At 61.4% G+C, this 55,691-nt stretch carries 55 protein-coding genes and 2 pseudogenes (2 of these 57 running past the window's edge); 23 read left to right on the top strand and 34 right to left on the bottom strand.

The window, feature by feature from the left end; genetic code table 11:
• Positions 1–509 carry the 5' portion of a diguanylate cyclase domain-containing protein gene (locus AC1MDC_RS03075; RefSeq protein ID WP_266200026.1) on the bottom strand. Its footprint begins 568 nt before the window's first position, so the window shows 509 of its 1,077 coding nt (coding positions 1–509); its start codon is at positions 507–509; its stop codon lies beyond the left edge, outside the window.
• A 142-nt stretch (positions 510–651) separates the two neighbouring features.
• Here AC1MDC_RS03075 and AC1MDC_RS03070 point away from each other — a divergent pair, with 142 nt between their 5' ends.
• Positions 652–990, top strand: a complete 339-nt coding sequence (locus AC1MDC_RS03070) for an FKBP-type peptidyl-prolyl cis-trans isomerase (RefSeq protein WP_007952931.1) — start codon at positions 652–654, stop codon at positions 988–990.
• A gap of 86 nt (positions 991–1,076) precedes the next feature.
• On the opposite strand, the gene AC1MDC_RS03065 is transcribed toward AC1MDC_RS03070, so the two are convergent.
• Complete coding sequence (locus tag AC1MDC_RS03065; RefSeq protein ID WP_266200027.1) at positions 1,077–1,358, bottom strand: hypothetical protein; 282 nt, start codon at positions 1,356–1,358, stop codon at positions 1,077–1,079.
• A 9-nt stretch (positions 1,359–1,367) separates the two neighbouring features.
• Positions 1,368–1,739, bottom strand: a complete 372-nt coding sequence (locus tag AC1MDC_RS03060; RefSeq protein WP_266200028.1) for a DUF6124 family protein — start codon at positions 1,737–1,739, stop codon at positions 1,368–1,370.
• A 584-nt stretch (positions 1,740–2,323) separates the two neighbouring features.
• On the opposite strand from AC1MDC_RS03060, the gene AC1MDC_RS03055 reads away from it, so the two are divergent.
• From AC1MDC_RS03055 to dmeF, 4 genes are all read left to right on the top strand, one after another.
• Positions 2,324–2,647, top strand: coding sequence for a type II toxin-antitoxin system RelE/ParE family toxin (locus AC1MDC_RS03055; protein ID WP_065258430.1), 324 nt, complete (start codon positions 2,324–2,326; stop codon positions 2,645–2,647).
• Between the two features lie 3 nt (positions 2,648–2,650).
• Positions 2,651–2,962 carry a helix-turn-helix domain-containing protein gene (locus tag AC1MDC_RS03050; protein WP_085698134.1) on the top strand — a complete coding sequence of 104 codons (312 nt, stop codon included), beginning with the start codon at positions 2,651–2,653 and terminating at the stop codon, positions 2,960–2,962.
• A 176-nt stretch (positions 2,963–3,138) separates the two neighbouring features.
• Positions 3,139–3,414 carry a metal/formaldehyde-sensitive transcriptional repressor gene (locus tag AC1MDC_RS03045; RefSeq protein ID WP_085698135.1) on the top strand — a complete coding sequence of 92 codons (276 nt, stop codon included), beginning with the start codon at positions 3,139–3,141 and terminating at the stop codon, positions 3,412–3,414.
• An 11-nt stretch (positions 3,415–3,425) separates the two neighbouring features.
• Positions 3,426–4,358: a CDF family Co(II)/Ni(II) efflux transporter DmeF gene (dmeF, locus tag AC1MDC_RS03040; protein ID WP_480392488.1), complete on the top strand. Its 933-nt coding sequence runs from the start codon at positions 3,426–3,428 to the stop codon at positions 4,356–4,358.
• On the opposite strand, the pseudogene AC1MDC_RS03035 reads toward dmeF, so the two are convergent.
• Positions 4,355–4,510: pseudogene (locus AC1MDC_RS03035) on the bottom strand (cytochrome P450); the annotation flags it as partial. The gene dmeF and the pseudogene AC1MDC_RS03035 overlap by 4 nt on opposite strands.
• A 3-nt stretch (positions 4,511–4,513) precedes the next feature.
• Between AC1MDC_RS03035 and AC1MDC_RS03030 the strand changes: the two are divergent.
• Positions 4,514–4,753: pseudogene (locus AC1MDC_RS03030) on the top strand (transcriptional regulator); the annotation flags it as partial.
• Here the strand turns inward: AC1MDC_RS03030 and AC1MDC_RS03025 are convergent.
• Positions 4,750–5,493: an SDR family NAD(P)-dependent oxidoreductase gene (locus AC1MDC_RS03025; RefSeq protein WP_085705075.1), complete on the bottom strand. Its 744-nt coding sequence runs from the start codon at positions 5,491–5,493 to the stop codon at positions 4,750–4,752. The pseudogene AC1MDC_RS03030 and the gene AC1MDC_RS03025 overlap by 4 nt on opposite strands.
• 262 nt (positions 5,494–5,755) lie before the next feature.
• On the opposite strand from AC1MDC_RS03025, the gene AC1MDC_RS03020 reads away from it, so the two are divergent.
• Positions 5,756–6,976 (top strand): putative DNA modification/repair radical SAM protein, encoded by a 1,221-nt coding sequence (locus AC1MDC_RS03020; protein WP_266200031.1) that lies wholly within the window; start codon positions 5,756–5,758, stop codon positions 6,974–6,976.
• Positions 6,973–7,812, top strand: a complete 840-nt coding sequence (locus AC1MDC_RS03015; protein ID WP_266200032.1) for a TIGR03915 family putative DNA repair protein — start codon at positions 6,973–6,975, stop codon at positions 7,810–7,812. The genes AC1MDC_RS03020 and AC1MDC_RS03015 overlap by 4 nt, the downstream gene beginning before the upstream one ends.
• 52 nt (positions 7,813–7,864) lie before the next feature.
• Here AC1MDC_RS03015 and AC1MDC_RS03010 read toward each other — a convergent pair whose 3' ends face one another.
• The 5 genes from AC1MDC_RS03010 to AC1MDC_RS02990 form a co-directional block, all read right to left on the bottom strand.
• Positions 7,865–8,884, bottom strand: coding sequence for a branched-chain amino acid aminotransferase (locus AC1MDC_RS03010; RefSeq protein WP_085698139.1), 1,020 nt, complete (start codon positions 8,882–8,884; stop codon positions 7,865–7,867).
• Positions 8,885–9,120: 236 nt separating this feature from the next.
• Entirely contained in the window at positions 9,121–10,494 is a 1,374-nt protein-coding gene (gene lpdA / locus AC1MDC_RS03005) for a dihydrolipoyl dehydrogenase (RefSeq protein WP_085705069.1), read from the bottom strand.
• Between the two features lie 4 nt (positions 10,495–10,498).
• Positions 10,499–11,779 (bottom strand): dihydrolipoamide acetyltransferase family protein, encoded by a 1,281-nt coding sequence (locus tag AC1MDC_RS03000; RefSeq protein ID WP_085698141.1) that lies wholly within the window; start codon positions 11,777–11,779, stop codon positions 10,499–10,501.
• Positions 11,780–12,838 carry an alpha-ketoacid dehydrogenase subunit beta gene (locus AC1MDC_RS02995; RefSeq protein ID WP_085698142.1) on the bottom strand — a complete coding sequence of 353 codons (1,059 nt, stop codon included), beginning with the start codon at positions 12,836–12,838 and terminating at the stop codon, positions 11,780–11,782.
• A 1-nt stretch (position 12,839) separates the two neighbouring features.
• Positions 12,840–14,075, bottom strand: a complete 1,236-nt coding sequence (locus AC1MDC_RS02990; protein WP_007952906.1) for a 3-methyl-2-oxobutanoate dehydrogenase (2-methylpropanoyl-transferring) subunit alpha — start codon at positions 14,073–14,075, stop codon at positions 12,840–12,842.
• 185 nt (positions 14,076–14,260) lie between these two features.
• Between AC1MDC_RS02990 and bkdR the strand changes: the two genes are divergently transcribed.
• Positions 14,261–14,749 carry a Bkd operon transcriptional regulator BkdR gene (gene bkdR, locus AC1MDC_RS02985; protein ID WP_085698143.1) on the top strand — a complete coding sequence of 163 codons (489 nt, stop codon included), beginning with the start codon at positions 14,261–14,263 and terminating at the stop codon, positions 14,747–14,749.
• A gap of 56 nt (positions 14,750–14,805) precedes the next feature.
• Here the strand turns inward: bkdR and AC1MDC_RS02980 are convergent, their stop codons facing one another.
• On the bottom strand, positions 14,806–15,669 hold the full coding sequence (locus AC1MDC_RS02980) for an MBL fold metallo-hydrolase (protein WP_480392479.1): 864 nt from the start codon (positions 15,667–15,669) through the stop codon (positions 14,806–14,808).
• Between the two features lie 99 nt (positions 15,670–15,768).
• Between AC1MDC_RS02980 and AC1MDC_RS02975 the strand changes: the two genes are divergently transcribed.
• Genes AC1MDC_RS02975 through AC1MDC_RS02965 form a run of 3 tightly spaced genes read left to right on the top strand, consistent with a single transcriptional unit; the run spans position 15,769 to position 18,200 of the window.
• Positions 15,769–16,107 (top strand): ArsR/SmtB family transcription factor, encoded by a 339-nt coding sequence (locus AC1MDC_RS02975; RefSeq protein WP_007952897.1) that lies wholly within the window; start codon positions 15,769–15,771, stop codon positions 16,105–16,107.
• Positions 16,108–16,145: 38 nt separating this feature from the next.
• A complete protein-coding gene (locus AC1MDC_RS02970; protein WP_480392478.1) occupies positions 16,146–17,390 on the top strand; it encodes an NAD(P)/FAD-dependent oxidoreductase in 1,245 nt (414 codons plus the stop codon).
• 9 nt (positions 17,391–17,399) lie between these two features.
• Positions 17,400–18,200 (top strand): sulfite exporter TauE/SafE family protein, encoded by an 801-nt coding sequence (locus tag AC1MDC_RS02965; RefSeq protein ID WP_085705063.1) that lies wholly within the window; start codon positions 17,400–17,402, stop codon positions 18,198–18,200.
• A gap of 48 nt (positions 18,201–18,248) precedes the next feature.
• On the opposite strand, the gene AC1MDC_RS02960 is transcribed toward AC1MDC_RS02965, so the two are convergent.
• The 7 genes from AC1MDC_RS02960 to AC1MDC_RS02930 all read right to left on the bottom strand — a co-directional run bounded on the left by AC1MDC_RS02960 (position 18,249) and on the right by AC1MDC_RS02930 (position 25,494).
• Entirely contained in the window at positions 18,249–19,529 is a 1,281-nt protein-coding gene (locus tag AC1MDC_RS02960; RefSeq protein WP_085687555.1) for a TRAP transporter large permease, read from the bottom strand.
• Complete coding sequence (locus AC1MDC_RS02955) at positions 19,529–20,056, bottom strand: TRAP transporter small permease (RefSeq protein WP_085698147.1); 528 nt, start codon at positions 20,054–20,056, stop codon at positions 19,529–19,531. Before AC1MDC_RS02955 ends, AC1MDC_RS02960 begins: the two co-directional genes overlap by 1 nt.
• A gap of 79 nt (positions 20,057–20,135) precedes the next feature.
• Entirely contained in the window at positions 20,136–21,107 is a 972-nt protein-coding gene (locus AC1MDC_RS02950; protein ID WP_085705061.1) for a TRAP transporter substrate-binding protein, read from the bottom strand.
• 59 nt (positions 21,108–21,166) lie between these two features.
• Positions 21,167–22,060 carry an SMP-30/gluconolactonase/LRE family protein gene (locus tag AC1MDC_RS02945; protein ID WP_480392477.1) on the bottom strand — a complete coding sequence of 298 codons (894 nt, stop codon included), beginning with the start codon at positions 22,058–22,060 and terminating at the stop codon, positions 21,167–21,169.
• A gap of 41 nt (positions 22,061–22,101) precedes the next feature.
• Complete coding sequence (locus AC1MDC_RS02940) at positions 22,102–22,926, bottom strand: NAD-dependent epimerase/dehydratase family protein (RefSeq protein ID WP_480392476.1); 825 nt, start codon at positions 22,924–22,926, stop codon at positions 22,102–22,104.
• 149 nt (positions 22,927–23,075) lie between these two features.
• A complete protein-coding gene (locus AC1MDC_RS02935; RefSeq protein WP_480392475.1) occupies positions 23,076–24,371 on the bottom strand; it encodes an OprD family porin in 1,296 nt (431 codons plus the stop codon).
• 172 nt (positions 24,372–24,543) lie between these two features.
• Positions 24,544–25,494 (bottom strand): polysaccharide deacetylase family protein, encoded by a 951-nt coding sequence (locus AC1MDC_RS02930; protein WP_085705053.1) that lies wholly within the window; start codon positions 25,492–25,494, stop codon positions 24,544–24,546.
• A 200-nt stretch (positions 25,495–25,694) separates the two neighbouring features.
• On the opposite strand from AC1MDC_RS02930, the gene AC1MDC_RS02925 reads away from it, so the two are divergent.
• Both AC1MDC_RS02925 and AC1MDC_RS02920 read left to right on the top strand, forming a co-directional pair.
• Positions 25,695–27,350, top strand: a complete 1,656-nt coding sequence (locus AC1MDC_RS02925; protein WP_480392474.1) for an MFS transporter — start codon at positions 25,695–25,697, stop codon at positions 27,348–27,350.
• On the top strand, positions 27,347–28,489 hold the full coding sequence (locus AC1MDC_RS02920) for an HlyD family secretion protein (RefSeq protein ID WP_085698153.1): 1,143 nt from the start codon (positions 27,347–27,349) through the stop codon (positions 28,487–28,489). Before AC1MDC_RS02925 ends, AC1MDC_RS02920 begins: the two co-directional genes overlap by 4 nt.
• A 2-nt stretch (positions 28,490–28,491) precedes the next feature.
• Here the strand turns inward: AC1MDC_RS02920 and copD are convergent, their stop codons facing one another.
• Genes copD through AC1MDC_RS02905 form a run of 3 tightly spaced genes read right to left on the bottom strand, consistent with a single transcriptional unit; the run spans position 28,492 to position 30,197 of the window.
• Entirely contained in the window at positions 28,492–29,349 is an 858-nt protein-coding gene (gene copD, locus AC1MDC_RS02915; RefSeq protein WP_480392473.1) for a copper homeostasis membrane protein CopD, read from the bottom strand.
• A 3-nt stretch (positions 29,350–29,352) separates the two neighbouring features.
• Complete coding sequence (gene copC, locus AC1MDC_RS02910) at positions 29,353–29,715, bottom strand: copper homeostasis periplasmic binding protein CopC (RefSeq protein WP_085698155.1); 363 nt, start codon at positions 29,713–29,715, stop codon at positions 29,353–29,355.
• Positions 29,716–29,762: 47 nt separating this feature from the next.
• Complete coding sequence (locus AC1MDC_RS02905) at positions 29,763–30,197, bottom strand: acetyltransferase (RefSeq protein ID WP_480392472.1); 435 nt, start codon at positions 30,195–30,197, stop codon at positions 29,763–29,765.
• Between the two features lie 147 nt (positions 30,198–30,344).
• Between AC1MDC_RS02905 and AC1MDC_RS02900 the strand changes: the two genes are divergently transcribed.
• Positions 30,345–30,965: a TetR/AcrR family transcriptional regulator gene (locus AC1MDC_RS02900; RefSeq protein ID WP_007952885.1), complete on the top strand. Its 621-nt coding sequence runs from the start codon at positions 30,345–30,347 to the stop codon at positions 30,963–30,965.
• Positions 30,966–31,093: 128 nt separating this feature from the next.
• Here AC1MDC_RS02900 and preA read toward each other — a convergent pair whose 3' ends face one another.
• The 3 genes from preA to hydA form a co-directional block, all read right to left on the bottom strand.
• Positions 31,094–32,368 carry an NAD-dependent dihydropyrimidine dehydrogenase subunit PreA gene (preA, locus tag AC1MDC_RS02895; protein WP_085698157.1) on the bottom strand — a complete coding sequence of 425 codons (1,275 nt, stop codon included), beginning with the start codon at positions 32,366–32,368 and terminating at the stop codon, positions 31,094–31,096.
• Entirely contained in the window at positions 32,369–33,736 is a 1,368-nt protein-coding gene (locus AC1MDC_RS02890; protein WP_480392471.1) for an NAD(P)-dependent oxidoreductase, read from the bottom strand. It lies immediately after the preceding gene.
• 184 nt (positions 33,737–33,920) lie between these two features.
• Positions 33,921–35,360 carry a dihydropyrimidinase gene (gene hydA, locus AC1MDC_RS02885; RefSeq protein ID WP_480392470.1) on the bottom strand — a complete coding sequence of 480 codons (1,440 nt, stop codon included), beginning with the start codon at positions 35,358–35,360 and terminating at the stop codon, positions 33,921–33,923.
• A gap of 621 nt (positions 35,361–35,981) precedes the next feature.
• Here hydA and AC1MDC_RS02880 point away from each other — a divergent pair.
• Together AC1MDC_RS02880 and AC1MDC_RS02875 are read left to right on the top strand one after the other, a co-directional pair.
• A complete protein-coding gene (locus AC1MDC_RS02880; protein WP_227232894.1) occupies positions 35,982–37,466 on the top strand; it encodes an NCS1 family nucleobase:cation symporter-1 in 1,485 nt (494 codons plus the stop codon).
• Between the two features lie 155 nt (positions 37,467–37,621).
• On the top strand, positions 37,622–38,905 hold the full coding sequence (locus AC1MDC_RS02875; RefSeq protein ID WP_085705042.1) for a Zn-dependent hydrolase: 1,284 nt from the start codon (positions 37,622–37,624) through the stop codon (positions 38,903–38,905).
• A gap of 93 nt (positions 38,906–38,998) precedes the next feature.
• Here the strand turns inward: AC1MDC_RS02875 and AC1MDC_RS02870 are convergent, their stop codons facing one another.
• From AC1MDC_RS02870 to AC1MDC_RS02830, 9 genes are all read right to left on the bottom strand, one after another.
• Entirely contained in the window at positions 38,999–39,208 is a 210-nt protein-coding gene (locus tag AC1MDC_RS02870; RefSeq protein WP_085698163.1) for a hypothetical protein, read from the bottom strand.
• Positions 39,209–39,358: 150 nt separating this feature from the next.
• Positions 39,359–40,747, bottom strand: coding sequence for an amidohydrolase family protein (locus AC1MDC_RS02865; RefSeq protein ID WP_480392469.1), 1,389 nt, complete (start codon positions 40,745–40,747; stop codon positions 39,359–39,361).
• A 12-nt stretch (positions 40,748–40,759) separates the two neighbouring features.
• Positions 40,760–42,115 (bottom strand): nucleobase:cation symporter-2 family protein, encoded by a 1,356-nt coding sequence (locus tag AC1MDC_RS02860; protein WP_480392468.1) that lies wholly within the window; start codon positions 42,113–42,115, stop codon positions 40,760–40,762.
• A gap of 256 nt (positions 42,116–42,371) precedes the next feature.
• Entirely contained in the window at positions 42,372–43,415 is a 1,044-nt protein-coding gene (locus AC1MDC_RS02855) for a CobW family GTP-binding protein (RefSeq protein WP_480392467.1), read from the bottom strand.
• Between the two features lie 87 nt (positions 43,416–43,502).
• Positions 43,503–44,117, bottom strand: coding sequence for a UbiX family flavin prenyltransferase (locus AC1MDC_RS02850; protein ID WP_266200270.1), 615 nt, complete (start codon positions 44,115–44,117; stop codon positions 43,503–43,505).
• A gap of 11 nt (positions 44,118–44,128) precedes the next feature.
• Positions 44,129–45,514: a UbiD family decarboxylase gene (locus tag AC1MDC_RS02845; RefSeq protein ID WP_480392466.1), complete on the bottom strand. Its 1,386-nt coding sequence runs from the start codon at positions 45,512–45,514 to the stop codon at positions 44,129–44,131.
• 123 nt (positions 45,515–45,637) lie between these two features.
• Positions 45,638–46,543 (bottom strand): amidohydrolase family protein, encoded by a 906-nt coding sequence (locus tag AC1MDC_RS02840; RefSeq protein WP_007952854.1) that lies wholly within the window; start codon positions 46,541–46,543, stop codon positions 45,638–45,640.
• Positions 46,544–46,547: 4 nt separating this feature from the next.
• Positions 46,548–47,477: an amidohydrolase family protein gene (locus AC1MDC_RS02835; RefSeq protein WP_480392465.1), complete on the bottom strand. Its 930-nt coding sequence runs from the start codon at positions 47,475–47,477 to the stop codon at positions 46,548–46,550.
• Between the two features lie 332 nt (positions 47,478–47,809).
• Positions 47,810–48,700, bottom strand: coding sequence for a LysR substrate-binding domain-containing protein (locus AC1MDC_RS02830; RefSeq protein ID WP_480392464.1), 891 nt, complete (start codon positions 48,698–48,700; stop codon positions 47,810–47,812).
• A 118-nt stretch (positions 48,701–48,818) separates the two neighbouring features.
• Between AC1MDC_RS02830 and AC1MDC_RS02825 the strand changes: the two genes are divergently transcribed.
• The 6 genes from AC1MDC_RS02825 (at position 48,819) to AC1MDC_RS02800 (ending at position 55,606) form a co-directional block, all read left to right on the top strand.
• Positions 48,819–49,283, top strand: coding sequence for a (2Fe-2S)-binding protein (locus tag AC1MDC_RS02825; protein WP_085698172.1), 465 nt, complete (start codon positions 48,819–48,821; stop codon positions 49,281–49,283).
• Complete coding sequence (locus AC1MDC_RS02820) at positions 49,283–51,490, top strand: xanthine dehydrogenase family protein molybdopterin-binding subunit (protein ID WP_480392463.1); 2,208 nt, start codon at positions 49,283–49,285, stop codon at positions 51,488–51,490. Before AC1MDC_RS02825 ends, AC1MDC_RS02820 begins: the two co-directional genes overlap by 1 nt.
• A 6-nt stretch (positions 51,491–51,496) precedes the next feature.
• On the top strand, positions 51,497–52,387 hold the full coding sequence (locus AC1MDC_RS02815) for a LysR family transcriptional regulator (protein ID WP_085698174.1): 891 nt from the start codon (positions 51,497–51,499) through the stop codon (positions 52,385–52,387).
• A gap of 77 nt (positions 52,388–52,464) precedes the next feature.
• Positions 52,465–53,955 (top strand): helix-turn-helix transcriptional regulator, encoded by a 1,491-nt coding sequence (locus AC1MDC_RS02810; protein ID WP_085698175.1) that lies wholly within the window; start codon positions 52,465–52,467, stop codon positions 53,953–53,955.
• Positions 53,956–54,141: 186 nt separating this feature from the next.
• Entirely contained in the window at positions 54,142–54,384 is a 243-nt protein-coding gene (locus AC1MDC_RS02805) for a DUF1652 domain-containing protein (RefSeq protein ID WP_085698176.1), read from the top strand.
• A gap of 568 nt (positions 54,385–54,952) precedes the next feature.
• Positions 54,953–55,606 (top strand): trimeric intracellular cation channel family protein, encoded by a 654-nt coding sequence (locus AC1MDC_RS02800; RefSeq protein ID WP_480392462.1) that lies wholly within the window; start codon positions 54,953–54,955, stop codon positions 55,604–55,606.
• A gap of 45 nt (positions 55,607–55,651) precedes the next feature.
• Here AC1MDC_RS02800 and AC1MDC_RS02795 read toward each other — a convergent pair whose 3' ends face one another.
• On the bottom strand, positions 55,652–55,691 hold the 3' end of the coding sequence (locus tag AC1MDC_RS02795) for an SDR family oxidoreductase (RefSeq protein ID WP_085687598.1). The gene runs 728 nt beyond the window's last position; 40 of the gene's 768 nt are visible here — the last part of the coding sequence; its start codon lies beyond the right edge, outside the window — the gene reads right to left on this strand; its stop codon occupies positions 55,652–55,654.

Genomic DNA, 55,691 nt, shown 5'->3' with positions numbered 1-55,691 from the left:
TCGGTAATGTCGCGCACCACGCCCATCATCTTGATCACCGCATCGTGATCGTTGCGTACCACGTTGCCGGTTTCCCGCAGCCAGCGAATCGTGCCGTCGGGCCAGACCACGCGGTATTCCTCATCGTGGTTTTCACCGGTTTCCAGACAGCGCAATTCTCCGGCGCGCACCTTGGCGCGATCGTCGGGGTGCACGCAGGAGCAAAACAGGGCGTAGGAGGGTGTCACCTCGCCGATCTTGAACCCGAACATGCCGAAGATCGCATCCGACCAGTAGAGCCGGTCGGTGTCGACCTCCCAGTCCCAGGTGCCGATCCGGGCGAAATACTGGCTGCGTTTGAAGCGGTCGGCGTCGCCATCCTGGTGAATGTTCTGTCCTTCGGCCGCTCGGGTGAGCAGTTCGCGATACTCGGCGAGTTGCTGACGAAGCTCGCGCACTCGGCGGATCAGAACGGCGATCACGACCATCAGCACAACGACAATGGCAAAGCCGATCCAGAGTTGAGTCATTCAAACATCGCTGACATGGCGTATCGATTCGGGATGGGTGGCGGGTGGCCATCATCCATCACGGCCAACACGGGGTCAAACGGTTGCCAAGGGCCGGTATTTCTGGGAAAACGGCCGCCAGCGGAACAATAGAGTGAAAGTCATGAATGATGAACTGCAGATAATCGATCTTCAGCCCGGCGACGGAAAAGCCGCCGTCAAAGGCGCGTTGATCACCACCCAGTACACCGGTTGGCTGGAAGACGGCACCGAATTCGATTCGTCCTGGAGCCGGGGCAAGCCGTTTCAGTGTGTGATCGGTACGGGCCGGGTCATCAAGGGTTGGGATCAAGGGATCATGGGCATGCAGGTGGGCGGCAAGCGCAAGCTGCTGGTGCCGGCGCATCTGGGTTATGGCGAGCGGACGATGGGCAAGATTCCGCCTAATTCGAATCTGGTGTTTGAGATTGAGTTGCTGGAGGTTTTGACGCGGGAGGATTGATTGCCCGTTTCACTGCTGAGGTCATAAAACCCGCTGTCTCCTTTCACGGAGCCAGCGGGTTTTTTCTTGCCTTTTTACCTGGGGCGTTACGCGGCAATCGCCATCTCATCCAGCGTCGCGGCAACCGTGCCGGTCAGGCTTGGAAATCGGCGCTTTACGCTGGTGAGTGCGGGCAGCAGTCGATTGCGGTCCAGTTCGCCATGGTCACGGGCGAGTTGGGTGAGGGCGTTGAGTGCGGCAGTGACGATGGATTTTCGTTCGCTCTCGAGCAGTAGCAGACAGACTTTCTGGGCCCACTGGCTGTCTTTTTCGTTGAGGCCGATGGAGATCAGAGCGGCGACGATGTGTGCATCGGATTTGCTTTCCATGGGTGTTCCTCAGGTCGTGGCATCGAGAGTGTCCAGCGCCCGATTGACCGCCAGTTCGCCACACATCACCACTTGGGCGATGCCCAGCACGGTGCTGCGGTAGGGCGGGTCCAGCAGCGCGGCGAAGTCGCTGAGCATCACGCTGGCCGAAGTCATCGATTCGCAGGCGTGGGCCAGCAGGGCATGTTGATCCTGGTTGGGGGCTATGAGGAACATGCGGCTAGGGCAGTGTTGTTTCGGGGCGGTGGGTTTCAGGTAATGATCGAGGGCGCGCTCGGCGGCTTCGTGGAGTTTTTTTGAGTCGGTGGAAGAGTAGGGCGAAGTCGGGTCGGACTCGTTGGGTACGTCTGTTTCGGGTGGATCGGGAACGTATTTGAACATTCGGGAAAGCCTCAAAGTGATGCCGACACCACCTCGCGACTAAACGAATAGGTGGCAGCTGTACGCAGGTTAGTCGACCGGCGACTTCCCAAAACCGGCGCACCCGAGGGTGCCCTGCACACAGCCGCCATAGAGTGCAGATGAAGGTCACCTGACTTGTCTGGAGCACATGTAAAGTTTTGAGAAATCATCGAGCGACTAAACCCGTTCACTGACCATTCAGTGATGCGAATCAAGTTACCGACGCCCTCAAAACAGCACAAGCCGGCGGATTCTGGCGTAGTTGTAGGCAAAGGCGCAAGGCAATGTAGCCTCCCGGATGGGGGCAAAATGATGCGTCATTTTTCAGTCCGCCATCGCGAGCAAGCTCGCTCCCACAGGGGATCTGTGTGGGCTTAACAAGTGTGCCGACTCGCCAATTTCTGCTTTGTGATACCAAATGTCAGATAAGCCAATTCAAACTTGATTTATATCGGTTTCGATATAGTCTGCTGTATGTGATCGCTGCCATTCCTTGCAACACACCGCCGCGACACGATTCCGTCCGGGCTATTACGCTTTTCCTTCCAACACAGGAGAAGCCAATGCCAAGACACAAGGACGTGGTGTTTGTCGGGAGTGCGCTCAAGGATTTGAGAGCTTTTCCCCTCGATGCTCGCAGAGCTGCAGGATTCCAACTGGATCTGTTGCAACAGGGCGACGAACCCTTTGACTGGCGCCCCATGAAAACAGTCGGGCGGGGCGTCAATGAAATCAGAATCACCGAGGATTCAGGGGCGTTTCGAGTGTTTTATGTGGTCAACCGGCCTGACGCGATTTATGTGCTGCACGCCCTGCAAAAGACCACGCGCAAAACCGAGACGCGAGACATAGAACTGGCACGGGCCAGATACCAGGAAATAGGTTGAACCATGACGGATCATCAAAACTCTTCCCAGCGTTTCTCAAGCGTCTGGGATGCACTGGAAGACACGCCGCAGGAAGCGGCCAACATGCGCCTGCGGGCCAAGCTGATGCGCACGCTGTGCGAAACGATTCGTGCCTGGGAGCTTCCGCAGAAGGAGGCGGCCAAGCGTCTTGGCATCACCCAGCCGCGCCTCAACGACGTACTCAACGGCAAAATCGACAAATTCTCTCTCGATGCGCTGGTCAACCTGTCGGCCGCCGCGCAACTGGACGTAGACCTCTGCTTCTCGTCGTCCCCGCCACTGCAATGGGCCTGACAGACGAGGGTTCCCAACGGCCCTGCCTCTGAACAGCCTTCCAGAGGCGGCGCCGTCTGACGTGCCGCCTCATTCACATCAAAATTTCAAGCCGCGACGGATGGTCGAAAGCAGGCCTTGCCCCTTCTGATCTAAACAGCGACTATGCTCGCCATATAGGGGTAGGGGGTATAGGTATGTCGCACACACACGAACACAAAGGCGAGTTGCTTAACCGCGTCCGGCGCATTGCCGGGCAGGTTCAGGCTGTCGAAAAAGCGCTGGAGTCCGAGGCCGATTGTGCCAAGACGTTGCACTTGATGGCGGCGGTTCGCGGGGCGATCAACGGCCTGATGGAGCAGTTCATCGAGGCCCACGCCCGCGAGCATGTCGCCCGTCCCGACCTCAGCGACGAGGCCCGCGCCCAAGGCGTGGAAGAGTTGTTGCTGGCCATCCGCCGATATTCCAAGTGAGCGCCGATATCATGACCCTCAAGGTTGATGACTTTTCCCACGACCACCAGTTTCTCGGTGCTTCCCACGATGAAAACGCCCGCCGCACGCTGTGGGTGGTGGTTCTGACCTTCGTGATGATGATCGGCGAAGTTGCCGCCGGTTATCTCACCGGTTCGATGGCATTGCTGGCCGACGGTTTCCACATGGCGACTCACGCCGGCGCCTTGGGCATCGCGGCGGCGGCCTACGGTTTTGCCCGGCGCAACGCCAACAACCGGCGCTACAGTTTCGGCACCGGCAAGGTCGGCGATCTGGCGGGTTTTGCCTCGGCGATGGTGCTGGGGCTGGTGTCGCTGGGGATTGCCGGGGAATCGGTTTTCCGTCTGTTCCAGCCGACCAGCGTGGCGTTCGGCGAAGCCACCTTGATCGCCGTGGTCGGACTGGGCGTCAACCTGCTCAGTGCGTTTTTGCTGGCCGGCCATCACAGCCATCATGACCACGGCCATAGTCACGACCACAGCCACGATCACGGTCATCATCACCATCACGACAACAACCTGCGATCAGCCTACATGCACGTACTGGCAGACGCGTTGACCTCGGTGCTGGCGATTGCCGCGCTGCTGGCCGGTCGCTATCTGGGCTGGGTGTGGATGGATCCGGTGATGGGCATTGTCGGTTCCGTCGTCATCGCCAAATGGGCCTGGAACCTGATGCGCGACAGCGCCGCCGTGCTGCTCGATACCACCGATGAGCCGGTGGCCGAGGAGATCCGCGAACTGCTGGAAACCTCCGATGACGTACGCATCAGCGATTTGCACGTCTGGCAGGTCGGCCCGCAGGCGCGGGCGGCGATTGTCAGCGTAGTCGCGGCGGCTGGCGTGACTGCTGAAGCGATTCGCGAACGACTGGCACCGGTGCATGAGTTGTCGCACCTGACGATCGAATTACGCAACGCCTAAGCCCGTACTTCGCTGAACAGCGGAATTCGCCCGTTCAGCGAAGGGCGGTAATGCCAGGCGAACCGCTTCAGGTCGATGTCATGAGCAAGGATTTTACCTACGGTGGCGCTGGCAATCGTCATCGCCGGCCTTTGCCCCTGACATTGGTGCCGACGTGTCTGGACTGGAGCATGCGCCGGCCGCACTTAGGCGGTTCGCTCGGGGCGGCGTTATTGCAGGCTGCGTTGAAGCGCAAATGGGTGACGCAGGATCTGGACTGCCGGGCGCTGACGTTGACGGTGCAAGGGCGTCGAGAATTTGCGTCGCGTTGGGGTCTGGCTTTGCCCGAAGCCGGGCGGGACTCGTCAGGTCGCAAGCTGACGGATTCCACGCCCGGATCGGTGCATGCGCGTTAGCTCAGGGTATAACCGCTATCGACCACCCAATCCTGACCGATGACGCCGCGAGCACCATTGCCCAGTTGGAACAGAATGACGTCGGCCACTGCCGCAGGTTCGAGAAACTGCCCGCTCAAAAGCCGGTTGTTGACGCCTTGGGCCACGTCCCGGAGCGCTTCGTCACTCAGGCCCAATGTCGACCAGATCGGCGTTGCAGTCGGGCCGGGGGAGACGCAGTTGATGCGCACGCCGTGGGGCGCCAGCTCGACCGCGAGGGTCCTGGCATGGGCGATCAACGCTGCTTTTGATGCGATGTAGGCGGCCAGCCCCGCGAAACTGATTTGGGCCAGAAAAGTACCGATGAACACCACTGACGCCTTGTCTGCAAGGTGCGGGCGCAGGGCAGCCAACGTGTTCAGGGCTCCGGCGCCGTTCACCGCCCATTGGCGATCGAACGCCGAGCTGTCGAGCCCGTCGGCGAGTTCTGCGATACCGGCATTGGGCACCACGAAGCTTGCCGGGCCCAGACTCGCAGCCTGCTCGGCCAAGGAGGCAAGGTCAGAGGCTTGAGTGACATCGCCGGGATGCCAGACCAGTTGCTGTGGATACCGCTCAAGCAGTTCGGCCAGTGCTCCGGGCTTTCGCGACATGGCCAACACGCGTGCGCCTTGGTCGAGCAGGCGCTCGGTAGCGGCCAGGCCTATGCCCGAACTGGCGCCGGTGATGACCGCAAGCTTGCCCTGAAAAACATGATCCATGTTCAACTCCCGTTTTTGGTCTTCAGCCAAATGGCTACCGTGAGTCAGTCAATTTTCGGGCCATGCCGGACAGCCTTGAATATCAGGGGCTGCGCAGATTTGATAGTCATTATGACCTTCGTGATATCGAGTCAATCTGACTGCCATTGAGTCAAATTGACCTGACTGCTGCGGCGCGACAATCCGACGAAGAGCGGCATTGCACCTTGAATGAGCCAATTGCTCTCTATACTGTATATGCGAACAGTATCGAGTGCGTGCCATGCAAATTATCGACAAGCTCAGCATCCTCGCCGATGCCGCCAAGTACGACGCCTCCTGCGCCAGCAGTGGCGCGCCCAAGCGCAGCTCCGAGGGCAAGCGCGGGCTGGGATCGAGCGATGGCATGGGCATCTGCCACAGCTACACGCCGGACGGGCGTTGCGTGTCGCTGCTCAAGGTTCTGCTGACCAACTTCTGTCTCTACGACTGCCAATACTGTGTCAACCGCCGCTCCAGCGACGTGCCCCGCGCGCGGTTCACTCCAGAGGAGGTGGTGACGCTGACCCTGGATTTCTACCGGCGCAATTGCGTCAGCGGGTTGTTCCTCAGTTCAGGGATCATCCGCTCGGCGGACTACACCATGGAGCAACTGGTGCGTGTCGCGAAGCTGTTGCGCGAAGAGCATGAGTTTCGTGGCTACATTCATCTCAAGACCATTCCCGACGCGGATCCTGCCCTGATCGAAGAGGCCGGGCGTTATGCCGACCGCTTGAGCGTCAACATTGAATTGCCCACCGATGCCAGTTTGCAGACGCTGGCGCCGGAGAAGCACATCGGTTCGATCAAGCAGGCGATGAACACCATCTACACCGGCGTGCAGACCGTGCTTAACGAACCTCGCGCACCAAAGTTCGCCCCGGCCGGGCAGAGCACGCAGATGATCGTCGGCGCCGATGACACCGACGACAGCACAATTCTGCACAGCGCCCAGGCGCTCTACGGCAACTTCCGTCTGCGCCGGGTCTATTACTCGGCGTTCAGCCCGATTCCCGACAGCCCGAAAAGCGTACCGCTGGCCGCGCCGCCACTGATGCGCGAGCACCGCTTGTATCAGGCTGATTTTCTGTTGCGCGGTTATGGCTATACCGCCGGTGAGTTGCTTCAGGGGCCGGGCAATCTGGCGCTGGACATCGACCCGAAACTGGCCTGGGCGCTGCAGAACCGCGAGGTGTTTCCGCTGGACCTCAACCGCGCCGAACCGGCGTTGATCTCACGCATTCCCGGCATCGGCCTGCGCACCACCGAACGTCTGGTGGAGCTGCGTCGGCAGCGGCGCATTCGCTACGAAGACGTGGCGCGTATGCGTTGCGTGCTGGCCAAGGCCAAGCCGTTCATCATCACCAGCGATTACCACCCGCAGCAGGCAGAAGTCACCAGCCAGATGCTCTATCAGCAACTGCGCGACCGGCCGATGCCGCAACAGATGGGACTTTGGGGATGATCAATCTCGATTGCGACGACCTGTTCGACATCTGGCGCCAGCAGGCGCGCTGGCTGCTCAGCCATGAAATCGACCCGAGTCTGGTGAGCTGGGCGTCGGAAGGCGTGAGCGATCTGTTCGCCAGTGACGTGTCGGTGCCCGAAGGGCAGGGGCCGTTTCAGGCTCGGATTCCGCGTGCATTGCTTGACACCCTGGAACAAGCATCTCGATACCGGGGCGATCAACGCTGGAGTCTGCTGTATGAAGTGCTGTGGCGCGTCAGCCATGGCGATCGCACCGCAATGATGGCCGGTGACAAACTGGGCAGCGAGTTGCAGCGCCGGATCAAGCAGGTGCAGCGCGAAGCCCATCATCTGCATGCGTTCGTGCGTTTCATCGAGCGCTCGGCGGATCTGCCGGGGCCGCAATATGTAGCGTGGCACGAACCGGCCCACGACATCCTGCACAGCGCCAGCGAACATTTCGTCGGGCGCATGGGGCGGCATCGCTGGCTGATAGCTACGCCCCGCGACGGCGTTTATTACGATGGCGATCGACTGATCCATCAACGGCAATGCCCGGTGGAGTGGCAGCAACTGGCGCAGAACGTCGATGATCCCCACGGTGATTTATGGCTGACGTACTACAGCCACATCTTCAACCCGGCGCGGTTGAACGAGAAAGTCATGCAAGGGCATTTGCCGACGCGGTTCTGGAAGAACCTGCCGGAGGGGGAGCTGATTCCCGGATTGATTACCCAGGCGCGCATGGGCAAGCAGCAGAACGGACAGGCGAGCGGGATTGCCGGTCGCGCGGGCAAGCGGATTGCCATGAAGGTTCGCGAACGGGACGAATGAAAAAGCCCCCATCGATCACTCGATGGGGGCTTTTGTGCATCTGGCCGTCAGATCAAACCTTGACGATCCAGCCTGCTGGCGCTTCGATGTCGCCGGTCTGCACGCCGGTCAGCTCTTTGTAGAGCTTCTGGGTCACAGGGCCGACTTCGGTTTCGCTGTGGAACACGTGCAGGTGGTCGTTGTAGCTGATGCCGCCGATCGGGGTGATCACCGCAGCGGTACCGCAGGCACCGGCTTCCTTGAAGTCCGACAGCTTGTCGATGAACACGTCGCCTTCGACCACTTCCAGACCCAGGCGGGACTTGGCCAGTTCGATCAGCGACAGACGGGTAATACCCGGCAGTACCGACGGCGAGTTCGGGGTCACGAACTTGTTGTCGTGGGTAATCCCGAAGAAGTTGGCCGAACCGACTTCCTCGATCTTCTTGTGGGTCAGCGGATCCAGGTAGATGGCATCAGCGAAGTGCGCTTTCTTGGCCTGGGAGCCTGGCATCAGGCTGGCGGCATAGTTGCCACCGACCTTGGCGGCACCGGTGCCTTGTGGCGCGGCGCGGTCGAAGGTGGAGATCTGGAAGTTGTGCGGAGTCAGGCCGCCCTTGAAGTAGGCGCCAACCGGAATCGCGAACACCGAGAAGATGAACTCAGGTGCGGTACGCACGCCGATGTTGTCACCCACGCCGATCACGAAAGGACGCAGGTACAGCGCGCCGCCGGTGCCGTAAGGCGGGATGAAGCGCTCGTTGGCACGAACCACTTGCTTGCACGCTTCAATGAACTGCTCGGTGGACACATGTGGCATCAGCAGGCGGGCGCAGCTGCGTTGCATGCGTGCAGCGTTCTGGTCCGGACGGAACAGGTTGATCGAGCCGTCCTTGCAACGATAGGCCTTCAGGCCTTCGAAGCATTGCTGACCATAGTGAAGCGCAGTGGAGCCTTCGCTGATGTGCAGCACGTTGTCTTCGGTCAGGGTGCCTTTGTCCCACTCGCCGTTGCGAAAGTACGACAGATAGCGTTTGTCGGTCTTGATGTAGTCAAAACCCAGCTTGTCCCAGTTGATGCTTTCGTTACCCATGACACCCTCTATCACTGAACAACCGCCGAAGCGGTTCAAGGCTTCTGACGTTTTTTTGGATGGGCACAACAATACTTCATTCTTGAGCGGTTTCGCAGCCCGAAATCTCTGCCTTTGATCGTTCCCACGCTCTGCGGGGGAATGCAGTCCGGGACGCTCTGCGTCCCGACAGTCGAACGCGGAGCGTCCGTGGAGGCATTCCCACGCGGAGCGTGGGAACGATCTGCGACCGAGAGTTACAGGTGCAACGCGTGCCCGAGCGCACGCAAAGCCGCTTCCTGCACCGCTTCGCCCAGGGTCGGGTGCGCATGAATGGTGCCGCCGATGTCTTCCAGTCGTGCGCCCATTTCAAGGCTTTGCGCGAACGCGGTCGACAGCTCCGACACCCCGACACCCACTGCCTGCCAACCGACAATCACATGATTGTCCCGACGAGCGACCACCCGCACGAAGCCGGTTTTCGATTCCAGGGTCATCGCCCGGCCATTGGCCGCGAACGGGAAGTTCGACACGATGCAGTCCAGTCCAGCAGCTTTCGCTTCGTCCGGCGTCTTGCCGACGACCACCAGTTCCGGGTCGGTGAAGCAAACCGCAGCGATGGCGGTCGGGTTGAATTCGCGGGTCTTGCCGCTGATCAGCTCGGCCACCATCTCGCCCTGAGCCATGGCGCGGTGGGCCAGCATCGGCTCGCCGCTCAGGTCGCCGATGGCGTAGACGTTGCGCATGCTGGTCTGGCAACGGTTGTTGATCTTGATCGCGGAGCCGTTCATGTCCAGGTTCAGCGCTTCAAGGTTCCAGCCTTGGGTATTGGGTTTGCGACCGACGGCCACCAGCACCTGATCGGTTTCCAGATTCAGGGTGTCGCCGTTCGGATCGCGCACCTGCAACGTACCGTCGAAGCCCAGAACACTGTGTTTCAGATACAGCTTCACGCCCAGTTGCTTCAGCGCGTCGTGCACCGGTTGGGTCAGTTCTGCGTCGTAGGCCGGCAGGATGCGATCCTGCGCCTCGACCACGCTGACCTCGGCGCCGAGCTTGCGATAAGCAATGCCCAATTCCAGACCGATGTAACCGCCACCCACCACGATCAGACGCTTCGGAACCGACTTCGGCGCGAGCGCCTCGGTCGACGAAATGATCGGCCCGCCAATCGGCAGGATCGGCAGATTGACGCTTTTCGAACCGGTGGCCAGCACCAGATGTTCGCAGTGGATGCGGGTGTCGCCGACTTCCACGGTCTTGCCATCGATGACCTTGGCCCAGCCGTTGATGACCTGAACCTTGTTCTTCTTCAGCAACGCGGCGACGCCAGTGGTCAGGCGATCGACGATGCCGTCCTTCCACTCGACGCTTTTGCTGATGTCGAGGGTCGGCGCCGAAACGCTGATGCCCAGTGCCGAATGCTGATTGTGGTGTTGAGTCTGGTGAAACTGTTCGGCCACATGAATCAGCGCTTTCGACGGAATACAGCCGATGTTCAGGCAGGTGCCGCCCAGCGATTCGCCCTCGACCAGAATGGTCGGAACGCCCAGTTGCCCGGCACGAATGGCCGTTACGTAACCGCCGGGGCCGCCGCCGATGATCAGCAGCGTGGTGTTCAGAGTTTGCATGCCATCACTCCACAAACAGGGTCGCGGGTTGTTCGAGCAGACCACGAATGGCCTGGATGAAGAGCGCCGCGTCCATGCCGTCGACCACCCGGTGATCGAAGGAGCTGGAGAGGTTCATCATCTTGCGGATCACCACCTGGCCTTTGACGACCATCGGGCGTTCGACGATTTTGTTGACGCCGACGATCGCCACTTCCGGCAGGTTCAGCACCGGGGTACTGACGATGCCGCCAAGGGCGCCGAGGCTGGTCAGGGTGATGGTCGAGCCGGACAGCTCATCGCGGCTGGCCTTGCCATTGCGGGCGGCAGTGGCAAGACGAGAAATTTCCGCCGCACTGTCCCACAGGCTGCGCGCTTCGGCGTGACGCACCACCGGTACCATCAGGCCGACGTCGCTTTGGGTGGCGACGCCGACATGCACCGCGCCGAGACGGGTGATGACCTGGGCTTCGTCGTCGTAACGGGCATTCATCTGCGGGAAGTCGCGCAGGGCGACGACCAAGGCACGTACGAGGAACGGCAGCAAAGTCAGCTTGCCACGGCTGGCGCCATGTTTTTCGTTCAGGTGTGAACGCAGTTCTTCAAGCGCGGTGACGTCGATTTCCTCGACATAACTGAAGTGCGCAGCACGTTGGGTCGCTTCCTGCATGCGCTGGGCAATCTTGCGGCGCATGCCGATCACTTGAATCTGTTCTTCATCGTGACGCTGGGCGTAAGCGGCGGCGACCGGTGCCGAAGCGTTCGACTGACCCTGCGCCAGGTAGGCGTCGAGGTCTTCGTGCAGCACGCGACCGGCCGGGCCGGAACCGCGCACCAGACGCAATTGAATGCCCAGATCCAGCGCGTGTTTGCGCACGGCCGGCGAGGCCAGCGGACGCTCATCGGCTTCACGGGCAACCATTGGGCCCTGGCAAACGGCAGCCGCCGGACGCGGCGCGGTGACAGCAGGTTTGCTTTCGACGACCGCTTCAACTTTGGGTGCGGCAGGTGCTTCTTTCGCCGCAACAGGCGCCGGCTTGTCCGACTCCTTCAGATTGCCGGCGCCTTCAACCTCGATGCTGATCAGGATACTGCCGACCGCCATCACTTCACCCGGCTGACCGCCCAACGCAATCACCTTGCCGTGTACCGGCGAGGGAATATCGACCATCGCCTTGTCGGTCATCACATCCGCCAGTACCTGATCTTCAACGACCAGATCGCCAACCTTGACGTGCCACTGCGACAGTTCTACTTCTGCGATGCCTTCGCCGATGTCCGGCATCTTGATAACGTGCGTGCCCATTCAGACCTCCATGACCCGTTTCAGCGCCGCGCCCACTCGGGACGGCCCAGGGAAATACGCCCACTCCTGCGCGTGCGGGTAGGGGGTGTCCCAACCGGTGACGCGCTCGATCGGCGCTTCCAGGTGGTGGAAGCAATGCTCTTGCACCAGCGACACCAGTTCGGCGCCGAAACCGCAGGTGCGGGTGGCTTCGTGCACCACCACGCAACGGCCGGTTTTCTTCACGGATTTGACGATGGTTTCCAGGTCCAGCGGCCACAGGCTGCGCAGGTCGATGACCTCTGCATCAACGCCGGATTCTTCGGCGGCAACTTGCGACACGTAAACGGTGGTGCCGTAGGTCAGCACGGTCACGTCCTTGCCCGGACGGGTGATCGCGGCGACATCCAGCGGTACGGTGTAGTAACCGTCCGGCACTTGCGCGGCCGGGTGTTTCGACCACGGGGTTACCGGACGGTCGTGGTGGCCGTCGAACGGGCCGTTGTACAGGCGTTTCGGCTCGAGGAAGATCACCGGGTCATCGTTTTCGATGGAGGCGATCAGCAAGCCTTTGGCGTCATACGGGTTGGACGGCATGACGGTGCGCAGACCGCAGACCTGAGTGAACATCGCCTCGATGCTCTGGCTGTGGGTCTGGCCGCCGTAGATGCCGCCGCCGCAAGGCATGCGCAGGGTCATCGGGGCGGTGAACTCGCCGGCCGAGCGATAACGCAGACGGGCGGCTTCGGAAATGATCTGGTCGGACGCCGGGTACACGTAGTCGGCGAACTGAATCTCGGCAACCGGACGCAAGCCATAAGCACCCATGCCCACGGCGACGCCGACGATGCCGCTCTCGGAGATCGGCGCATCGAACACCCGCGAGGTGCCGTACTTGGCCTGCAGGCCTTCGGTGCAACGGAACACGCCGCCGAAGTAGCCGACGTCCTGGCCGAACACCACAACGTTGTCGTCACGCTCAAGCATCACATCCATGGCCGAGCGCAGGGCCTGGATCATGGTCATGGTGGTCGTGGTCATGGCGGTTTCCAACTGAATATTGTTGTTGTGATCGTTCATGTCAGATCCCCAACTGCTGACGCTGGCGCTTCAAGTGCTCCGGCATCTCTTTGTAGACGTCTTCGAACATGGTCGCGGCGCTCGGAATCTGGCCGCCGGCGAGGGTGCCGTACTGCTCGGCCTGTTTCTGCGCGGCGATCACCTCGGCTTCGAGTTCGGCGCTGACGGCGGCGTGCTCTTCTTCCGACCAGTGACCGACCTTGATCAGGTGCTGTTTCAGGCGGGCAATCGGGTCGCCCAGTGGGAAGTGGCTCCAGTCGTCGGCAGGACGGTATTTGGACGGATCGTCGGAGGTCGAGTGTGGGCCGGCGCGGTAGGTGACCCATTCGATCATGGTCGGGCCGAGGTTGCGGCGGGCGCGTTCGGCGGCCCATGCGGAGGCGGCGTAGACCGCGTAGAAATCGTTGCCATCGACCCGCAGCGAGGCGATGCCGCAACCGACGCCGCGTCCGGCGAAGGTGGTGGCTTCACCACCGGCGATGGCCTGAAAGGTCGAAATTGCCCATTGGTTGTTGACCACGTTGAGGATCACTGGCGCACGGTAAACGTGAGCGAAGGTGAGGGCGGTGTGGAAGTCCGATTCGGCGGTGGCGCCGTCGCCGATCCAGGCCGAGGCGATTTTGGTATCGCCCTTGATCGCCGAGGCCATGCCCCAGCCCACGCCCTGGATGAATTGAGTGGCGAGGTTGCCGGAAATGGTGAAGAAACCGGCGTCCTTGACCGAGTACATGATCGGTAACTGACGGCCCTTGAGCGGATCGCGCTCGTTGGACAGCAGTTGGCAGATCAGGTCGACCAGCGGTACGTCGCGGGCCATCAGAATGCTTTGCTGGCGGTAGGTCGGGAAGCACATGTCGTCGATGTTCAAGGCCAGGGCCTGGGCGCTGCCGATGGCTTCTTCGCCAAGGCTCTGCATGTAGAACGACATTTTTTTCTGACGTTGGGCGACCACCATGCGGTTGTCGTAGATCCGGGTCTTGAGCATGGCGCGCATGCCTTTGCGCAGGATCTCGACCGGCACGTTTTCGGCCCATGGGCCGAGGGCATTGCCCTGGTCGTCGAGCACGCGGATCAGGCCGCGGGCAAGGTCGGCGGTGTCGGCCGGTTCAACGTCGATGGAAGGTTTGCGCACCGTCCCGGCATCGGTCAGATGCAGGTAGGAGAAATCGGTTTTGCAGCCTGGGCGACCCGAGGGTTCAGGGACGTGCAGACGCAGCGGTTCATACGCTTGGGTCATGGCTTCTACGCTCGATCTTGTGAATTTCTTGTAGTGAGCTGGCAGTCATTCTTCGATAAAAGAAATCTTGTCCTACAACAATCATAGGCCCGGGCAAGAAGAATATTTCTCTCTGTTTCGTTGCGCTGGCGATCATTTGCAGATAGAAATTCTGCATAAACATAAAAAACAGGTGGTTTTGTCTCATGCGCAAACTGGACCGTACCGACATCGGCATTCTCAACAGCCTTCAAGAGAACGCGCGCATCACCAACGCCGACCTCGCCCGTTCGGTCAATCTGTCGCCAACGCCGTGCTTCAACCGGGTCAAGGCGATGGAGGAACTGGGGCTGATCCGCGAGCAGGTGACGCTGCTCGACGCCGACCTGCTGGGGCTGCACGTCAACGTGTTCATCCACGTCAGCCTCGAGAAGCAGGTAGAGGAAGCGCTGCAGCATTTCGAGGAAGCGATTTCCGACCGGCCGGAAGTCATGGAGTGCTACCTGATGGCCGGCGACCCGGACTATCTGATCCGGGTGCTGGTGCCGACCATTCAGGCGCTTGAACGCTTCATGATGGACTTTCTGACCAAAGTCCCTGGTGTGGCGAATATCCGCTCAAGCTTTGCGCTCAAGCAGGTGCGTTACAAGACGGCTTTGCCGTTGCCGGCGAATGGCTTGACGCTCGGGGTTTGAAGATCATTCCCAGGCTCTGCGTGGGGGTGCCGCCTCGGGCGCTCCCGATCAATTGATTACAGTTTGTTGATCGGAATCTTCAGATACACCACGCCGTTATCTTCTGCCGCTGGAAAATTGCCCGCCCGCACATTGACCTGAATCGCCGGCAGCAACAGCGTCGGCATGCCCAACCCGGCATCGCGTTTGGTGCGCATCTCCACAAATGCGGCTTCGTCGACGCCGTCATGCACATGGATATTGCTTTTACGCTGCTCAGCCACGGTGGTCTGGCATTGCGAGGCGCGACCTTGCGGCGGGTAGTCGTGGCAGACGTAGAGCTTCACGCTGGCGGGGAAGGCCAGCAGCTTGTGAATCGAATTGAACAGTTGATGGGCGTTGCCACCCGGGAAGTCGCAGCGGGCGGTGCCGACGTCGGGCATGAACAGCGTGTCGCCGACCAGGATCTGCTCGCCGTCGATCAGGTAGGCCATGTCCGCCGGAGTATGGCCGGGAACATGCAGGGCGGTGGCCTTGAGGTTGCCGATCCGGAACGACTCGTTGGGTGCGAACAGGTGATCGAACTGCGAGCCGTCGACGCGAAATTCCGGCTCCAGGTTGAACAGCGCCTTGAACACGTTCTGCACTTTGCTGATCGATTCGCCAATTGCGATTTTCCCGCCCAGTTCCCGGCGCAGGTACGGAGCGGCGGACAAGTGATCGGCGTGGGCATGGGTTTCCAGCAGCCACTGCACTTGCAGGTGATGGGCGCGAACGAAGGCGATGATCCTGTCGGCCTGAGCCGTACAGGTGCGACCGGCGGCGCCGTCGTAATCGAGCACCGGATCGACGATTGCGCACTGCCCGCCGTCGGCCTCGTAGACCACGTAGCTGTAGGTCGAAGAGGCGGGGTCGAGGAAAGCTTCAATCAGCGCGGGCATGAACACGGTCCTGTGCAGGAAGGTGGGAAGTCAGGGTTGCAACACTTTATGTAAACACATAATGTCCGCAGCTTAAGTGACGTTGAAGGCATCCTGCAAATGCAATCCAGTCTGACCGAATGTGAAGTCGCCCAACTGCGCGCCTCGGCCTCCAAGGCCTGTTCGCTGCTCAAGGCATTGGCCAACGAGGATCGGCTGTTGATCCTGTGCCAGTTGACCCAGGGCGAGCGCAACGTTGGCGAGCTGGAGAAAATGACCGGCGTGCGTCAGCCGACCCTGTCCCAGCAACTGGGCATCCTGCGCGATGAAGGGCTGGTCGCGACCCGTCGTGAAGGCAAGTACATTTTTTACGGTCTCGCCAGTCACGAAGTGATCCAGGTGATGAAAACCCTGTCCGGACTCTACTGCGGAGCCGTGCTCAAAAGCTGGGCGCAATAGACCCGGCTATCCTTGCGTGCAGCCATAAGGAACAAACAATGAACGATCAACACTGGGGCCCAACCATCAGTGCGGACATCGTGGTCATCGGCGGCGGCACTGCCGGCATCGGTTTTGTCGCAAGCCTGCTCAAGCGCGATCCCGGCCTGAAAATCACGGTGATCGAGCCGAGTACCCAGCATTACTACCAGCCGGCCTGGACGCTGGTCGGCGGCGGCGCCTATGACGCCAAAGACACCGCCCGACCGATGAACAGGGTGATGCCGCGCCAGGCCACTTGGATTCAGGCGGCGGTGACCGGCATCGATCCTGATCAGCGCCGCCTCACCCTCAACGATCAACGCACTGTCACCTATCAGAACCTGATCGTCTGCCCCGGCCTGCGCCTGGCATGGGAGAAGATCGAAGGCTTGCAGGAAAGCCTCGGCCAGCACGGCGTCACGTCCAACTACAGCTATCAGCACGCGCAATACACCTGGGATCAGGTGCAGAAGCTGCGCGGCGGCAAAGCCCTGTTCACCCAGCCGCCGATCCCGATCAAATGCGCCGGCGCGCCGCAAAAGGCGCTTTACCTGTCCTGCGATCACTGGCTCAAGCGCAATGTGCTGGGCAAGGTCGACGTCGAGTTCAATCTTGCCGGCGCCGCGCTGTTCGGCGTCCCGACCTTCGTGCCGCCGCTGATGAAGTACATCGAAAAATACAACGCGCGGCTGGCGTTCAATTCCAATCTGGTAAAAGTCGACGGCCCAGCGAAAACCGCCTGGTTCGAGGTCAAGGACGCGGACGGCAACGTCACCCGTCAGGCGAAAACATTCGATCTGCTGCACGTCGTCCCGCCGCAGGTTTCGCCGGATTTCGTCGCCCAGAGCCCGTTGGCCGACGCTGCCGGATGGTGCGAGGTCAACCCGCACACACTGCAACACCCGCGCTATCCCGAAGTGTTTGCCCTGGGCGATATCTGCGGCACCACCAATGCGAAAACTGCGGCGGCAGTGCGCAAGCAGGTCGTGGTGGTGGCGCAAAACCTGTTGGCCCTGCGCAAGGCACTGGCGCTGCCGCTGAAGTACGACGGCTACGGCTCCTGCCCGCTGACGGTGGAGAAGGGCAAGGTGATCCTCGCCGAGTTTGGCTACGCCGGAAAACTGCTGCCGACCTTTCCCCTCGATCCGACGGTGCCACGCCGTTCCGCGTGGTGGCTGAAGGCGACGCTGCTGCCATGGTTCTACTGGAACGGCATGCTCAAGGGGCGCGAATGGCTGACGAGTCTGTCCAGGGTCGACTGAGAACACTCTATGTTGCTGGCAAGTCTGTTTGGCGTGGTGATGGGGTTGATCCTCGGTCTGACCGGAGCCGGTGGCGGGATTCTCGCCGTGCCGGCGCTGGTGCTGGGTCTTGGCTGGACGATGACGCAGGCAGCGCCGGTGGCGTTGTTCGCGGTGGGCAGCGCGGCGGCGGTCGGCGCGATTGATGGGTTGCGTCATGGTCTGGTGCGTTATCGCGCGGCGCTGCTGATTGCGGCGCTTGGCGCGGTGTTTTCGCCGGTGGGCATCTACTTCGCCCATCAGTTGCCGGAAAAGGTTCTGATGATCCTGTTCAGCCTGCTGATGGTGATGGTGGCGTGGCGCATGCTGCGCCGCGAACGCCAGCAGGAGGGGCCGAGCGACCATGGTCACGCCAGTTGGGGCCAGAAAAACTGCATGCTCAATGAGCAGACCGGCCGTTTCGACTGGACCGCCAAATGCACCGCAACCCTTGCGGTACTGGGCGCGGTCACTGGTGTGGTGTCCGGGTTGCTGGGGGTTGGCGGCGGGTTTCTGATCGTGCCGGCGTTCAAGCAACTGACGGATGTGCAGATGCGCGGCATCGTCGCCACTTCACTGATGGTCATCAGCCTGATTTCTGCCATCGGCGTGGTCGGCGCGTTTCATGCCGGGGTGCGGATCGATCATCTGGGCGCATCGTTTATCGTCGCCAGCATCGTCGGCATGATTGTCGGCCGCAAACTCTGCGCGCGGGTGCCGGCAAGGACGTTGCAGGTGGGGTTCGCCAGCGTGTGTCTGGTGGTCGCCGCTTACATGTTGCTGCGTGCGTGAGACAAAACCTGTGGCGAGGGAACGAACGCCCTCGCCACAGCAATCGCGTTACAACACCAGGTGCGGTAACCACAGCGACAGCGCCGGAACGTAGGTCACCAGCATCAGCACCAGGAACAGCACGGCGTAGAACGGCAGCAGCGCCTTCACCGTGCTTTCGATACTGACCTTGCCCACCGCCGAACCCACGAACAGCACCGCTCCCACGGGCGGCGTTATCAGGCCGATACCGAGGTTGACCAGCATGATCATGCCGAACTGCACCGGGTCGACGCCGATACCGAGAATCACCGGCATCAGGATCGGTGTGAGGATCAGAATCAGCGGTGCCATGTCCATCACGGTGCCGAGCAACAGCAGCATGACGTTGATGCACATCAGGATCACGTAGCGGTTATCGGACAGGGTCAGGAACAGCGTGGTGATCTTCGCCGGGATCTGCATCAGGGTCATGATGTAGCCGAAACTGGCGGCGAAACCGATCAGAATCATCACGATGGAAATGGTGCGTACCGTGCGGTGCATCAGTTTCGGCAGTTCACTCCATTTGTAGTCGCGGTAGATGAACATGGTGACGAAAAACGACCACAGCACGGCAATGGCCGCCGACTCGGTGGCCGTGAAGATCCCCGACAGAATCCCGCCGAGAATGATCACCATCGCCATCAGGCCCCACAACGCTTCGCCGCAGATTTTCAGGGCTTCGCGCAGCGGGATCACTTCGCCCTTGGGGTATTCGCGTTTGCGCGCAAAAATCAGGCACAACACCATCAGGCACGCGCTCATCAGCAGGCCCGGCACCACGCCGGCCATGAACAGCGAAGCAATGGAAACGGTGCCGCCGGCGGCCAGCGAGTAGAGCACCGAGTTGTGACTGGGCGGGGTCAGCAGAGCCTGTACCGAACCGCTGACGGTGACCGCTGTAGAGAATTCCCGAGGGTAGCCTTTGCGCTCCATTTCCGGGATCAGCACCGAACCCACCGATGCGGTGTCGGCCACCGACGAACCGGAAATCGCGCCGAAAAAGGTTGACGCCATGATGTTGACCAGCGACAGGCCACCACGCACGAAACCCACCAGGACCCCGGCAAACGCCACCAGCCGCCGCGACATGCCGCCCTCGGCCATGATCGCTCCGGCGAGCACGAAGAACGGAATCGCCAGCAGCGAGAATTTGTTCACCCCGCCCGCCACCTGAATCATCAAGGCCTGGAACGGAATGTCGATCCACCAAGCGCCGATCAGCGCCGACAACCCGAGCGCGTAGGCAACCGGCATGCCGATCAGGATCAGTGCGATAAAACTGCCCAGCAGAATCAATGCGTCCATCAGGCAGCCCCTTCGTTTTCTTCAACCAGGTCGAATCGCACCACGCGGCGGTTGCTTTGATCGCCGAGCAACAGTTTTTCCAGTACGAAAATCAGCGTCAGCGCACCGCCAATCGGGATCGGCATGTAGGTGATGCCGACCCGCAATGTCGGCAGGGCGCTCATGAACTGGTTCCAGGTCGACAGGCACAGCTTGGTACCCCAGATCGTCATGAACAGGCAGATGGTGCCCATGAGCACTTGTGAAACGATGCTCATGGTTCGGCGCATATTCGGTTGCAGGCGGTCGGTGACCATCGCCACCGCCATGTGTGCGCCGGCGCGGTAGCTGGCGGCCGCGCCGATGAACGTGAAGACCATCATCAGCAGGATGGCGGCAGGCTCCGGCCAGCTCGAGCCGGTGCCGAGCACGTAACGGGCGAACACGCCCCAGGGGATGATCAGAGCAATGGTCAGCACCGACAGACCGGCGACCCAGATGCAGGCCATGTAGATCCGGTCATTGATGCGCAGCAGCAAATTCTTCATCGGGTTCCACCGTAACCGGGCACGCGCGGACATCAGGCGACGTCAGCGCTGCCGGGCCTTTTGCAGAGGGCTGGGAGGGTTACTGAACAGCTTCGATGCGCTTGATCAGGTCGGCGTAGGGCGCGCCGTATTTCTCGCGGATCGAGGCGGTGGCCTCGTAGAAGGGTTTCTTGTCGACAGTGATGAACTCGACGCCGGCCGCCTTGAGTTTTTCCTCACTGCTGACGGATTTGGCGTCCCACAGCGTGCGCTCCTGAGCCTGCGCAGCCTTGGCGGCTTTCTTCACCAGCGTCTGCTGATCCGGGGTGAGTCTGTCCCAGGTGATTTTTGACATCACGATGGGCTCGGGCAGGATCAGGTGCCCGGTCAGGCTGTAAAACTTGGCGTTCTGGTAGTGGTTGTGTTCGAGCAGGGTGGGTGGATTGTTTTCCGCGCCATCGATGACGCCGGTCTGCAGGGCACTGAAGATTTCGCCGGTGTCCATGGCGATCCCGTTGCCACCCATGGCATTGATGGTTTCGATGAACATCGGATTGCCCTGCACGCGGATTTTCATGCCCTTGAGGTCTGCCAGGCTGCGCACCGGTTTCTTGGTGTAGATGTTGCGCGTGCCGCCGTCCATCCACGCCAGGGCGACGAGGTTGAATTCCGATTGAGTGATCTTGTCGAGGATCTCGTCACCGATTTCACCGTCGATGATCTTGCGCATGTGCGCCTGGTCACGGAACACGAACGGCATATTGAACACGTTTACGTCCGGTACCACCGGGCCGACGATGCCGAGGCTGACGCGGGCCATCTGGATGGCACCGACCTGGGCCTGTTCGACCACTTCCTTTTCCGAGCCGAGTACGCCGCCAGGGAACATCTTGAAGGTCAGCTTGCCGTCACTTTCGGCGACCAGGGTCTTGCCCAATTGTTCTTCGGCGACCACGGTCGGATAACCGGCGGGGTGGATGTCGGCGAATTTGATTTCCAGTGCCTGGGCCGCGCTGCCGAAGGTGAGCGCGAGGGGGAGGGCGGCGGCGAGCAACGTGCGTTTGAAGTCCATGAGGGGTTCTCCAGTCTTGTTGTTTTTGTGTTCAAGGCACAGCGATGCAGCGAGGGCGGTTACAGCAGGTCATCGAAGATTGGCTCCGGCAAGCCTTTGACGCCGGGGTTGAGGGCGAACACCCCGCCGGCCAGGGAGTGTGGATCCTGGTCGTCGCCGGGGCGGATCGAGGTCACGAACAAGGTATCCATCCGGCTTCCGCCAAAGGCGCACATGGTGGGTTTTTTCACCGGCACCTGCAGCGAGCGGTCGAGGCGACCTTCGGGGGTGAACCGGTGGATCAGGCCGACGTCGTTGGCGCAGATCCAGTAACAACCCTCGGCATCCACGGCTGCGCCGTCAGGGCGGCCGTAATAATGATGCATGTCCACGAACACCCGTCGATTGGAGGGGGTGCCTGTCTCGGTGTCGTAATCGAAAGCCCAGATCAGTTGCACGCTCGGGTGCGAATCCGACAGGTACAGGGTTTTGCCATCCGGGCTGAAGCCCAGACCGTTGGGCACGATGAAGCCATCAAGTTGCGCCTTGATCGAGCTCGTCTGCCCGGCAGCGTAGCGATAGAGCCGGCCCTCGGGCAGATTCAGGCCCATGTTCAGCACCATGCTGCCGGCCCAGAACCGGCCCTGCCGGTCGCAGCGGCCGTCGTTCAGGCGCATGTCCTGGCGGCAGTGCTCGACCGGAGCGAGCAGGTCGCTGTCGAGGCTGCCATCGCTGTGCGGCTGCAAGTGGAAGAACCCGCTCTCCATGCCGGCCACCCAGCCGCCCCTGCTGTGTCGCGCGATGCAGGCGAGCATTTCGGGAGCCTTCCAGGCGTGGACGTGGCCCGTGTCGGCGCTCCAGCGTTGCAGTCCACCGTTGGGGATATCGACCCAGTAGAGCGCATTTTCCTGCGGCACCCACACCGGGCTTTCACCCACCGCGTTGCGGGCGTCGACGATCATTTCGGCTTGCATACTCATTCCCTTGGTTTTATTCGAGACGTCAATCGCGCCGGTCAGTCGCCAAACGGGCCGGCCGCAACGAAGGCTCCGCCCTGATAGATCCGCGCCGGGTCATCGTTGGCGGGCATCGGCTGCGCCTCGACTTTTTCGCGAAACACTTCAGACGTGTCTTTGGCCGCGAAACCGAGGTGGCTGGCGAAGCGGTTGTCCCACCACACCTCCTTGTTGTCGGACATGCCATAGACCACGGTGTGGCCGACGTCGGGGGTGTACAGCGAACGTTCGAGCAATTGGGTGAGGTCATCGAAGCTCAGCCAGGTGTGCATCATTCGGCGGTTCTGCGGTTTGGGAAACGACGAGCCGATGCGGATGCTGACGGTTTCGATGCCATAGCGATCGAAGTAGAAACTGGCCATGTCTTCGCCGTAGGACTTGGACAGACCGTAATAGCCGTCGGGACGGCGAGCAGAGCTGGCGTCGAGGCGCTCATCCTGTTTGTAGAAGCCGATGACATGGTTGGAGCTGGCGAAGATCACCCGTTTGACGCCGTGGCGGCGTGCCGCTTCATAGAGGTGGAACACGCCACAGATATTGGCACCGAGGATTTCTTCGAAGGGGCGCTCCACTGAAACGCCACCGAAATGCAGGATCGCATCCACGCCTTCGACCAGTTGATGCACGGCGGTTTTGTCGGCGAGGTCGCAGAGCACGATTTCTTCCCGGTCATCGATGGCCGGGGCGAGGGCGGCGATGTCCGACAGGCGCAGCACGTTGGCATACGGGCGCAGGCGTTCACGCAAGACTTTGCCCAGGCCACCGGCGGCGCCGGTCAGCAGCAGGCGATTGAACGGAGTTGGGGCGGTGGAGGTGGGCGTCATGGCAATCCCTTACGCGTTGTTATTAGGGTTGTTGTAGGTTGTCGTATGACTGCGCTGAAGTATCGGTAGGGTTTCCGGAACTTGTCAACGCGACTTTCGGTGTAAGTGACAGAAGGCGAATGCACCCTCCGTTCACGCCATGCCGCTATTTACAACAACGAAATCGGGTAACTGATGAAGATCCGGTTCTCATCGAATTCATTGGTGCTGAAGTCCCGGCGAATCGTCGCGTTGCGCCATTTGACGTTGAGATTCTTCAGCGGACCGCTCTGAACGGTGTAGGCCAGTTCCGACTCGCGACCCCATTCCTTGCCATCGGTGATGGTGCCGGTGTGCACGTTGTCACCGCTGATGTAGCGGTTCATCAACGTCAGCCCGGGGACGCCGAGAACAACGAAGTTGTAGTCGTGGCGAATCTGCCAGGAGCGCTCCTTCGCGTTGTCGTAACTGGCGTTGTAGCTGTCGTTGGCCAGAGTGCCGCCACTGGTGCCGTTGACGCGCATCCAGGCATCGTCGCCACTGAGCTTTTGCAGGCCTATGTAGAACGTGTTGCCGCCGTACCTGGCCGAAAGCAGGGCGAACGCGGTTTTGTTGTCGAGATCGCCGGCCTGAGCGCTGCCGTCTTCCTTGCCGGTGAAAAAGCCGAGGTTGGCGCCCAGTGTCCAGTCGCCCAGGGGCTGGCTGTGGCTGAGGTTGAAATACTGCTGCTGGTAGATGTCGCTGAGTTCGGCGTACCACACACCGACAAGCGTGCGTTTGTCGTTGAAGGTGTATTCGCCGCCGCCGAAGTTGAAGCGGTCGGAGGTAAATGCGCCTCGGCCGTTCATCGACATGTCTTCCATGCTTGCATCGTTGCGCGGACTGTTGCCGCGGAACTGGCCGCCGTAAAGGGTCAAGCCATTGATTTCGGTAGACGTGACCTGGCCACCGCGAAAGGTCTGCGGCAGGGAGCGGCCATCGTCCGAGCGCAGGATGGGCAGCACCGGCATCCATTCACCGACCTTCAATTCGGTCTTCGACACTTTGGCCTTGAGCGCCACGCCCAGGCGCCCGAAATTGTCCGCCGGGCGGCCATCATCGTGGATCGGCAATAACTGCGTACCGCCGGTACCTTTGCCGCCATCGAGTTTCTGCGAGTACAGCCCCAGTACATCCAGGCCAAAGCCGACAGTGCCCTGCGTGAAGCCGGATTTGGCGTCGAGAATGAAGTTCTGTGTCCACTCTTCAGCCTTGCCTTGCGGATAGTTCGGGTTGACGAAATTGCGATTGAAGTAGGCGTTACGCAGGTTCAGCGTGGCTTTGCTGTCTTCGATGAAGCCCTCGGCATCGGCGCTCATCGGCAAGATGAGGGCCAGACCGCTGCAGCCGATCAAACTCAGGGTGGAACGCGGGCGGGGGACAGAAAAACGGGACGTGCGGACGTAATTGCGGACGAGTGTGCTCACTGTGACGCTCCCTGTTTCGTTTGTTGTTTTTATTATTTGTTATACGTCGTCGTACAACATGGTTGCGGATATTTGCGAGGTTTTCCGGAAATGTCAACAGGGCGTTGTACGATGACTTTGCGTGAGCGGGCAGCCCTCCAAACGCTGTGAAGAGGGCTGCTTTCGACCGTTTTTACTGGTTGTAGAGCGCTTCAGTGTTATCGATCAGTGGGTTTTTTTCGGTCAGTACGATTTGCGCGATCTGATCCTTGCGCATGAAACTCACCTTCGGATGCGATTGGGCGTACCGGATAAAACGCTCCATGGCCTCAACCATCGCCGGCGTGCCGCCAATCCGGTCGTGCAGACTCACCGACATCATCCGCCGCTTGCTCGCGCCTTCGGCGTAGAGGCGATCGAATTCCAGTACCAATTGCTGGTAGAACTGCTCGGCGGAGAAGTGCCGACCTTCGACCAGCACGATGTCGTTGTTGCGCAGGGTGTACGGCACCACGGCGAATTTGCGCCCGCGTACCATCGTCACGAACGGCTCGTCACGGCTGACATCGTCGATGTGATAGGTGAAGTTCAGGTCCTGCAACACCTTCAGCGTATTGGGGCTGCGCCGTAGCCAGTTGGCGTTGTAGCCGACCGAGCGCTGGCCGGTGATTTTTTCCACCGCCGCGACACCGTCGCCGATGAATTGTTTTTCCTGGGCGTAATTCATGTTGTACGAATCGGCCCAGCGCATGCCGTGGGCCGCCAGCTCATGACCGCGCTCGGCGATCGCCTTGGCCAGTTCCGGGTGCTTGAGCGCCGCTTCGCCGACCACGTGGGAAGTGACTTTGATACCGGTGCGATCCCACAGATCGAGCATGCGCCACAGGCCTTCCTTGTAGCCGTAATCGAACCAGGTCTGCGCCGGCAGATCCGGGTAGCCTTTTGGCAGCGGTGTGCCGGAGAACGGACTTTCAGCGCCTTCGGGCTGGCCGCCGGTTTCGAATTGCATCGACACCGAAATCACCAGTTGAGAGCCATCCGGCCATGGGCGTTCCTGAGCGAAGGCGAGGGCGGGCAGTAACAGCGCGGCGGCCAGCAGGTTTTTCAGCAGACGGGGGGAGCGTTGCGAGCGGGGAGTGGTCATATCGGGCACCTTGCAGGTTGAGAAGTGCTGCAAGGTTGGCATCCGCTACGCTTGGGAAAAATCGGCTGCGGGCGAGATGTCTTTTAAACAGAATTTACGAATCCACCCAAAATCCCTTTGTGGCAGCGAGCCCCCACAGTGGATAGGTGTTTGGCCAGGATTTGCGGCACACTTAAGCGACTACCAGACAAGGCCTTTCAATGGATCAATACGCCCCGCGCAACTGGCAGCCGCACGAGAAGCCCAGTCTGCCTGGTTCCCCTTCGACGCCGCTGCACTCCAACCCCAAGCGCCTGGCCTATGCGCTGGTCGGGTTGCTGGTGGCATTGACCGGCGGGTTGGGCAATTCGCTGGTGGTCGCCAACCTGCCTTATCTGCAAGGCGCGCTCGGGGCGACCACGGCGGAGATGGCCTGGCTGCCGGCGGCGTATGTGATGACCAACGTATCGATGAACCTGCTGCTGGTGAAGTTTCGCCAGCAGTTCGGTTTGCGGGCGTTCACCGAGGTGTTTCTGGTGCTGTACGCGCTGGTGACCTTCGGCCATCTGTTCGTCAATGACCTGAATTCGGCGGTCGCTGTGCGTGCGGCCCACGGCATGGTCGGTGCGGCGCTCAGTTCGCTGGGCCTGTATTACATGGTGCAGGCGTTCCCGGCCAAATGGCGGATGAAGGCGCTGGTGCTGGGGCTTGGCACTTCGCAACTGGCTTTGCCGCTGGCACGACTGTTTTCCGAGGATCTGTTGCAGATCGCCGAATGGCGTGGTCTGTACCTGTTCGAATTGGGCATGGCGCTGCTGTCGCTGGGTTGCGTGTTGATGCTCAAGCTGCCGCCGGGTGACCGGTTCAAGACCTTCGAGCCTCTCGATTTCCTCACCTTCGCGATCCTTGCCAGTGGCGTGGCGCTGCTGTGTGCCGTGTTGTCCCTGGGCAGGATCGACTGGTGGCTGGAAGCCGACTGGATCGGCATCGCCCTGGCCGCTTCAATTGTCCTGATTCTCGCGGGGCTGGCGATCGAACATAACCGCAGCAACCCGATGTTGATGACCCGCTGGCTCGGCAGTGGGGTGATGATCCGCCTGGCGCTGGCGGTGATCCTGATTCGCATGGTTATCTCGGAGCAGTCCACCGGCGCCGTGGGCTTCATGCAAAACCTGAACATGAGCAGCCAGCAGCTTCATAGCCTGTACGTGGTGATGCTGATCGGCAGCGTCGCGGGGCTGTTGACCAGCGCGCTGACCATCGACCCGAAACACCTGCTGATGCCGCTGATCGTCTCGCTGGCGTTGATGGCCACCGGCTCGATCATGGACAGCTCATCGAACAACCTGACCCGCCCCGGCAACCTGTATTTCAGCCAGTTCCTGCTGGCGTTCGGCAGTACGTTCTTCCTCGGCCCGACCATGGTGCTGGGTACGCGCAACGTGCTGACCAATCCGCGCAACCTCGTGAGTTTTTCGGTGTTGTTCGGGATCTGCAACAACCTCGGTGGCCTGATCGGCGCAGCGTTACTGGGGACGTTCCAGGTCGTGCGCGAGAAATTTCATTCCAGCCACATCGTCGAGCAACTGGTGATGTCCGACCCGCGCGTCGCCGCCCGGGTTCAGAGCGGCGGTTCGGCGGTCGGCTCCGTGATTGCCGACCCAAGCCTGCGCAACCTGCAAGGCATTCGCAGCCTGGCCAACGCGGCCACCCGCGAAGCCAACGTGCTGGCCTATAACGATGTGTTCATGCTGATCGCGGTGATCGCGATCCTGACCATGATCTGGATTTCCATCCGTGCGCTGTGGCTGATCAGCACCACCCGAGCCGTCGCCCCGACATCTTCCGTACCTTCCAGCGGTGCCACTTCTTCATGACCGAACCGACTACCACGACCACCAATGCCATCGCCGCCACCCCTGAAGGCGTGGCGCCACCGTCATCACCGAACACCGAGCCGCGCTCGTTGCGGGTGCGGATCATCTCATCGCTGGGCTTTGCGGCGATTGCCATCGTCGGTGTGTTGATCGTGCTGTATGCCTGGCAGTTGCCGCCGTTCAGCAGCGCGGTCGAGACCACCGAAAACGCCCTGGTGCGCGGGCAGGTGACGATCATCGGGCCGCAGCTCAGTGGTTACGTGTTCGAGGTGCCGGTGCAGGACTTCCAGTTTGTGAAGGCGGGCGATTTGCTGGTGCGCCTCGATGACCGGATCTATCAGCAGCGTCTGGATCAGTCGCTGGCGCAGCTGGCGGTGCAAAAGGCCTCGCTGGCCAACGTGGTGCAGCAGCGCAACAGCGCCGAAGCCACGATCAAGCTGCGGCAGGCGGTGGTGGCCGATAGCGAGGCGCAGCTGCGTAAAAGCGAGGCGGATCTGCGGCGCAACAAGGCGTTGGTCAATGACGGCTCCGTGTCCAGGCGCGAGATGGACGTGGCGCTGGCCGCCAACGCGCAGAGCATTGCGGCGCTGGCGCAGGCCAAGGCCAATCTGGAAATCGCCCGGCAGGATCTGCAAACGGTGATCGTCAATCGCGGCTCTCTGGAAGCGGCGGTGGCCAGTGCCGAAGCGGCGGTGCAACTGGCGCGGATCGACTTGTCCAACACGCGGATCATCGCTCCGCGTGACGGTCAGCTCGGGCAGATTGGCGTGCGTCTGGGCGCTTACGTCAACTCCGGGGCGCAGTTGATGGCGCTGGTGCCGGATCAAAAATGGGTGATCGCCAACATGAAGGAAACCCAGATGGATAACGTGCGGGTCGGGCAACCGGTGAGCTTCACCGTCGATGCGCTGAACCACCGTAAATTCACCGGTCACGTGCAGCACATCTCGCCGGGCACCGGTTCCGAATTCGCGTTGTTGCAGGCCGATAACGCCACCGGCAACTTCGTGAAAATCGCCCAGCGGGTGCCGGTGCGCATCACCATCGATCCGGATCAGCAGGAGAGCGAACGCTTGCGGCCGGGGATGTCGGTGGTGGTCAGCATTGACACGGCGGCGGGCGACACCCAGAAACACTGACCTCAGGCGGCGATCATCGGCGGCAGGGTGCCAAGCACCGAAACCGCCGCCACGGCGCCGATCCCCAGCAGCCATTCGAGCATGACGCTGCGCTTGAGGGTGTCGATCCGCTGTTCGCAATCACGGATGCGCAAGCGATTGAACAGCGCCAGCCCCAGCATCCCGAGCACCAGCAAGGCTTTGATCAGCAGGATCAGGGCAAATCCCGAGAACAGCGGCGTCGGCCACCACTGGCCGGTGAGGACGCGCACATTGATCAAACCGGTGATCAGCAGACCGGCAACCAAGACGTAGCCGACCCCGCTGAAGCGCTGCAAGACGTAGCGCACCGTTTCGCCGGACTGGCGCAGGATCATCACCAGCATCAACAGCCCGCCGAGCCAGGCACCGACGCAGGTCAGGTGAATCACTTGATTGAGGATCAACATCTGGCCGCTGAAACCGTCGAGCATCGCCCCGTGTCCGACGGGTGCCAGCGTCATCAGCAGCAGCGCACTCAGGCCCAGCGGCAACGGCCGGTTCGAACGCCACGGCGTAAACAGCACTGCCAGCAGCAAGGCATTGACCAACAGATGCCAGCGCCAGACCTGGCCGAAAAATGTATGACCGAGGACCAGCTCGACAGTGGCCGGATCAAACGCCGCAGCCGCCGAACCGGCCATGCTGGCGGTAATCAGCAACGCCCAGACAACGCCGCTAACCAGCGCGATCGCCACCAGCCAACGAGCCATCCGCGCCAGATGCCGGTCCAGTGCCGGTGCTTCACCCTTGAGCAGAAGCGGCCTGAACAGCCAGGCCCCGAACAGCATCAACACCACGATGAAATGCAGGAACCGGCACAGCACCAGCGCTTCACTCATGAATTACTGGCCAACCTTGAACTGATAGGCGCCTTCGCTCTTGTGCGTGTCGACCGACACCGCGTGCCATTCGACCTTGTATTCGCCCGCGGTCAGCGGTGCTTCGGGGGTGACGATCAGGGTTTTCTTGTCGCCTTCGGTGGTCAGCGGTTTGACCGCCACCGGCTTGCCGTCGTGGGTCACGGTGACTTTGGTGAAGCTGGCTTCGACGCCTTCGGAAAACACCAGACGCAGATCCGCCGGTGCCGCGACGGTGCTGTCGGCGGCCGGGGTCTGACTTTTCAGATGGGCGTGGGCGAAAGCCTGAGAAGTGACAATCAGCGAAGCCAGCAGCGCGCCAGCGGTGAACAGGTTTTTCATCGACATGGAAAGATTCCCTTCAGTGAAATGGCGGGCTGAGTATAGGACGTGGATCACAGGGCTTTCAGGCGCATGTGAATGACCGGAAACGGCCGGCCTTCGCCGTCGAGTGCCGAGCGGCCGATGTCTTCGAAGCCGTAGTGCCGGTAGAAGCCGTGGGCCTGCGGGTTCTGTTCATTGACGTCGACCTTCAGCAGCGGGCGGCGGACATGGTCGAGCAAGCGCCGGCCGATCCCCTGGCCACGCTGAGCCGGGTCGATGAACAGCATCTGCACGGTGTCGTCATCGGTGGCGATGAAGCCTGCCGGGGAGTGGTCGGGGTTCTCGAAGACCCAGACATCCAGTGCAGGCAGGTAGGCGTCACGGACCAGCGGGAACAGCCGGTGAATGTCGTCTTCCGGAAGAAAATCGTGGGTGGCGCGGACGGAACGTTCCCACAGGTCGGCAAGTTGCTGATCGTCCGCGGCAATACGTTTGCGAATGGTCATGGACAAGATCCTTCAGTGTCTGACAGGGAGAAGGGGGGCGATCCTAAACCAGAAAAAAGCCCAAGTGTGTGAAGAATCGTTCTCGGCTGTCGCCCCTTGCCCAGAGCGGATGCTAGTCTTCAACAACGTTGTCTTCAGGGAGCCCTCATGGGCAATCACAAGATCGAAATCCGCCGCACCAACGTCGACAAGATTCTGCTGGCAGCGGAAAAAGTCTTCGCCGAAAAAGGTTTCGGTGGCACCGCCATGGCGGACATCGCTGCTGAAGTACAGCTGCCGCGATCCAACCTGCATTACTACTTTTCAACCAAGAGCGAGTTGTACAGCGCCGTGCTGTTCGACCTGCTGGAAGTGTGGAAGCAGGACGCGCTGTGCTTCGAGATGTTCGACGATCCGCGCGTGGTGCTCAGCAGCTACATCCGCGCCAAGATGAACCACTCGCGCAGCCGGCCCTACGGCTCGAAAGTCTGGGCCAACGAAATCATTCACGGCGCCCCGACCCTTGGCGAGGCGCTGGATGTGAGCCTGTATGACTGGGCAAAGATGAAAGAGGCGAAGATCCGGCAGTGGGTCGAGGACAAGCGGATTCTGCCGGTCGAGCCGTCGAGCCTGCTGTACATGATCTGGGCTTCGACCCAGCACTATGCCGACTTCGATCATCAGGTGAATATTCTGAATGAGCACCAGCCGTTGTCGGACATGCAGTTCGAGCGGGCGGTGCAGACGGTGACCAGCGTGATTTTGCGGGGGATCGGGTTGGAGCCGTAACTGATCGTTCCCACGCTCTGCGTGGGAATGCCTCAAGGGACGCTCCGCGTTCCAGTGGGACGCAGAGCGTCCCGGGCTGCATTCCCACGCGGAGCGTGGGAACGATCTTCCAGCGTGGGAACGATCATTCAAGGGCTGACGTGATACGGGTTCCTCGGATCATGATTCCAGTCCAGAAACGGTTTGCCCGTCTCCATCGGCACCATCTCGATGCAGTTCGCCACCGGGCAGGTGATCTGGCACAGATTGCACCCCACACACTCATCATCGATGACTTCATATTTATGCGTGCCATCGGCCTGTTTCAGGCTGCTGATCGCCTGATGTGACGTGTCTTCGCAGGCGATGTGGCAACGCCCGCAACCGATGCACGCCTCCTGGTCGATCTTCGCGATGACCTGATAGTTGATGTCCAGGTACTTCCAATCAGTCGTGTTGCCCACCGCACGCCCGGAAAACTCGGCGATGCTGGCGTAACCCTGACTGTCCATCCACCGCGACAAGCCATCCTTCATTTCATCGACAATCCGGAAACCATGCAGCATCGCCGCCGTGCACACCTGCACCGCGCCGCTGCCCAAGGCGATGAACTCCGCTGCATCACGCCAGCTGCCAATGCCGCCGATGCCGCAGATCGGCAAGCCCTGGGTCTGCGGATCACGGGCGATTTCCGCGACCATGTTCAGCGCGATCGGTTTGACCGCCGAGCCGCAATAACCGCCGTGGGTGCTTTTGCTGCCGACGGTGGGCAGGGCGACCATGTGTTCCAGATCGACGCTGGTAATCGAGTTGATGGTGTTGATCAACGACACCGCATCGGCGCCGCCCCGGTGCGCAGCGCGGGCGGCGACGCGGATGTCGGTGATGTTCGGTGTGAGTTTGACGATCACCGGCAGCGAGCAATAGGTCTTGCACCAGCGCGTGACTTGCTCGACGTACTCCGGCACCTGACCGACCGCCGCGCCCATGCCGCGTTCGGGCATGCCATGGGGGCAACCGAAATTCAACTCGATGCCATCGGCGCCGGTGGCTTCCACCAGCGGCAGGATGTGTTTCCACGACTCTTCGACGCACGGCACCATCAGCGACACGATCAGCGCGCGATCCGGCCAGTCCTTCTTCACCTGGGTGATTTCCCGCAGGTTGATTTCCAGCGAGCGGTCGGTGATCAGTTCGATGTTGTTGATACCCAGCACTTCGCGGTTGTTGCCGTAATGCGCCGAGTAGCGCGACGACACGTTGACTGCCGCCGGGTCTTCACCCAGGGTTTTCCAGACCACGCCGCCCCAGCCCGCCTCGAAGGCGCGCACCACGTTGTAGGCCTTGTCGGTCGGCGGTGCGGAGGCCAGCCAGAACGGGTTGGGGGCTTTGATTCCGGCGAAGACAATCGAAAGATCGGCCATTTACGCAGCCTCCACGTTGAGCATCAGTTGAGCGTTGATCGCCTCGGCGGCGCGCTTGCCGTGTTGCACCGCTTGCACGGTCAGGTCCTGATCGAGGCTGGTGCAGTCGCCGCCGGCGTACACACCTGGAATGCTGGTGCGCAGGTTTTCATCGACCTGAATCCGTTCTCCCTGACGTTTCAGCTCACGGGCCAGCGGGTCGGCGAGGGCGCTGCCGTCGAAGGCCTGACCGATGGCTTTGAAGATGGCATCGGCGGCCAGTTCGAAAGTCTCGCCGGTGGTTTGCAGGCGACCTTCCACCAGATGCGTGCGGGCGAAGCGCATGCCGCGCACCTTGCCTTGAGCATCGAGCAGCACTTCGTCCGGTTGCGCCCAGGTCAGCAACCGCACCTGATTGGCCTTGGCGATGTCCTGCTCATGGCCGGTGGCGCCCATGTCCGCCGCGCCACGGCGATAGACCAGATTGACGTCGCGCGCACCGAGACGGGCCATTTGCACGGCCATGTCGATGGCGGTGTTGCCGGCGCCGAGGACAATGCAGTGTTCGGCCAGCGGCAGTTGCGACAGGTCATCGGCCTGGCGCAGCTCGCGGATGTAGTCGGTGGCGGCGAGCAGGCCGGGGGCGTCTTCGTGGGCGAGGCCGAGTTGTTTGCTCGCATTGAGGCCAAGGCCGAGGAACACCGCGTCGAACTGTTGGTGCAGTTCGCTCAAGGTCAGGTTTTCACCGAGTTTCTGGCCATGGCGGATTTCGATGCCGCCGATTTGCAGGAGGAAATCCAGCTCCTTCTGCGCGTAGTCGTCGACCAGTTTGTACTTGGCGATCCCGTATTCGTTGAGGCCGCCGGCCTTCTCCCTGGCTTCGAAAATCACCACGTCATGCCCGTGCATGGCGCTGCGATGCGCGCAGGACAAACCCGCCGGGCCGGCACCGACAACGGCGATGCGTTTGCCGGTGGCGGCGGCGCGCTTGAACGGGTGCTCGGTGAAATGCGCGTTGTCCACGGCGTAACGTTGCAGCAGGCCGATCAGCACCGGTGCGCATTCGTGGGCGTTGTTGCGCACGCAGGCTTGCTGGCAGAGGATTTCGGTCGGGCAGACCCGGGCGCAACTGCCGCCGAGGATGTTTGCCGAGAGGATTTTCTGCGCCGCACCCTGCACGTTGTCCTGATGGATATTGCGGATGAACGACGGGATGTCGATCTCGCTCGGGCATGCATTCACGCACGGTGCGTCGTAGCAATACAGGCAGCGCGAGGCTTCCAGATGCGCCTGACGGTCGTTGAGCGGCGGCGCCAGATCGCTGAAATGGCCGGCGAGGGCGGCCGCACTTTCGTGCGGGTGCGGGAGATGGTTCAGGGTCTCGATCACGGTTTTTGCCTCACGGTTATTTGAGGTTTCTGCCTCTGTCGGGCAGTGGTTTTTTGTGTTGTGTTTGATCGTTCCCACGCTCCGCGTGGGAATGCAGCCCGTGACGCTCCGCGTCACTGGACGCAGAGCTTCCCTTGAGGCATTCCCACGCAGAGCGTGGGAACGATCATCGGCAATCAGGGAATCAGCGCTTGACGGCCACAGGCCTATGCAACTCAGCCCGCTTGCTCAGCAAATCAAACACCGCCGGATACGCCGGACGCTCGATATACCGGCCCGCCCCGCGCTCGGCGCGCAGGTCGCCATCGGCCCAGACTACTTTCCCCTGGCTGACGGTATGGCTCGGCACGCCTGTTACGGTCTTGCCTTCGAAGATGTTGAAGTCCACCTGCTGATGGTGGGTCTTGGCGGAGATGGTGCGGGTGCCTTGCGGATCCCACAGCACCAGGTCGGCATCGGCGCCGACGCGGATCGCGCCTTTGCGCGGGTAGAGGTTGAAGATCTTGGCGGTATGGGTTGAGGTGAGGGCGACGAAGTCCTGCATCGACAACCGCCCGGTGTTCACCCCTTCATCCCACAACACCGCCATGCGGTCTTCGATGCCGGCGGTACCGTTGGGGATCTTGCTGAAATCGTCGCGGCCGGCGGCTTTCTGCTCGGCGCAGAAACAGCAATGGTCGGTGGCGGTGGTGTGCAGATTGCCGCTCTGCAAACCGTGCCAAAGCGCATCCTGATGCCCGCGCGGGCGGAACGGCGGGCTCATCACGTAGCCGGCGGCGGTCTGCCAGTCCGGATGCTGGTAGACGCTGTCGTCCAGCAGCAGGTGCCCGGCCAGCACCTCACCGTAGACCGGTTGACCCTTGCTGCGGGCATAGGTGATTTCGTCGAGGGCTTCTTTGGTCGAGACATGCACCAGGTACAGCGGCGTGCCGATGGTTTCAGCAATTCGGATCGCGCGGCTCGCGGCTTCGCCTTCGACCTGCGACGGACGTGACAGTGGGTGCGCTTCCGGACCGGTGATGCCCTGGGCCATCAACTTGCGTTGCAGGTGATAGACCAGCTCGCCGTTTTCCGCATGCACGGTCGGCACCGCGCCGAGTTCCAGACAACGCTCGAAGCTCGCCACCAGCGTGTCGTCGGCGGCCATGATCGCGTTTTTGTAGGCCATGAAATGCTTGAAGCTGTTGATCCCGTGATGGCTGACCAGCTCGGCCATTTCTTCACGCACCTGCTCGCTCCACCAAGTGATCGCGACGTGGAAGCCGTAGTCGGACGCGGATTTTTCCGCCCAGCCACGCCACTGGTGAAACGCTTCGAGCAGCGATTGCTGCGGATTGGGAATCACGAAATCGATGATCGAGGTGGTGCCACCGGCCAGTCCTGCGGCAGTGCCGCTGTAGAAGTCTTCGCTGGCCACGGTGCCCATGAACGGGAGTTGCATGTGGGTGTGCGGATCGATGCCGCCGGGCATCAGGAATTGACCGCTGCCATCGAGCACTTCGGCGCCGGCGGGAATATCCAGGTTTTCACCAATGGCTTTGATCACGCCGTCAGCGCAATAGACATCGGCGCGGTAACTTTCATCATGGGTAACAACGGTGGCGCCACGGATCAACAGAGACATTCCGAGTTCCTCGCAGGCATGACCGACTTGTGCCGGTTCTAGATGTTTTATTGTTTGCAGCGTGAAATGCGTAATCTTGTCAGCGCTGTCAGGAATAGACGCTAGTCGCAGTTCTGCAATTGATCAAGATTATTTTTTATAAGCTTATGTATGTTTTAACTTGCTGAAAAATAACGATAAAAATGAAAAATCACCAAAATGGTGAGGCGCTTCACCATTTTGACGCACTTGACAGGTTGGAAATATGAGCAAGATTTCCTATGTGAAATCAGCCGCTTGAAGTTGAGCTGCGGGTGATGCGTTCTGAAGAAAAATATTGCAGTGCACCAGATTGAGTCCTGACAGTTCGGACAACTTGCCTGGCATTTGGCCTGAGTGTTCAGTCAAGTTTTCGCGGCCTCACCCGGTGAATAATTAAAACTGTTAAACATCAGTAAGTTGCAGGAAATAGAAAGCACGGCCCTGGCGCCAGGCGGTTCCCCCGGCACGTTTATTGATGCCGCCGCTGACACCATGGCCGGTGCATGAAAGTTGTCAGTTCCTCCGGCCATCGTCCGGCTCGCACCCGCGTGTGCAGCCGCCTGATGAGCAAAAAATAATCAGAAGAACAGTGGAGCGGCCATGCAACAGAACAGATCGCAAGTGACCGAGCGCGACGGCTTGTTCGAACTCGAAGCCGGCAGCGACGTCCTCGACAGTCCCCGTTACAACCACGACATGGCACCGACCAGGGTGCGCGAACGAACCTGGAACAAATGGCACATCACCGCGCTGTGGGTCGGCATGTCGATCTGCGTGCCGACCTACACTTTGGGCGGCGTGCTCACCGCCTATTTCGGTTTGACCGTCGGCGAGGCGCTGCTGGCGATTCTATTCGCCAACATCATCGTCCTCATCCCGCTGACGCTGAATGCGTTTCCCGGCACCAAATACGGCATTCCGTTTCCGGTGCTGCTGCGCTCGTCGTTCGGGATCCTCGGTTCCAACGTGCCGTGCCTGATCCGCGCGCTGGTGGCCTGCGGCTGGTTCGGCATCCAGACCATGTTCGGCGGGCTGGCGATTCATCTGTTTCTCGGCTCGGTGTTCGAGGGCTGGAAATCCCTCGGCGGGACGGGGGAGGTGATCGGTTTCATGATCTTCTGGACGCTGAACCTCTGGGTGGTGATCCGTGGCGCTGAGTCGATCAAGTGGCTGGAAACCCTGTCGGCGCCGCTGCTGGTGGCAGTCGGTATCGGGTTGCTGGTGTGGGCCATGCCGAATGTGTCGATGACTGAACTGCTGGCAATTCCGCCGAAGCGTCCCGAAGGCGCGAGCGTGGTCAGTTACTTCGCTGCGGGACTGACGGCGATGGTCGGTTTCTGGGCCACATTGTCGTTGAACATTCCCGATTTCAGCCGTTATGCCCGCAGCCAGAAGGATCAGATCCTCGGGCAGATTTTCGGCCTGCCGCTGACCATGTTCCTGTTCGCCGCGCTGGGCGTGGTGATGACTGCGGCATCGGTGAAACTGGTGGGCGTCAGCGTTTCCGATCCGGTGACTCTGATCGGCCATATCCAGAGCCCGGTGTGGGTCGCGGTAGCCATGGCGCTGATCATCATTGCCACGCTGTCGACCAACACCGCCGCCAATATCGTTTCGCCAACCAACGATTTCCAGAACATCGCGCCCAAGGTCATCAACCGCACAAAAGCGGTGATCCTCACCGGGTTCGTCGGCTTGGCCTTGATGGGGCATGAACTGTTGAAAAAGCTCGGCTGGATCGTCTCCGATGTCAGCCTGGAAACCGTGTATTCGAACTGGCTGCTGGGCTATTCCAGCCTGCTCGGGCCGATTGCCGGGATCATGGTGGTCGACTATTTCCTGATCAAGAAACAGCAACTGGACCTGGCCGGCCTGTATCGCGACGACGTGTACCCGGCGTGGAACTGGTCCGGGTTCATCGCGTTCGGCGTGCCGGTGGCGCTGACCCTGCTGTCGCTGGGCAGCAGCGCATTCAGCTGGTTCTACAGCTACGGCTGGTTCACCGGCTCGGCGCTGGGCGGGTTGATCTATTACGGGTTGTGCGCGATGCGTACGACGCCTTCGGTAGTGAAATCACCGGTATAGCAGATGATCGTTCCCACGCTCTGCGTGGGAATGCAGCCCGGGACGCTCTGCGTCCCCAAAGCGGACGCAGAGCGTCCATGGATGAATTCCCACGCAAACGGTTCGACGCCTGGACGTGGGAACTATCGATAAGAAAACTGCCTGAGGAGATCCCCATGAACGCAGCCGTAGATGTTCTGCAATCGACCCATCAGCACATCAACCGCGATCGCCTGTGGGCGTCGCTCATGGAGCTGGCGAAGCTCGGCGCCACGGTCAAGGGCGGGGTCTGTCGCCTGGCCCTGACCGACCTCGACCGTCAGGCCCGCGACCTGTTCGTGCAGTGGTGCAAGGACGCCGGTTGCAGCGTCACGATCGATGAAGTCGGCAACATCTTCGCCCGTCGGCCCGGTCGCAATCCGAACCTGCCGCCGGTGATGACCGGCAGTCACATCGACACCCAGCCCACCGGCGGCAAGTTCGACGGTTGCTTCGGCGTGCTGGCGGGGGTCGAAGTGTTGCGCACCCTCAACGACCTTGGCGTGGAAACCGAGGCGCCGCTGGAAGTGGTGGTCTGGACCAACGAAGAAGGCTCGCGTTTCGCCCCGTGCATGATGGGCTCCGGGGTGTTCGCGGAAAAATTCACCCTCGAAGAAACCCTGGCCAAAGTCGATGCCGACGGCGTTACGGTCGGCGAAGCGCTGAACGCCATTGGCTACGCCGGGTCACGCAAGGTCAGCGGACACAAGGTCGGTGCCTATTTCGAGGCGCACATCGAGCAAGGTCCGATCCTTGAGGATGAACAAAAAACCATCGGCGTAGTGCTCGGCGCACTGGGGCAGAAGTGGTTCGACCTGAAACTGCGCGGCGTCGAAGCCCACGCCGGTCCGACCCCGATGCACCTGCGCAAGGATGCTCTGGTCGGCGCCTCGGTCATCGTAGGCGCGGTCAATCGCGCGGCCCTCGGCCATCAACCCCACGCCTGCGGCACGGTCGGTTGCCTGCAAGCCTATCCCGGCTCTCGCAACGTGATTCCCGGCGAAGTGCGCATGACCCTCGACTTCCGGCATCTTGAACCGGCGCGCCTCGACTCGATGATCGCCGAGGTCAAGCAAGTCATCGAAACCACCTGCGAAGAACACGGCCTGACCTATGAACTGACCCCGACCGCCGATTTCCCGCCGCTGTATTTCGAAAAAGGCTGCGTCGAAGCCGTGCGCGGCGCAGCCAAGGGGCTGGGCCTGTCGCACATGGACATCGTCAGCGGCGCCGGCCACGACGCGATTTTCCTCGCCGAACTCGGTCCGGCCGGGATGATCTTCGTGCCGTGCGAAGGCGGCATCAGCCACAACGAAATCGAAAACGCCGCGCCGGATGATCTGGCAGCCGGTTGTGCGGTGTTGTTGCGAGCGATGCTGGCGGCTTCGGCGGCAGTGGCAAAAGGACAACGGGCGGCGTAAACACAGGGCGCTGGATGAATCGGCACAACATTCAATAGCCAGGCAAGGTTTTACCTGTGGGAGCGATTTTGCTCCCACAGATTCCGTACACGATTACCCAGGCCTTTGGTTGTTGTTTGCCGAACCTCTGCGACGGTTACTGCCATTCGGATTGCCAACGTCCAGCAATCGTCTTTCCACCAGCACATTCTCAAGCGCCTGACGTTCGGCCGGCGCCATCTCGTGTTCGCGCTTTTTCAGCTCCAGCAGGATGGGGCTGGACCAGGTGCGATAGGTCTGTTCGATGAGGCGGTTGGATGTCATCAGTCTCTCCTTGATCAAGAGCCCGGTGTCGCTGGCAGGGGCTCAATCCGATGAGGTACTGACTTTAGTCGACAAAATCGCAGGGCGCTAATACCGCCGGTGGGAGCTGACGAGGCGAATCGTCGCACCGCCGCTCCCATCGGTCATGCATCAATCATCGGCCTTCATCATCGCCTGCACACCCTCCCAGGCCTCGGCCCGCATCCGTTCGATATCCAGCCCCGGAATCACGCCGTTATCGACGACGATTCGCCCACCCACCAGGCTGTATTTCACAGCGATTGGCTCACCCGCGACGACTGGTGCGACGGCGCTGTCGTGGAAACCGTAGAAGCGCGGATGGTCGAGGCTGTAGATCACCAGATCAGCCGCTTGACCAACCTCCAGCGAACCGACCGCGCCGAGGCCGAGCACTTGTGCGCCGCCGGCCGTACCCCAGTGGATCACGTCTTCGGCGGTGGTGGCCGAGGCGCCTTGCTCGGCGCGGTGGATCAGCCATGCGGTGTTGGCTTCGCCGACCATGCTCCCGGATTCGTTGGAGGCGACGCCATCGACTCCGAGGGAGATCGGCACGCCGGCCTCGTACATTTGCGGAATCGGCGCAACGCCGCTGCCCAGCCGCGCGTTGCTCACCGGGCAGTGGGAGACGCCGGTGCCGGTCTGGGCAAGCATGCGGATTTCCCCCGGTTGCAGGTGTACAGCGTGGGCGAACCAGACGTCCGGGCCGAGCCACTCGTGTTCGGCGACGAATTCCACCGGCAGGCAGTTGTACTTGTCGCGGCAGAAATTCACGTAGTTCTGCGTTTCCGACAAGTGCGTGTGCAGACGCAACCCCATGCCGCGTGCGGTATGCGCCAGTTCGCGCAGCAGGGTTGGCGGCAGCGAGAAGGTCGGCGTGGTTGGCGCCACGACCACCCGGCGCAGTGCATCCGGGGTGTCCTGGTGGTAGCGTGATTTCAGCCGTTCGATATCACCGACCATTTGCTCCAGGGATTCCGGTTGCAGCGCGGTTTTCGAGAAGCCCGGATGCGCGCTCGCGGACTCCAGTGCGCCGCCACGGCAGAGCACGAAACGCAGGCCGAACTCTTCGGCGAGGTCGAACAGCAAGTCGCCGGTCTCGGTGCTGCCGTGGGCGTGGTAGAGGTAGTGGTGATCGGCGCTGGTGGTGACGCCAGACAGCAGCAACTCGACCATCCCCAGCCGTGCGGCGATCCGCGCCAGTTGCGGAGTGAAGCGGTTCAGGCGCGGATAAGGCACGCTCGCCAGCCAGCCTTGCAGGTCCTGATTCAAGCCTTCGGGCACGGCTTTGAGCAGGTTCTGGAACAGGTGATGGTGGGTGTTGATCCAGCCCGGATAGACCAACGAATTACGCGCGTCGATCACTCGTTCACCAGGTTGCGGCTCGAGGTTGGCGGCCATTTCCGCGATCCGGCCATTGACCACGCGGATGTCCAGGGCGCCGGCCCGGGCCCGGGGGCCGCGCAGGCCGGTCATCACCGCCACGGGATTTTTGATCAGGATGTTTTGAAGTTGAGTCATGGGCAGCTCCAGTCAGAGGATATGCGAGGCGGATTTGCCGGGTGTGGTTTCTGGCACGCTGACGCCGTTGAGCGCCGCGTTGAGCAGCACCGACACCAGGCAGGCGATGACCACGCTGCTGTGCAGGAACGGCTGTGACCACTCGGGCAGTTGTTTGAACAGGGTCGGGGCGAGCACTGGCACCAGAGCGGCGGCGATGGTGAAACCGACGATCAGCACGTTGTAGCGATTGCGCTCGTAGTCGACTTTGGCCAGGGTCTGGATGCCGGCCGCCGCGACCACGCCGAACATGGCGATGCCGGCACCACCCAGCGCAGCGGTCGGCATCGAGGCGATAATCGCCCCGGCTTTCGGCACCAGTGCAATCGAGCACATCAGCAAACCGCTGATCGCCACCACCCAGCGGCTGCGTACACCGGTCAGGATCACCAGCCCGACGTTTTCCATGAAGGCGATGAACGGGAACGCGGCGAACATCCCGGCGATGGTGCTGGCCAGGCCATTGGCGCGCAGGCCGTTGATTACTTGTCTGTCGTCTACCGGTTTGTCGACGATGTCGCCGATGGCTACAAACAGCCCCATGGACTCGACCATCTGCACGATCATCACGACGACCATGGTGGCGATGGGTATCAGGCTGAAGGTCGGCAGGCCGAAATAGAACGGGTAGGGCACGGTCAGCCACGGTGCGTCTTCGACGCTGTGAAAGTTGCCCATGCCCAGACCGTAAGCCAGACCGGCGCCCACCAACATCCCCACCAGCACCGCCATGTTGCGCAGCAACGGGCTGCCATAACGGTTGACCAGCAGGATGCTCAGCAGCACCACCACGGCCACGGCGAGAAACGCCGGCGCGCCGAAATTGCTCGCGTTGCGCCCGCCGCCGACCCATTCATAGGCAATCGGGAACAGTTGCAAGCCGATCACTGTGACGATGCATCCAGTCACCACCGGCGGAAAGAAGCGTCGCAAGCGACCCACGAACGGCGCCATCAGCAGGGTGAAAATCCCCGCACCGATCACCGCCCCGCAGACCCCGGCAAATCCCACCTCCGGGTTGCTGCCGATGGCGATTACCGGGCCGACGCTGCTGAACGCCACGCCTTGCAGGATCGGCAGGCGCACGCCGAACTTCCAGAAACCGACGGTCTGCAACAGCGTGGCGATGCCCGAGCAGAACAGCGTGGTGCTGATCAGTATCACCGTGTCGGCGTGGGACATCTTCAGGGCACTGGCGACAATCAACGGCACGGCGATGGCGCCAATGTACGAGACGGCCATGTGCTGCAGGCCGAGGGTGAGCATCTGTCGCACCGGCAAGACGCGGTCGACAGGGTGGACGGTGGAGGAGGAACTGGCTGACGACATGGGGAATCACCTCTAGCTGTTGTTATTCGGTACAGAGGGGTATTCGTCTGATGCCGCTTGGCTCGAGAACACTGTGGAACCTTGTGGGAGTGAGCTTGCTCGCGAAAGCGGCAGGTCAGTCAACTGAGGGGTTGAGTGTGCCGACCTCTTCGCGAGCAAGCTCGCTCCCACAGGGTTTTGTGTTATCCCCATGGCGTGCATCAGTCATTCGTTCTGTGTGCCCGGAACCGCCATCCACCGGCTCCGATGCCGGGCTTCAGCCGGCCAGGCAGGCGGCAAAGCCCTGGTTCAGCGCCACCCGATCCAGGTCGCGGCCGATGAACACGATCTTGCTTGAGCGCGGCTCGCTGCCCCATGCGGTCGAGGCGCGAAACTCCACCAGGCTGTGCACGCCTTGCAGCACGTAGCGCTGGTCTTCGTTGGCCACCGCCAGCACGCCTTTCATGCGGTACAGATTGTCGGCCTGGGCGTTGCGCAACTCACTGATCCAGCGGTGGAACGCCATCAGGTTGACGGCGCCATCCACGGCGATGCCCACCGAGGACACGCTCGGATCGTGTTCGTGGTCGGGCTCTTCAGCGGGGTGGTCGTGGTGATCGTGATCGTGCTGATTCGCGCCGATTTCCATCAGCTTCTGCGTGCATTCGAAGGCGCCGATACCGAGGATTTTCGACAGGTCGATCTGCGCGTGGGTCGAGGTCACCAGATCCGCCGTGGCGTTCAAGCCACGGATCTTGCCGCGCAGGGTTTCCACCTCTTCAGGACTGACCAGATCGACCTTGTTGATGACGATACGATCGGCGCAGACGATCTGATCCACCGCCTGATTGTCGACGCCGTCCAGTTGCAGGTCTTCCAGGTGTTGGGCGATGTGCTTGGCATCGACCATGGTCACAATGGCGTCGAGTTCGACTTCCTCGGCAATCGGGTCGTTGATAAAAAAACTCTGGGCCACCGGGTACGGGTCGGCCAGGCCGCTGGTCTCGATCAGGATATGGTCGAGCCGTACCGGGCGCGCCACCAGTTCGCGGACGATGCGCACCAGGTCTTCGCGGACTTCTGCGGTGCAGCAGACACAGCCGTTGACCATTTCGTAGATCTCTTCGGTCTCGGAGCTGAGCACCAGATCGCCGTCGATGCCGACCTCGCCGAACTCGTTTTCGATCACCGCGATCTTGCGGCCATGGTTCTCCTTGAGGATGTAATTGAGCAGGGTGGTTTTGCCGGCACCGAGGAACCCGGTGAGGATGGTGACCGGGATTTTGGTGTTCGGGGTCGGGGCGTTGAAGGGGGTGTTCATGTGAGGCTCCTTGGTGATTACCGGTGCACGATCAATTGAGTGATGACGCTTTACTGTGGGAGCTAGCTTGCTAGCGATAGCGGTGTGTCATTTAGCGGTGATGGCGACTGATCGACCGCCATCGCGAGCAAGCTCGCTCCCACAGGGTTCTGTGTGTTCTCGCCAGCGGCGGGCGGTGCCGGCATCGAGGCCGAACAGGTCGAGGACGCGGCCGAGGCTGTGATCGACCATTTGCGCAAGGCTGTCGGGGCGGGCGTAGAAGGCCGGCACCGGCGGGGCGATGATGCCGCCCATTTCGGTGACGGCAGTCATGTTGCGCAGGTGCGCGAGGGTCAGCGGTGTTTCGCGGGCCATCAGTACCAGGGTGCGGCGTTCCTTTAGGGTGACGTCGGCGGCGCGGCCGATCAGACCCGATGACGTGCCGGTGGCGATCTCCGCCAGCGTCCTCATGGAACACGGCGCAACCACCATGCCCAGGCAGCGGAACGAACCGCTGGCGATCCCGGCGGCGACGTCATCGGCGCGGTGGTAATGGCTGGCGAGGGCGATGACGTCCGCCAGTTTGTAGTCGGTTTCGTGGGCCATGGTCAGCAGCGCGGCGCGGCTGATGATCAGGTGGCTTTCGATGTTCAGCTCGGCCAGCAGCTCCAGCAGGCGTACGCCATAAATGAAGCCGGACGCGCCGCTGATACCGACCACCATCCGCTGACGGTTCACGATGGCAGACCGTCGAGCAGTTGCCGCGCGCGTTCGAGCACGTCCTGATCGAGCTGCGCCTTGATCCCGTCAAACCCAGAGCCGCGCGTGGCATCCAGGCCCATCCGCGAGGTGGTGCCATTGACCGAGGATGACGGGTCCAGCGGGCTGCCGGGCAAACCGTCAATCGTGAAGATGTCGAGGTGCGGCTGGAAGTGCGTGGCCAGTGCCCACAGCACCTGGCTGTCGTCGGTGAGGTCGATATCGCTGTCCACCGCGATCACGGTTTTCAGATACGGATCCCAGCCGAGCAGGGCCAGCATGATCTGCCGGGCCTCGCCGTCGCGGCTCTGGTCCAGCGCCACGTAGCAATGAAAATGCGTGCCGGAGTTCGGGTAATGCACGGCGGTGACGGCGGGAAAGCGTGCCTTGAGCTTCTCGCTCATTTCCGCTTCACGGGGCAGCCGCGCCAGCGTCAGGTGCTCGGCGTAACGTCCGCCCATCACGTCCAACAGCCACGCGTCCCTGCGCCGCAACAGGGTGTCGACGCGCAGCACGTTGTTGGTCGAGCGATCCGAGGAATAACCGCTGAATTCGCCGAACGGACCTTCTTCGGCATAGGCCGTCGGGTCTATCGCGCCTTCGAGCACGAACTCGGCGTAAGCCGGCACACCGATGCCGTAGCGCGGGGTCTTGACCAGTTCCAGCGGCGCACCGAAAAGCCCGCCGGCCACCGCGCGTTCATCGCTGCCATAGGGCAGGCGGGCAGCGGCGGCGAGCATGAACAGCGGGTGCGCGCCGACCACCATGGCCACGCGCAATTCTTCGCCACGTTCGCGGGCGGTCTGCAACATCCGCCACAGATGTCCGCGTGAATGCAGGCTGGTGGCCAATGCCTGACGGGCGTGGCGCATCGAGCGGTGATAGCTCATGTTGGCGATGCCGGTGAGCGGGTCCTCGGCGATGATGATGGCGTTGGTGATGTACGGGCCGCGATCACTGTCGAAATGCTTGAGCATCGGCAGCAGTGCGAGGTCCAGCGCTTCACCTTCGAACACCTCGTCGAGTACCGGGCCGGTTTCGACGTAGCGCGGCGCGATCGGCTGGTTGGCGCGGGTCTGGAAGGTTTCGTGTAACTGCGCGGCGCCGACGCCGAACAGTCGGGCGATACGCCGGCGGGAGGCGAACAGATTGGTTGCCACCGGCACACCGAGGTTGCCGACGTTTTCGCAGATCAGCAGTGGATCGCGACCCTGGGCGGCAAGGGCATCGACCAGGGCGGTGACGTCCTGATCGGCGCAAAGAGGGTGGGTGATGGTCAGCACATCGTCCGGGTACTGGCGGCGATAGGCGTCGATGAATACGTGAAAGTCCTGAGAGTCGCCGAGCGTCGAACGGGTCATGGTTTCACCTCGTAAAAAGCAGGCGCGCAGGGGTGAGGCCGGCGTTCGCCCGACAAGCCGTTGGCCTGCCGGTCGAGCGAACGCCGGGTCATCTTCGCGCCTGTAAAGTCGCTGTGTACGGGTTTAGAGGTAGGTCGTGGTCAGACGAATGTCCGCCTCGGCCAGGTCTTTGGGCGGCGGGGTCGGTTCGATTCCGCACAACCTTGCGATGTTGTTGCCCAGGTAATCCTCAAGGTGATCCTCGTCGATCCCCAGGCCTTGCGGCGCCGGCGAGCACAACACTTCCAGCTCGCGCAGCCACATGCCCGGCTCGTTCGGCGGCGAGTCGGTGCCGAACACGATCTTGTTGCGCGGCAGTTCCTTGGCGAACTCGACGATCCGCGACTGGAAGCACCAGCCGGACTCGCAGTACACGTTCGGCGTGTCCATCGCCATCCAGAACGCCTCGAACGAGTAGTTGCCACCGGTCTGGATGCCGAAGTGACCGATGATGAAATTGACCATCGGGAACTCGCGGATGATCGGGTAGAACATCGTTGGAATGGTGTACGGGCCGTCGCCGGTGTGAATCAGCACCACGATGTTGTACTTGGCGCAGACTTTCATCGCCGGGCGCAGCCAGTCGAGTGCGCGATCCGGGCGATAGCCGTGCATGTTGGCGTGCAGCTTGAGCATCTTGAAGCCGTATTCCTTGATGTGGAATTCCAGCTCCGCCGCACCGTTTTCCGGTCCCCAGCGCGGGTTGAAGTTGAAGTTGCCGATGAAGCGGTCGGGGTACTTCACGCACAGCTCGGCGACGTACGACATGTAGTCACGCACACCCTCGCGGCCACGGCGGTTGCCGTCGCGATAACCGGTGTTGCCCGGTGGCGGCTGGATGAAACCCATGTCGATCCGGCGCGGCTTGCCGTTGATCATGTACGGGCCGTCCATGAGCTTGAGCATGCGCTCGCCGGTGAACGGTTCGCCGGTGTGGCGCCAGGCCTCGTCGACCAGGTTGGTGGGGTGCAGATGGGTGTCGATGATCATCGGTTCAGCTCCTGGCCAGTTGGGTGGTGACGGGGCGCTTGAGTTGCGCCTCTGCTTCGGAAACGGAACGCGGCGGCGGGGACGGCTCAAGGCCGATCATCCGTGCGGTGTTGTTGCCCAGGTAGTCTTCGAGGGTGTCCTCGTCGAGGTTCAGGCCCTGCGGCGGCTCGTGGCAGAGCACTTCGAGCAGGCGCAGCCACATGCCCGGCTCATTCGGCGGGGTGTCGGTGCCGAACAGGATCTTGTGGGGCGGCAGGACTTTGGCGAACTCGACAATCCGCGATTGCAGGCACCAGCCGGATTCGCAATAGACGTTGGGCAACTCCATCGCCCACTGCATCGGTTCAAACACATAGACGCCGCCGGTCTGCACGCCGAAGTGGGCCATGATGAAATCGACGTTGGGGAATTCCTTGATCATCGGCACCCATTCCGACGGGATGCTGTAAGGCCCGTCGCCGGTGTGCAGCTTGACCGGAATGCCAAGCTCGGCGCATTTCTCGAAGGCCGGGCGCACCCAGTCCAGTGCACGGTCAGGACGGTAGGCGTGCATGTTGGCCTGCATCTGCACCATCTTGAAACCGTGCTCTTTCACGTAGCGCTCGATCGCCTCGACGCCGTCCTCCACGCCGCAGCGCGGGTTGTACACGAAGCAGCCGATGAAACGGTCCGGGTAGGTCTGGACCATTTTCAGGGTGTAGGCCATGTAGGCGTCGATGGATTCGCGGCCCGACAGTTCGCCGTCGGTCCAGGTGTAAATGGTGTTGCCCTGCGGCGGCTGGATGAAGGCTTTGTCGATGCGGCGAGGTTTGCCGTTGACCATGTACGGGCCATCCATCATCTCCAGCAGACGCTCGCCGGTGAACGGGTCACCGTCATGCCTCCAGGCGAGGTCCACGAGATCCGTGGGATAGCAGCTGATATCGATGATCATTGAAGTCGATCTCCTGATAGCGGGGAAGGGAGCCTTGCGGCTCACAGCATCCACGTCCCGGGCAATCGGCCGTTTCTATGCGCGGCAATCGCGCATTCCCTCGCCTGTTCGCATCCGGCCCGGGTGGGTGGTTGCTTGAGGCGAGTATTGGAAGGCGGGGGAGGGTTCGTACAATATTAATTGGGTGGGGTGGTGATACTTGTTCGATATGGTTTTGGTTTTTTGTGGTGATAGTGATGGCCTCATCGCGAGCAAGCTCGCTCCCACAATTTGACCGCATTCACCCCGTTGGAATGCCGCCACCCGTGGGAGCGAGCTTGCTCGCGAAGACGTCAGAATTGTGTATGCAAAGCCAGCTGTTTGATCGCATCAACCACCGGCGCCACCCGCTCGGCCTGCCCATGGGGCCACACCGCATACAGGTTGTAATGCGCCGCAATCTGCGCCTCGTTCAACGCCACCAGCCGTCCGCTGCGCAACGCATCGGCAGCCAATAACCCACGCACCAGCCCGGCACCGACACCGGCCTCCGCAGCCGCAATCAGATTCGCCGCATTATCAAAAATCACCCGCGCCGGCGGTTCGGTCGGCGTCATCCCGGCCGCATCCAGCCACGGAATCCAAGACCGCCGCGTATACCCCAACAACGGCAACTCAAGAATCTGCGCCGGGCTCAGCGGTACCTGCAAACCATGCCGCTGAAGCAGTGCAGGAGACGCCACCGCCAACACTCGATCCCCGCAGATCTGGGTCATCTCGCAATCCTCCCAGTCGCCATAGCCATAGCGCAGCGACAGGTCCACCCGTTCGAACGTGCTGCGATCACTGCGCGGCATCGACAGGATCGTCACTTCGAAATCCGGCAAACCGTCGAGCAACTGCGGCAGGCGCGGATTGAGCCAGCTCTGCGCCAGTTCGCTGTCGACGTCGAGGGTCAGTCGCTGGGCCACGCTGCGGTTCTTGACCGAAGACAACGCCCGATCAATCTGCGCCAGCCCATCCGACAGCACGCTGGCAAACAGCTGCCCGGCGTCGGTCAGGTTGCTGCCGCCGCCTTCGCGCACGAACAGCGGCTGGCCGATGAACTCTTCCAGGGCGCGGATCTGCTGGCTGATCGCGCTGTGGGTCAGGTCGAGCTTGCGCGCGGCGCTGGAAAAACTGCCGCTGCGCGCCGCGTGAATGAACGCGCTCATGGACTGCACCGACGGGTATCGCTTGTACATGTTGTTAGTCCTGCTTACACCGGTTGGCAGAAATCGTCGCTGGCCGCGCGTTGCCAGGGTTTCCAATAATCGATCACCAGGCCCGCACAAAGACGGGCCGCTCTTCTGGAGCCTGACAATGATTGCATTCACGGTTAACGGCGAACGACGCGAGCTGGATGAAGCGTCCCCCTCCATGCCCTTGTTATGGGTATTGCGTGATCAGTTGAAACTCACCGGCACCAAGTTCGGCTGCGGCATGGGCCTGTGCGGTGCCTGCACCGTGCACCTGAACGGCGTCGCGGTGCGTTCCTGCCAGTTGCCGCTGGCCGCCGTCGCGGGCCACAGCATCACTACCATCGAGGGCCTGTCGCCCAGCGAAAACCATCCGCTGCAACTGGCCTGGGTCGCCGAAGATGTGCCGCAATGCGGCTACTGTCAATCCGGGCAGATCATGTCCGCCGCCGCGTTGCTCAACACTGGGGCAGCGATTAACGACGACTCGATCCGCAACGCCATGTCCGGGAATATCTGCCGCTGCGGCACTTACGGGCGGATCAACAAAGCGATCAAACGTGCGGCGAATGCGCCGAAGGAGGCGTGATGAGCCTCATCCACGGCAACGTTGATGAACCCTCGCGCCGGGTATTTCTCAAGCAGGCGGTGACGGTGGCTTCCGGTATGGCGGTTGCGTTGTATTTGCCTTCCGGTGCGGCGGTGACTGAAGTGAAAACCTCGGCCACCGAATTCGAACCCAACGCCTGGGTGCGGGTGCTGCCCGACGGCACGGTGAAGCTGGTGGTGCACAAGCACGATTCCGGCACCGGGACCCAGACCGCGCTGGCCGCGTGTGTCGCCGAGGAACTGGACGTGAACCCGATGACGGTGCAGGTCATCACCCCGGAAGATCCGTTTTTCGAAACTTACATTCATCCGGTCTGGAAAGTTTTCTCAACCGGTGGCAGCACCAGTGTGTCGCTGGAATACGATCGTCTGCGCATGGCCGGTGCCACGGCGCGGGCGCTGCTGATCAGTGCGGCGGCGCAGCAATGGAAGGTCAGCCCTGACAGCTGCTCCACCGAAGAGGGCCGGGTCGTTCATGCTTCGAGCAAACGCAGCCTCGGCTACGGCGAGCTGGCCGGCGCGGCAGCGCATCTGCCGGCGCCGGCCAACGTCACGCTGAAGGATCCGGCGCAGTTCAAGTACATCGGCAAATTGCGCCACAAACGCGATGCGGCGGCCAAGGTTTGCGGGCGCTTCAGGTACAGCATCGATGTGCAGTTGCCGGGAATGCTGGTGGCGGTAATTCAGCGTGCGCCGGTGGTGGGCGCGAAGGTTGTCGCAGTGGATTCGGCGGCCACGTTGCAAGTGCCGGGCGTGCGCAAGGTGATCGCGATTCCGGGCCGCCCGGACGTGCTCGGCGGCAACCTCGAAGGCGTCGCGGTGCTGGCCGAAACCTTCTGGGCCGCGCAGCAGGGACGCAAGTTGCTGGAGATCAAATGGAGCGATTCCCCGCTGGCCGGTTTCGACAGCGCCGAGCTGGTCAAGGCGCAGATCGCAGCCATCAGTGATCCCGTGACGCAAACCGTCAAAGCCATGGCCCAGGGCGATGTCGCCGGGCAATGGTCGGGCGCGGCGAAGCTGCTCGAAGCCGATTACACGATGCCCTACAAGGTGCAAAACCCGCTGGAGCCGATCTGCATCACCGCGCAGGTCAAGGACAAGGCGATCACCTTTTGGGGCGGCGTGCAGGTGCTGTCGTCGGCACTGGAAGCGGCGCAGACCGTGTGCGGCATCGGCAAGGACAAGGTCACCATTCATGAGCTGGTGTCCGGCGGCAGCTTCGGTGCGCGGGAAGCCAAATACTGGCTGTTCGAAGTCGCGTATCTGGCGCAGCAGACCGGCGTGCCGGTGAAACTGCTCAACAGCCGCGAAGACGAAATGCACGCGCTGTTCAATCACCCGGCCACGCTTCATCGGGCGAAAGGCGCACTGGATGCCCAAGGCAAACTCGCGGCGCTGCAACTGCATGCGGTGTCGCCAGCCTCGCCGGAACAGTGGGAACCGGGCTATTTCGAGCGCCCGGATCACATGGATTACAGCACCACCGAGGCCATCAACGCGTGGGACTTCGCCTACCGTCCGCCGCACCTGGATCTGAACTGGGTCAAGCACGAAAGCAACGTCCCCAGTGGCTGGTATCGCTCGGTGAGCTTCATTCCCAATGTGTTCGCCGTGGAAAGCTTCATGGATGAACTGGCCCATGCCGCCGGAGAGGATCCGCTGGCGTTCAGACTGGCCAACATGCAGGACAGGCCGCGGCATGTCGCGGTGTTGAAACAGGCTGCCGAACGCGCCGGTTGGGGCCAGAAACTGCCGCCGGATACGGCGTTGGGTATCGCCACCAATCAGGGCTACACCAGTTTCATCGCGGTCGTGGCGCGGGTTAGGAAAGATGACGGCAAGGCCCGGGTCGAGAAGCTGACCTGTGTGGTCGATTGCGGTCTGGCGGTGTCGCCCGGCGGGGTCGAGGAGCAGATTTACGGCGGATTGATGTGGGGCCTCGGTCATGCGTTGTTCGATCGCCTCGACATCCAGCAGGGCAGGGTGGTGCAGAGCAACTTCCATGACTATCGCGTCACACGCATGTCCGACATGCCACCGGTGGACATCCTTGTGCTCGATGGTCAGCCGGATAAACCGGGCGGCGTGGGAGAACTGGGCAGCCCGTCGGTGGCCCCGGCGATTGCCAATGCGCTGTTCAGCCTGACCGGGGTGCGTCAGCGTTCCACGCCACTGAACCTGGGGTAAGCCGCCATGGACCTGCGTTTGCTGCGGTACTTCATGGCCCTGGCCGATGAGTTGCATTTCGGCCGCGCCGCCGAACGCCTGCACATCTGCCAGCCGCCGTTGAGCCAGCAGATCCGCTTGCTGGAGGAAGAACTCGGCACGCCGCTGTTCGAGCGCAGCCATCACCGGGTCGAGCTGACGGCGGCGGGGCAGATGCTCAAGGAGCAGGCGCCGCTGGTGTTCGAGCAACTCGAACGGGCGCTGGACCTGACCCGCCAGACCGGACGCGGGCAACTCGGCGAGCTGGAGATCGGCATGATCAGCTCGGTGATGGTCGGCGTGCTGCCCAAGGCCCTGCACCTGTTTCGCGAGCGCTATCCGCAGGTGACCTGGCGTTTGCATGAGATGACCCCGGCGGCTCAGGTCAAGGCGTTGAAGGAAAAACGCATCGACGCCTGCGTGTTCCGCGTGGGTTATGACGACCCGCAATTACGCAATGAATTGCTGATCCATGAGCCGATCCATGTGGTGATGCCGCAGGATCATCCGCTGGCGCGGCGTGAAGTGCTGGCGCCGGCAGATCTGGCGCAGGAACCGTTCGTTGCGCTGGAACTGAAGCAGTCGCGGTTCGCCAATTTTCTCTATCAGTGCTGCATTCAGGCCGGGTTCACCCCGCAGATCCGCCAGCAGGTGATCGAGGTGCAGACCTTGCTCAGTCTGGTCCGTGCCGGGTTTGGCGTGGCACTGTTGCCAGCCTCCATCGAGCAACTGGCCCCGGCCGGGCTGGTGTTTCGACGCCTGACGCCGGCGCTGCCGCAGGTGCCGTTGTATGCAACGTATCGGGCCGACGATGCCTCGCCGGTGCTCAAGCTGTTTCTCGATACGCTGCGCGAGCTGGTGGATCACAACTCTCGGTAATCAGGGGCAAAATTGCCCGGCACGATCACAACGGCCAGCGGTCGTAATCTTCACATGCGTTCACTTGTGGAGAGCCAATGAGCCGGGACGTCCTGACCACCGAAACCAATCGCCGTCAGTTGCAGCAGATCATCGCCGGTCTGTCCGACGGAGTGATTCTGCTGGAACTCGATCAGACCATTCTCTGGGCCAACGAAGCCGCGCTGGCGATGCATGGCGTCAGTCGCATCGGCGAGTTGGGCAACAATGCCGGGGAATATGCCGAGCGCTTCAACCTGCGTTATCGCAACAACCACACGCTGACACCGGAGCAGTACCCGATCAGCCGAGTGGCCGCCGGCGAAACCTTTAGCGACGTGCTGGTCGAAGTCACCCCGAACAGTGACGAGGAACGCACCTGGGTGCACAGCGTGCGCAGCATGGTGCTGACCGATCGAGACGGCGACATCGAATCGCTGGTGCTGATCATGAGCGACGTCACCGATTGGGCCAATGCCGAGCAGCGCTTCGAAAAAACCTTCAATGCCAACCCGGCGCCCGCGGTGATCTGCCGTCTCAGTGACCTGCGTTACATCAAGGTCAATCCGGGGTTCCTGGAGATGACCGGTTACACCCGCGATCAGGTGATCGGCGCTTCCACTTATGAGCTGGACATTCTCGAACAGGCCGAGCGCAAGGATCTGGCGATCCAGCGACTGCGTGATGTCGCGACCATTCCGCAGATGCAGGCTGAGTTGCGTCTGCCGGATGGCGGCAGCAAGCAGGTGATCGTCGCCGGCCAGCCGCTGGTGCTCAACGACGAAGACTGCATGCTGTTTTCGTTCGTCGACATGGAGCTGCGACACAAGGCCGAGGTCGCCCTGCGTCAGAGTGAGGAGCGGTTCGCCAAGGCCTTTCGCCTGACCCCGGTGCCGATTTTGATTTGCAGCGCCGACGAACAGCGGTTGATCGATGTCAATCAGGCCTTCCTCGATACCCTGGCTTACGACAGCGACGAAGTGCTGGGCAACACCATCGCGCAACTGAACTTCATCGATGAACCGGCGGAGCGCTCGCGCTTGCTGGCGGCGCTGGAGAAGACCGGCCGGGTTGATCGCGTCGACATGCGGATCCGCAGGAAAGACGCCGAGCTGCTGGAGTGTGCAGTGTCCGCTGACACCGTCAACATTCAGGACACGGTGTGCTATCTGCTGGTACTGATGGACATCACCGAGCGCAAGCGTACCGAGCTTGAACTGGTGGCGGCGATTGAAGAGGTGATGAAGGATGCGTCGTGGTTCAGCCGTACGCTGATCGAAAAACTGGCCAATGTGAAGAAGGTCAATTCGCCGCAACTTCCAAGTGTGTCGTTTACCGACCTGACGGCTCGCGAGCGAGACGTGCTGGGGCTGATCTGTGAGGGGCTGGCGGACAAGGAGATTGCGGCCCGGTTGAAGCTGGCGCCGAACACCGTGCGCAATCATGTGGCGACGGTGTATTCCAAACTCGACGTGCACAGTCGCAGTGAGGCGATTGTCTGGGCTCGCGAGCGCGGACTGTTCTCGGGCGGCGGCAAGGGGCAACGATAAGGTGCAAATGCACTAGTCAATGAGGTGCAAATTAGGGTGTCTGGTGAGGCGGGCTGTTCTTAGTCTGGCGACATGCGATGCGTTTTCGTGATCGTGTCCCTTTCGTCGTAACTCAAGGATCAGCCCCATGAATGTATTGCTTGTCATTGAACCGGGCGTAGCGCGCCGTCTTCCGGAGCACGCGCGGTGATGTATCTGGCACAGTTGCGGGCTCAGCTTGAGCGCAGTTTTTCGCCGTTGGCCTGCGAGTGCGTGGTGGATGGGGATCATTCACTGACGGTGAAGCTGTATCACCGGGTTTCCGGGGAGGTTGATCTGGTCATCAGCGGATTGAGCCTAGATGCCTTGCGCACGCCGGAAGCGGTGGAGGCCTTGATTGATGAATTGCGGTATGAACTTGAGAGTAATTCCTTGCGCTCTCCGGGGTGAGCGTGGCGGCCTCCGGGCCGACCAGGTTCATGGTTTTTTTGGGTGAATATCCGTTAATGCCGGCCCAGCCAACAGGAACCAGAAGGTTTGTGCCCTGACGTTCGGCACCTCGCTTTGGCTCTGCGTCCCAATCTGACGGTCACCTGTGGGTACTGGTTTGTCAGCGGGGGCGGCCGATCGGTCGACTCATTGAATTGATAGCTACTCATCCCGAAAATCGACAGTAAATATCACCTGTTCTCCCCATTTCACTGGCACTCACCCCCCACTGGTCTATAAGGAATGAGTGGTTCGGTTTCCATAACCGGGTATTTGCACGCTCGGCGACGGGAGTTTGTCTTCCATTCATCGCGGGTCATCCTATGAAAAATCCTGGGAAACGCGTGTGTTCTTCGCTGTTGTCGGCTTTCGGTCTGGTGCTGCTGAGCGGCTGCGCCAGTCCTCCACCCCCTCCGCCGGCAGCGCCGCCTCCGCCACCGGAGCGCACTTGTCAGGTCATGGAAAATACCGAGGTCGCCGGTGATGCGTATGCCGACGGGCAAGTGACCCGACACATCACCAAGACCCGTTGCGTCACTCAATAGTCCTGGCGCCATCGAAGGCGCGGGTCGAGCGGATTGTGCTGGTGGCCGATCTGGTCGGCACCGCCGTGTTTGCCGTTGAAGGCGCCATTGCGGCGATGCACGCTCGACTCGATCTGCTCGGGGTGATGGTGATTGCGTTCATCGTTGCACTGGGCGGCGGGGTGACCCGTGACCTGTTGATCGGCGCTACGCCGCCCAAGGCTGTGGCTGACTGGCGTTATCCCGCGCTGGCGTTTGCCATGGGCGGGGTGGCGTTTGTTTTTCATGAGCGGGTGCTGGGCTGGTCCGGTTCGACCTTGATCGTGCTGGATGCGGCGGGGTTGGCGCTGTTTGCAGTGGCCGGGGCACAGAAGGCATTGAATTTCGGGATTTCGCCGTTTGTGGCCATGTTGATGGGCGCGATTACCGGTGTCGGTGGCGGGGTGCTGCGTGACATCGTGCTGGCGCGGGTGCCGCTGGTGTTGCAGGCGGATTTGTATGCCAGTTCGGCGTTTGTCGGTGCGGCGGTGTTGATCGTCGGGCGCAGGCTGGGCGTTTCGCCTGTGGCGGCCGCATTGCTGGCAGGCGCGGCATGTTTGTTGCTGCGGTTGTTGTCGGTGCATTTCGGCTGGCAGTTGCCGAAGGTTCTGGAAGCATGAAAAAGGCAGCCCTTGGGCTGCCTTTTCGCTTGCGTCAGCGGCGGATCAGGACAGGAAACCACCGTCCACATTCAGCGACACGCCG

The sequence above is a fragment of the Pseudomonas sp. 1 genome (assembly GCF_056626735.1).
Note: the sequence above shows the minus strand (reverse complement) of the source record. Positions and strands in the feature narration are given on the sequence as shown.

Excerpts from the sequence above, each read along its gene's own strand:
- AC1MDC_RS03070 (WP_007952931.1), top strand. The coding sequence starts at position 652 with ATGAATGATGAACTGCAGATAATCGATCTTCAGCCCGGCGACGGAAAA.
- AC1MDC_RS03065 (WP_266200027.1), bottom strand. The coding sequence starts at position 1,358 with ATGGAAAGCAAATCCGATGCACACATCGTCGCCGCTCTGATCTCCATC.
- AC1MDC_RS03060 (WP_266200028.1), bottom strand. The coding sequence starts at position 1,739 with ATGTTCAAATACGTTCCCGATCCACCCGAAACAGACGTACCCAACGAG.
- AC1MDC_RS03055 (WP_065258430.1), top strand. The coding sequence starts at position 2,324 with ATGCCAAGACACAAGGACGTGGTGTTTGTCGGGAGTGCGCTCAAGGAT.
- AC1MDC_RS03050 (WP_085698134.1), top strand. The coding sequence starts at position 2,651 with ATGACGGATCATCAAAACTCTTCCCAGCGTTTCTCAAGCGTCTGGGAT.
- AC1MDC_RS03045 (WP_085698135.1), top strand. The coding sequence starts at position 3,139 with ATGTCGCACACACACGAACACAAAGGCGAGTTGCTTAACCGCGTCCGG.
- dmeF (WP_480392488.1), top strand. The coding sequence starts at position 3,426 with ATGACCCTCAAGGTTGATGACTTTTCCCACGACCACCAGTTTCTCGGT.
- AC1MDC_RS03025 (WP_085705075.1), bottom strand. The coding sequence starts at position 5,493 with ATGGATCATGTTTTTCAGGGCAAGCTTGCGGTCATCACCGGCGCCAGT.
- AC1MDC_RS03020 (WP_266200031.1), top strand. The coding sequence starts at position 5,756 with ATGCAAATTATCGACAAGCTCAGCATCCTCGCCGATGCCGCCAAGTAC.
- AC1MDC_RS03015 (WP_266200032.1), top strand. The coding sequence starts at position 6,973 with ATGATCAATCTCGATTGCGACGACCTGTTCGACATCTGGCGCCAGCAG.
- AC1MDC_RS03010 (WP_085698139.1), bottom strand. The coding sequence starts at position 8,884 with ATGGGTAACGAAAGCATCAACTGGGACAAGCTGGGTTTTGACTACATC.
- lpdA (WP_085705069.1), bottom strand. The coding sequence starts at position 10,494 with ATGCAAACTCTGAACACCACGCTGCTGATCATCGGCGGCGGCCCCGGC.
- AC1MDC_RS03000 (WP_085698141.1), bottom strand. The coding sequence starts at position 11,779 with ATGGGCACGCACGTTATCAAGATGCCGGACATCGGCGAAGGCATCGCA.
- AC1MDC_RS02995 (WP_085698142.1), bottom strand. The coding sequence starts at position 12,838 with ATGAACGATCACAACAACAATATTCAGTTGGAAACCGCCATGACCACG.
- AC1MDC_RS02990 (WP_007952906.1), bottom strand. The coding sequence starts at position 14,075 with ATGACCCAAGCGTATGAACCGCTGCGTCTGCACGTCCCTGAACCCTCG.
- bkdR (WP_085698143.1), top strand. The coding sequence starts at position 14,261 with ATGCGCAAACTGGACCGTACCGACATCGGCATTCTCAACAGCCTTCAA.
- AC1MDC_RS02980 (WP_480392479.1), bottom strand. The coding sequence starts at position 15,669 with ATGCCCGCGCTGATTGAAGCTTTCCTCGACCCCGCCTCTTCGACCTAC.
- AC1MDC_RS02975 (WP_007952897.1), top strand. The coding sequence starts at position 15,769 with ATGCAATCCAGTCTGACCGAATGTGAAGTCGCCCAACTGCGCGCCTCG.
- AC1MDC_RS02970 (WP_480392478.1), top strand. The coding sequence starts at position 16,146 with ATGAACGATCAACACTGGGGCCCAACCATCAGTGCGGACATCGTGGTC.
- AC1MDC_RS02965 (WP_085705063.1), top strand. The coding sequence starts at position 17,400 with ATGTTGCTGGCAAGTCTGTTTGGCGTGGTGATGGGGTTGATCCTCGGT.
- AC1MDC_RS02960 (WP_085687555.1), bottom strand. The coding sequence starts at position 19,529 with ATGGACGCATTGATTCTGCTGGGCAGTTTTATCGCACTGATCCTGATC.
- AC1MDC_RS02955 (WP_085698147.1), bottom strand. The coding sequence starts at position 20,056 with ATGAAGAATTTGCTGCTGCGCATCAATGACCGGATCTACATGGCCTGC.
- AC1MDC_RS02950 (WP_085705061.1), bottom strand. The coding sequence starts at position 21,107 with ATGGACTTCAAACGCACGTTGCTCGCCGCCGCCCTCCCCCTCGCGCTC.
- AC1MDC_RS02945 (WP_480392477.1), bottom strand. The coding sequence starts at position 22,060 with ATGCAAGCCGAAATGATCGTCGACGCCCGCAACGCGGTGGGTGAAAGC.
- AC1MDC_RS02940 (WP_480392476.1), bottom strand. The coding sequence starts at position 22,926 with ATGACGCCCACCTCCACCGCCCCAACTCCGTTCAATCGCCTGCTGCTG.
- AC1MDC_RS02930 (WP_085705053.1), bottom strand. The coding sequence starts at position 25,494 with ATGACCACTCCCCGCTCGCAACGCTCCCCCCGTCTGCTGAAAAACCTG.
- AC1MDC_RS02925 (WP_480392474.1), top strand. The coding sequence starts at position 25,695 with ATGGATCAATACGCCCCGCGCAACTGGCAGCCGCACGAGAAGCCCAGT.
- AC1MDC_RS02920 (WP_085698153.1), top strand. The coding sequence starts at position 27,347 with ATGACCGAACCGACTACCACGACCACCAATGCCATCGCCGCCACCCCT.
- copD (WP_480392473.1), bottom strand. The coding sequence starts at position 29,349 with ATGAGTGAAGCGCTGGTGCTGTGCCGGTTCCTGCATTTCATCGTGGTG.
- copC (WP_085698155.1), bottom strand. The coding sequence starts at position 29,715 with ATGTCGATGAAAAACCTGTTCACCGCTGGCGCGCTGCTGGCTTCGCTG.
- AC1MDC_RS02905 (WP_480392472.1), bottom strand. The coding sequence starts at position 30,197 with ATGACCATTCGCAAACGTATTGCCGCGGACGATCAGCAACTTGCCGAC.
- AC1MDC_RS02900 (WP_007952885.1), top strand. The coding sequence starts at position 30,345 with ATGGGCAATCACAAGATCGAAATCCGCCGCACCAACGTCGACAAGATT.
- preA (WP_085698157.1), bottom strand. The coding sequence starts at position 32,368 with ATGGCCGATCTTTCGATTGTCTTCGCCGGAATCAAAGCCCCCAACCCG.
- hydA (WP_480392470.1), bottom strand. The coding sequence starts at position 35,360 with ATGTCTCTGTTGATCCGTGGCGCCACCGTTGTTACCCATGATGAAAGT.
- AC1MDC_RS02880 (WP_227232894.1), top strand. The coding sequence starts at position 35,982 with ATGCAACAGAACAGATCGCAAGTGACCGAGCGCGACGGCTTGTTCGAA.
- AC1MDC_RS02875 (WP_085705042.1), top strand. The coding sequence starts at position 37,622 with ATGAACGCAGCCGTAGATGTTCTGCAATCGACCCATCAGCACATCAAC.
- AC1MDC_RS02870 (WP_085698163.1), bottom strand. The coding sequence starts at position 39,208 with ATGACATCCAACCGCCTCATCGAACAGACCTATCGCACCTGGTCCAGC.
- AC1MDC_RS02865 (WP_480392469.1), bottom strand. The coding sequence starts at position 40,747 with ATGACTCAACTTCAAAACATCCTGATCAAAAATCCCGTGGCGGTGATG.
- AC1MDC_RS02860 (WP_480392468.1), bottom strand. The coding sequence starts at position 42,115 with ATGTCGTCAGCCAGTTCCTCCTCCACCGTCCACCCTGTCGACCGCGTC.
- AC1MDC_RS02855 (WP_480392467.1), bottom strand. The coding sequence starts at position 43,415 with ATGAACACCCCCTTCAACGCCCCGACCCCGAACACCAAAATCCCGGTC.
- AC1MDC_RS02850 (WP_266200270.1), bottom strand. The coding sequence starts at position 44,117 with ATGGTGGTCGGTATCAGCGGCGCGTCCGGCTTCATTTATGGCGTACGC.
- AC1MDC_RS02845 (WP_480392466.1), bottom strand. The coding sequence starts at position 45,514 with ATGACCCGTTCGACGCTCGGCGACTCTCAGGACTTTCACGTATTCATC.
- AC1MDC_RS02840 (WP_007952854.1), bottom strand. The coding sequence starts at position 46,543 with ATGATCATCGACACCCATCTGCACCCCACCAACCTGGTCGACGAGGCC.
- AC1MDC_RS02835 (WP_480392465.1), bottom strand. The coding sequence starts at position 47,477 with ATGATCATCGATATCAGCTGCTATCCCACGGATCTCGTGGACCTCGCC.
- AC1MDC_RS02830 (WP_480392464.1), bottom strand. The coding sequence starts at position 48,700 with ATGTACAAGCGATACCCGTCGGTGCAGTCCATGAGCGCGTTCATTCAC.
- AC1MDC_RS02825 (WP_085698172.1), top strand. The coding sequence starts at position 48,819 with ATGATTGCATTCACGGTTAACGGCGAACGACGCGAGCTGGATGAAGCG.
- AC1MDC_RS02820 (WP_480392463.1), top strand. The coding sequence starts at position 49,283 with ATGAGCCTCATCCACGGCAACGTTGATGAACCCTCGCGCCGGGTATTT.
- AC1MDC_RS02815 (WP_085698174.1), top strand. The coding sequence starts at position 51,497 with ATGGACCTGCGTTTGCTGCGGTACTTCATGGCCCTGGCCGATGAGTTG.
- AC1MDC_RS02810 (WP_085698175.1), top strand. The coding sequence starts at position 52,465 with ATGAGCCGGGACGTCCTGACCACCGAAACCAATCGCCGTCAGTTGCAG.